Origin of the sequence: Rhizobium pisi, assembly GCF_003938655.1 — a bacterium.
Classification (GTDB): domain Bacteria; phylum Pseudomonadota; class Alphaproteobacteria; order Rhizobiales; family Rhizobiaceae; genus Rhizobium; species Rhizobium pisi.
On sequence record NZ_RJJT01000010.1, the window covers coordinates 1 to 57,133 of the forward strand.

Consider the following 57,133-nt stretch of genomic DNA (forward strand, 5'->3'; position numbering starts at 1 on the left):
GCGGCCTATGCGATGCTCGCCTGCGCCCGGATCGGCGCGGTGCATTCGGTCGTCTTCGGTGGCTTCTCGCCCGAGGCGCTGGCCGGGCGCATCGTCGACTGCGAATCCACCTTCGTCATCACCTGCGACGAAGGCGTGCGCGGCGGCAGGCCCGTGCCACTGAAGGACAATACCGATACTGCAATTCATATTGCGGCACGCCAGCATGTGATCGTGGACAAGGTGCTGGTCGTGCGCCGCACCGGCGGCAAGACCGGCTGGGCGCCCGGCCGCGATCTCTGGCATCATCAGGAGGTCGCCAGCGTGAAGGCGGAATGCCCGCCGGTGAAGATGAAGGCGGAAGATCCGCTCTTCATTCTCTATACATCAGGCTCGACCGGCAAGCCGAAGGGCGTGCTGCACACGACGGGCGGTTACCTCGTCTACGCCTCGATGACGCATGAATATGTCTTCGACTACCATCATGGCGACGTCTACTGGTGCACGGCCGATGTCGGCTGGGTCACCGGCCACTCCTATATCGTCTATGGGCCGCTTGCGAATTGCGCAACGACGCTGATGTTCGAGGGCGTGCCGAATTTCCCGGATCAGGGCCGGTTCTGGGAAGTCATCGACAAGCACAATGTCAACATCTTCTATACGGCGCCGACGGCGATCCGCTCGCTGATGGGCGCCGGCGACGAATTCGTCACGCGTTCTTCGCGCTCCTCGCTGCGCCTGCTCGGCACGGTCGGAGAGCCGATCAATCCCGAGGCCTGGGAGTGGTATTACAATGTCGTCGGCGACAAACGCTGCCCCGTCATCGATACCTGGTGGCAGACGGAAACCGGCGGTCACATGATCACGCCGCTGCCAGGTGCCACCGATCTGAAACCCGGTTCGGCGACGACGCCGTTCTTCGGCGTCAAGCCGCAACTGGTCGACAATGAGGGCAAGGTGCTGGAAGGCCCAGCCGACGGCAATCTCTGCATCACCGACAGCTGGCCGGGGCAGATGCGTACGGTCTACGGCGATCACGAGCGCTTCATCCAGACCTATTTCTCCACCTATAAGGGGAAATATTTCACCGGCGACGGCTGCCGGCGCGATGCGGACGGCTATTACTGGATCACGGGCCGCGTCGACGACGTGCTCAATGTCTCGGGCCACCGGCTCGGCACGGCGGAAGTGGAATCCGCCCTCGTTTCGCACAACCTTGTTTCGGAAGCAGCCGTCGTCGGCTACCCCCATCCGATCAAGGGCCAGGGCATCTATTGCTATGTGACGCTGATGGCCGGTCATGACGGGTCGGACGCGCTTCGCCAGGACCTCGTGAAACATGTCCGGGCCGAAATCGGCCCGATCGCCGCGCCCGACAAGATCCAGTTCGCGCCCGGCCTGCCGAAGACCCGCTCCGGCAAGATCATGCGCCGCATCCTGCGCAAGATCGCCGAGGACGATTTCGGCGCGCTTGGCGATACGTCGACGCTTGCCGATCCGGCCGTGGTGGACGATCTGATCGCCAACCGGCAGAACAAGGCGACCGCCTGATTAATCGAGCCGCTCCTTTCCAGGGGCGGCTCATTTCTCTCCCGCGCATCGGATGGGGACGCTTGCGTCCGCCGTCATTGTCAATATTGACTTAGAAATCGATCGCCCGGCCATTGATTTCGTAATCGCCGAAGCGTGCGGGCTCGGCTCCGCCGCGGCCGCCGATCTCCGCTGGCAATTCCAATGGCTTCTGGTTCTTTCGCCGTTCTTCGGCTTCGGCAAGGGCGCGTTTGGCAGCCGGGGACAGCATCTTGCGCGGCGGCTCCGATCCCTCGGTTGCCGGGATTTCGCTATTGTCGTTGTCGGCTTCCTGCATTGGTTTCTCCTGCCGGAAAACATTGAAAATGGCCGGTGAATAACCAAATCATAGTGCGCCGGCGCCGTGATTGAAAGCTGCGCCGCCGAAATCGGAGATGGAGATCCGCAATGAACCTCGTTCGCACTGCCATGTTGCTTGCCTTCATGACGGCGCTTTTCATGTTTGTCGGCTTCCTGATCGGCGGCCGGGCCGGCATGATGATTGCATTCCTCATTGCCGCCGGCATGAATTTCTTCTCCTACTGGAACTCCGATCGCATGGTGCTTTCGGCCTATCGCGCCCAGGAGGTCGATGAGCGCAACGCGCCGGAATTCTTCCGCATCGTGCGCGATCTCGCCCGCAATGCCGGCCTGCCGATGCCGAAGGTCTATCTCTACGACAGCCCGCAGCCGAATGCCTTCGCCACCGGCCGCAACCCAGAAAACGCCGCCGTCGCTGCTTCGACAGGCCTGCTCAGGGCATTATCTCCCGAGGAAGTCGCCGGCGTGATGGCGCATGAGCTTGCCCACATCCAGAACCGCGACACGCTGACCATGACGATCACGGCAACGCTTGCCGGCGCCATCTCGATGCTCGGTAACTTCGCCTTCTTCTTCGGCGGCAACCGCGAGAACAACAACAATCCGCTCGGCTTCGTCGGCGTCCTCGTGGCGATGATCGTGGCACCGCTCGCCGCCATGCTGGTGCAGATGGCGATCAGCCGCACGCGCGAATATTCGGCCGACCGCCGCGGCGCCGAGATCTGCGGCAATCCGCTCTGGCTCGCTTCGGCGCTCGGCAAGATCGCCCGTGGCGCTGCCCATGTGCCGAACGAGGATGCAGAGCGCAATCCGGCGACGGCGCATATGTTCATCATCAATCCGCTTTCCGGCGAGCGCATGGACAATCTGTTTTCTACCCATCCGAACACGGAAAACCGCATCGCCGCGCTGCAGGAGATGGCGCAGGGTGGCATGAATGTCTCGACGGGACCGGTCCGTGCTGCTAATCCCTCGCGCAAATCGCGCTCTGTTCCGAATACGGGTCGCGGTGGTTCGCAACCGCCAAAAGGTCCGTGGTCTTGAATTCAGACGGCACGAAAAAGCCATTCCGCAAGCAGAAAACTCCCGCTCCCCGATCGGCGCCTGATAAGCCCGGCCTGCAGGCGCGGTCCGCGGCGGCGAAAATCCTCGCTGCCGTCGTCGACCGCAAGCTGCCGCTCGACGGCGCTCTCGATCATGAACACGGCAATCCGGCCTACAAAGCGCTCGGCGAAGGCGATCGGGCGCTTGTGCGCGCCATCCTGAACACGACGCTGCGCCATCTGCCGCGCATCGATGCGGCAATCGCCTCGCTGCTCGATTCCCCGCTGCCGGAGGGCGCGCGGGCGCTGCACCATGTTCTCGCGATCGGTGCCGCGCAGATCCTATATCTCGACGTGCCCGATCATTCGGCTGTCGATCTTGCTGTCGAGCAGGCCAATCTGGATCCGCGCAATCGCCGTTTTGCCAAGCTGGTCAATGCCATCCTCCGCCGTCTCGGCCGCGAGAAGGATAAGGTGCTGGAAGAGATCGGCCAGGTTGCGCCGATGCCGGCCTGGTTCATCGCAAGGCTGGAAAAGGCCTATGGACGGGAGACGGCGCTGGCGATTTCGGAATCGCAGCTCGAACCGGCCGCGATCGATCTGACCGTCAAGTCCGACCCCGAAGGCTGGGCGAAACGACTGAATGGCGTAACCCTGCCCACGGGCGGCGTGCGGCTCGCCGCCTTCGACGGCGGCATTCCCTCACTCGAAGGCTTCGACGCGGGGGCGTGGTGGGTGCAGGACGCTGCGGCCAGCATTCCGGCAAAGCTTTTCGGCGATCTCTCCGGCAAACGTGCCGCCGATCTCTGCGCCGCGCCCGGCGGCAAGACGGCGCAGCTGATCCTTGCCGGCGCCGCGGTGACCGCGCTTGACCAATCGGAAAGCCGGCTAAGGCGGTTGCGGTCGAATCTCGACCGGCTTGGCCTCGAGGCGGAGACGATCGCGGCGGACCTGACGAAATTCGAGCCGGCGGAGCGCTTCGATGCGATCCTGCTCGATGCCCCCTGCTCTTCCACCGGCACCACACGACGCCATCCGGACGTGCTTTGGACCAAAGGACCCGAGGATATCGCCAGACTGGCGGCGCTGCAGGAACGGTTGCTGCGTCATGCGCTGACATTGCTGAAGCCGGGCGGCACGCTGGTTTTCTCCAATTGTTCGCTCGATCCCGCCGAAGGCGAAGAGGTCGTCGCCCGTGTTCTCTCCGATACGCATGGGGTCGAGCGCCTTCCGATCGCTGCAGGAGATTGGCCAGGCCTTGAAGCGGCGATCACGCCGCTTGGCGAATTCCGCACGCTTCCGACCATGCTGAAGATGCACAACGGCATCGCCTCCGGTCTCGATGGCTTTTATGCAGCGGTGCTGCGGCGGACAGTTTAACGGCAGGTCAGAGCGCGTCGCGGCGAACCTGCACCAGCAGGTCGCTTCCAATTCTCATGTCGGTAAGCGGCCTCTCAAAATCCCTGCAGAATTTGGGATGACACAGTTTAATTTGCGTATATTCGAACGTTGTCACGAATTAATTCATTGTGGGCGATGAAATCGGCCGCTTTTCACCTATTCTTAACCACGAGGGTCAATAGACAATAGAATATGCAGTCCGGTCGGCGTTTTGCGAGCATGTATGTTCGGGAGGCTTGGCGGCGCGCCTTGCGCCGCGTCGCGTTGCTGCGCCTGAAGCTCTTCCGTCATTCGACCAAGGCACCGGAGCGCCTGATTGTCGCGCCGACCGATCTTCGCAGCATCGATCCGCATGTGGCAGACGAGATCCTCAACGGACGTTTTCTGTTGGCCGGGCGGATGCTCGAAACCAACGGGAAATCGCCTTTCACCTTCACCCTGCCCTCTCGCCCGTTCGCGACCCGCCTTCATAGTTTCGGCTGGTTGCGGCACATGCGGGCGAACAAGACGGAGCGCAGCTCGGCCGCCGCCCGGGCGATCGTCGACAGCTGGCTTTCCATCCACGCCGGCCGCATGGAGGGGATTGCCTGGGAAATCGATGTGACGGCCCAGCGCGTCATCGCCTGGCTGTCGCATTCGCCTGTCGTGCTGCAGAACGCCGATCGCGGATTTTATCGCCGCTTCATGAAATCGCTGGCGTTCCAAGTCCGGTTCCTGCATCGCATGGCGCCGTTCACCCTCGGCGGCCTGGAACTGTTTCGGCTGCGCATCGCGCTTGCCATGGCTTCCGTTGCCATGCCGACCCGCGCATCCACGCTCAAACGGGCGGCCCAAGCGCTTGACCGCGAATTCGATAGCCAGATTCTCCCGGACGGCGGGCATATCTCGCGCAATCCGCGCGTCGGCCTGGAATTGCTGCTCGATCTGCTGCCGCTGAGGCAGACCTATGTCAATCTCGGCCATGACCTGCCGCAGAAGCTGATCTCCGGCATCGATCGCATGTATCCGGCGTTACGGTTCTTTCGCCACCAGGACGGGGATCTGGCGCTCTTCAACGGGGCGACTTCCACGCTCGCAAACGAGCTGATGTCCGTGCTGCGATATGACGAGACCGCCGGCCAGCCGTTCAAGGCTCTGCCGCAATCGCGCTATCAGCGGCTTGCCGGGGGAAAGACGGTGATCATTGCCGATACCGGAACGCCGCCTTCAGGAGGCGCGCGGCGCACCGCCCATGCCGGCAGCCTCTCCTTCGAGATGTCGTCCGGCCGCCATCGCTTCATCGTCAATTCGGGCTCGCCGAAGTTTGCCGGGTATCGTTATGTCCAGATGGCGCGCACCACGGCGGCGCATTCGACCGTCATTCTCAACGACACCTCATCCAGCCGTTTTTCGCCCTCGCCCTTCCTCGGTCACGCGGTCACCGAGCCGGTCAAGACCGTCACCGTCGAACGCGCCGAAACCGAGGACGGACGTGACGGCATCAAGCTCAGCCATGACGGATATCTCAGGGTGTTCGGGGTGCTGCACGAACGTGAGCTGACTCTCAATGCCGCAGGCTCGATCGTAACGGGCCGTGATCGGCTCGTCGTCCGGGAAGGATATGAAAGTGACGAGCCCCTGAAGGCTGTCGCCCGTTTTCATATCCATCCCTCGATCGCCCTGCATCAGAGTGACGGGGAATCGGTGATGCTGACGGCGCCGGACGGTGAAAGCTGGTTGTTTTCCGCGCCCGGCAATGAAGTGCTGATTACCGAGGACATCTTCTTTGCCGACAGCTCCGGCATTTGCGGTTCGGACCAGATCGAGATCGACTTCGATCTCGCGGAGAAGACGGAAATCCGTTGGTTCCTGTCCCGCAGGGGCTAGATACGGATGATTTTAGGTCGGCCGGCCACAATCTGAATCCACATTTTAAATCAATGAAATGGAGTATAATGACGCCCGAAAGCCACGCACGGTTTTCGGCATCGTCCCTTCACACCTGTTTGCGCGGCGGCAAAGCTGTGCTAACGCGGCGCCAGCATGCGGACGTCCTTTTGCGGATGTCTCCCGAAGCCCGAACGGAGAAGGTTTCATGGCCGTCATTTCCAAGAAGATCCCCGCCCCCGACAAGGTCGAAATCAAGACCGCGCTCCTCTCCGTCTTCGACAAGACCGGAATTGTCGAGCTCGCCCGCACATTGTCCGCAAGAGGCGTGCGGCTGCTGTCGACCGGCGGCACCTACAAGGCGATCGCGGCTGCCGGCCTTGCCGTCACCGATGTCTCTGAGATCACCGGCTTTCCCGAAATCATGGACGGGCGCGTCAAGACGCTGCATCCGACCGTGCATGGCGGTCTTCTGGCGATTCGCGACGATGGCGAGCATCAGGAGGCGATGAAGAAGCATGGCATCGAGGCGATCGACCTCGCCGTCATCAACCTTTATCCTTTCGAAGAAGTGCGCGCGGCCGGCGGCGATTATCCGACGACCGTCGAGAATATCGACATCGGCGGCCCGGCAATGATCCGCGCGTCGGCCAAGAATCATGCCTATGTGACGATCCTGACTGATCCGGCTGACTATGCCGAGTTCCTGGAGCAGCTTTCTGCGGATGCCGGCAAGACCGTCTATACCTTCCGCCAGCGTATGGCCGCCAAGGCCTATGCCCGCACCGCTGCCTATGACGCTGTGATTTCCAACTGGTTTGCCGAGGCGCTGTCGATCGACACGCCGCGCCATCGCGTCATCGGCGGCGTGCTGAAGGAAGAGATGCGCTACGGTGAAAACCCGCACCAGAAGGCGGCCTTCTACCTGACCGGCGAGAAGCGGCCGGGCGTTTCGACGGCCGCCCTTCTCCAGGGCAAGCAGCTCTCCTACAACAATATCAACGATACCGACGCTGCTTATGAGCTCGTCGCCGAGTTCCTGCCGGAGAAGGCTCCGGCCTGCGCCATCATCAAGCATGCCAACCCCTGCGGTGTCGCTACCGGATCGAGCCTGGTCGAAGCCTATCGGCGGGCCCTCGCCTGCGATTCCGTTTCGGCCTTCGGCGGCATCATCGCGCTGAACCGGACGCTCGATGCCGAAACGGCCGAGGAGATCGTCAAGCTCTTCACCGAGGTGATCATCGCACCTGATGTGACCGAGGAGGCAAAGGCAATCGTCGCCCGCAAGCCGAACCTGCGGCTGCTGTCTGCCGGCGGCCTGCCGGATCCGCGCATCGCAGGTTTGACAGCCAAGACCGTTTCCGGCGGCCTGCTTGTGCAGAGCCGTGACAACGGCATGGTCGAGGATCTGGAGCTCAAGGTCGTCACCAAGCGCCCGCCGACGGCGCAGGAGCTTGATGACATGAAGTTTGCCTTCAAGGTCGGTAAGCATGTGAAATCGAATGCCGTGGTCTATGCCAAGGACGGCCAGACCGCCGGCATCGGCGCCGGTCAGATGAGCCGGGTCGATTCCGCCCGCATCGCGGCTCTGAAGGCTGAAGAGGCCGCCAAGGCGCTCGGCCTTATGGTCCCAATGACGCGTGGTTCGGCGGTTGCCTCCGAAGCCTTTCTGCCTTTTGCCGACGGTCTTCTGTCGATGATTGCAGCAGGAGCCACGGCGGTCATCCAGCCGGGCGGCTCGATGCGCGACCAGGAGGTCATCGATGCCGCCAACGAACATGGCGTGGCGATGGTCTTCACCGGCATGCGCCATTTCCGGCACTGATCGGGCGCAGGCCACCCGCGTTATCCGGCCCGGGCAGGGCTTATCCCTATGCCCGATCGGCCGGATAGGGCGTGCGGATGAGGAGCACCAGTCCGCCGGCGAGGAAGAGGATCAGCGTTGACATTCCGAGCCGCGACGATCCGCTCATATAGGTCACCAGCGAGAAGAGCAGCGTTGCCATGAAACTCGTGGCACGCCCTGAAAGCGCGTAGATGCCGAAGTAGCGGCCGGCCTCCTCCAGGCTGACGCTGCGGGCGAGATAGGAGCGCGACGAGGCCTGCACCGGCCCGAAGGCGAGCCCGATCAGCAGGCCGTAGAGAATATAGGCCTTTTCCGCCGCGGTGCCGAACAGACCGCCGGAATCCGCCGTCGGCAACGGCATCAGCCCGAAAAGGGTATAGCCCGGTCCTGTCGAAATGATGCCGACGGTGGCGAGAAGCAGCATGGTCAGGCTGATGACGACTGTCGCCTTCGAGCCGATGCCCTTGTCGATCCGGCCGGCGACCAGGCAGCCGAGGATCGCGACGACGTTCAGGATGATGCCGTAGATACCGATCTCGATTGTCGCCCAGCCGAACATGCCGGCGGCAAAAACGCCGCCGAGGATCAGCAGGCCGTTGACCCCGTCCTGGTAGATCATGCGGGCGATGAGGAATTTCAGGATGCCGCGGCGCTCTTTGAGTTCATCGAGCGTGTTTCTGAGTTCCCGCAAGCCGGAGCGGACGGCAGTGCGGAAGGGAAGACCTCTGCCGACATCCGGGGTGAAGAGGAACATCGGCAGGATGAAGATCAGGTACCAGACGGCCGAGATTGGCCCGGTGATGCGCGCATCCTCACCGGTCTTAGGATCGAGGCCGAAAAGCGGGTCGAGGCCCAGGATGGTCTTCCCGCTCTCGGGGCTTGCCGCCAAGAGCGTGACGACTGATATGAGTACGATCATACCGCCGAGATAGCCGAGCCCCCAGGCTGTGTTGGAGAGCTTGCCGATCTCATCCCTGGGGACGAGGCGTGGCATCATCGAATCGTTGAAGACGATCGAAAACTCCGCCGAGATCGAGGCGAGGATCATGAAGATCACGGGATAGAGGACCGGCGAGCCGGGGGCTGCGAACCATAGGCAGAAAAGGCTCGCGATCTTGATGACGGCGAAGAAGCCGATCCAGGGCTTGCGGGAGCCGGACTGGTCGGCGATCGAGCCGAGAACGGGCGAAAGCACGGCGATGATCACAGAGGAGATCGTCGCCATGTTGCTCCACGTCGTCTGGGCGGAAACCGGGTCAGCGGTCAGGCGCGCGACGAAGTAAGGTCCGAAGATGAAGGTAGTGACCACGGTGAAAAAAGGCTGGGCCGCCCAGTCGAAGAACATCCACCCCCAGATGCCCTTCTCCGTGGCCTTTGGCGGCTGTGTTCCTGTCCAGTCAATGCGATTCAACATCCGCTCCTTTTTCGCGGACTGTCTCACCTCACCCGGTCGCGCGCAAGATCGGTCAGGATGCCTGCGGCAACGGTAATGCGCGCAAGATTGGGATCGCCGCCGTCGCTGAGGCTCGAAAGCTCCTCGAGGATGCGGTTGATGCGGATGCGATCCTGCGCATGCCAGGCCTGGACGGGAAGCTTTTCCTTGCCATGGTCGGACAGGGCCGAGATGACGATATCGCGTCTGGCGCTGGCGATCTGGTCGATGCTGCGGGCAAGCGCCAAGTTCTCGTAATGGTCGGAGGTGAGGATCCGTCCGCCTGCCGCGAGCAGTCTGCCGATGCGGAAGGTCTGCGACACCGCGAAATAGTTTTCGGCGGCGCGCACCAGCGGCTCGCCGGTGCGCTCGGCGATCTGCATGATCTCCGGCACCAGCGCGAAGCTCGCCAGGCTGGCGATCTCGGCAGCGAGTTTTTCGGGCACGCCCGCCTGGGTGTATTCCGCCTGGCGGACAGCGGCATCGGCCGCCGCCTGCTCGGCAAAGGCAGGCTTCAGCTTCTTCAAAGCTGCCTGCAGCCGGCTAATCACCTCAGCCATATCAGCCTTGGTCATGCCGGTCTTCAGCAGCAGGCGCGTCAGCACGATAAAGCTGTGGCTGATCTCCTCATAGATGCGGTTCTGCATCTCGCCGGAAACCTTGCCGTCGAGGGCGTCCGTTTCGGCCCAGAGCCGGGTCAGGTCGAAACCGTCGCGGGCGACGATCGCTGCGCGCACGACTTCCGGTGCCGAAGCCGCCGTTGCGTCCATCATGGCGACGGTGAAGCTCGGTCCGCCGCGATTGATCGCCTCGTTGGCGAGAACGGTCGCGACGATTTCGCGCTTCAGGCGGTGGCCGGCGATATCGCCGGCGTTCGACTTCTGCATCTTCACGGGGAAATAATTCGAAAGCGTCGTGGTGAAATAGGGATCGTCAGGCAGATCGCTTGCGGCCAGCGCATCGAAAAGCACGATCTTGGCATAGGACACCAGCACGCCGATTTCCGGCCGCGTCAGCGGCTTGCCAGCGGCATAGCGCTCGGCAAGCGTCGCGTCGTCCGGCAGCGTTTCGACCTTGCGGTTCAGCTGTTTGGCGCCTTCGAGAACGGTCATGAAGCGCGCAAGTTCCAGGCCGTTTGCCGTGCCCTTGCGCGCCGTCAGCGAGATTGCCAGCGACTGCAGGTAGTTGTTGCGCAGCACGAGGACCGCCACTTCGTCGGTCATCGACGAAAGAAGCTGGTCGCGTTTTGCGCGCGTCAGCCGCCCGTCATGCATGGCGGCCGCCAGCGCGATCTTGATGTTGACCTCGACGTCCGAGGTATTGACTCCGGCCGAGTTGTCGATGGCGTCGGAGTTGCAGCGCCCGCCGTTGAGGCCATAGGCGATGCGGCCCTTCTGGGTGACGCCGAGGTTTGCACCCTCGCCGATCACCTTGGCGCGGACCTCAGTCGCGGTAATGCGGATCGGGTCGTTGGCGCGGTCGCCGACTTCGGCGTCGGTTTCGGAGGGAGCCTTCACATAGGTGCCGATGCCGCCGAACCAGAGAAGATCGACCGGGCTCTTCAGGATCGCCGTTATGATCTCGAAGGGCGTGGCGACTGATTTTTCGAGGCCGATCGCGGCAACCGCTTCCGGCGTCAGCGTCACTGATTTCGCCGCGCGGGAAATGATCATCGCGCCTTTCGAAAGCACGTTCTTGTCGAAGTCCTGCCAGCTCGAGCGCGGCAGGTTAAAGAGGCGCTGCCGCTCGGCAAGCGTCTTTTCCATGTCCGGATCGGGATCGATGATGATGTCGCGGTGATCGAAGGCGGCAATGAGGCGGATCTTGGGAGAGAGCAGCATGCCGTTGCCGAAGACGTCGCCCGACATGTCGCCGACGCCGGCGACGGTGAAGGGTGTCGTCTGGATGTCGATGTCCATTTCGCGGAAATGGCGTTTCACCGTTTCCCAGGCGCCGCGGGCGGTGATGCCCATCTTCTTGTGGTCGTAACCGGCCGAGCCGCCGGAGGCGAAGGCGTCGTCCAGCCAGAAGCCGGCCTCTTGCGCCAGGGCGTTGGCGGTGTCTGAGAAGGTTGCCGTGCCCTTGTCGGCGGCGACGACGAAATAGGGGTCGTCGCCGTCAAGCCTCACCGTATCCTTAGGCGGCACGATATCGGCGCCGGATATGTTGTCGGTAATCGAAAGCAGGGTGCGGATATAGGTCTTGTAAGCCTCGCGGCCGGCATTGAAGATCTCGTCACGGCTGCCGCCGACAGGAAGCTTCTTCGGGTAGAAGCCGCCCTTGGCGCCGACCGGCACGATAACGGCATTCTTCACCTGCTGGGCTTTGACGAGGCCGAGCACCTCCGTGCGATAATCCTCGGCACGATCAGACCAGCGCAGACCGCCGCGCGCCACCTTGCCGAAGCGCAGGTGCACGCCTTCGACTTCGACGCCGTAGACGAACATCTCGCGGAAGGGTTTCGGCTCCGGCAGCCCGTCGACCAGGTTCGGATCGAGCTTGAAGGCAAGCATCGGCTTCGGCGAACCGTCGGCGTTCTTCTGGAAATAATTGGTGCGCAGCGTCGCATCAACGACATTGACGTAGCGGCGCAGGATACGGTCGTCGTCGAGGCTCGGCACGTCGGCGAGCGCAGCTTCGATCGTCTGGTGTAGCTCGGCAAGCTTCTTCAAGCGGACCTTTTCCGAAAGCCTGGTGTCGAGCGTGTCATGGAAGAGACGGAATATGGCGGCGGCGATTGCAGGATATTTGTCGAGCGTCGTTGCGATATAATCCTGCGAATAGGCAATGCCGGCCTGCCGGAGATAACGCGCATAGGCGCGCAGCACGTTGGCCTCGCGTGCCGAAAGCCCGGCCGACAGGATCAGCCGGTTGAAGCTGTCATTGTCGATCGTACCGGCGAAGGCGGCGACAAAAGCTTCCTCGAGCGCGGCGCCGTAATGCTGCAGATCGATTTCGCCGCCGTTGCGGGCCTCGAGTTCCATATCGTGCAGTACGACGAATTTGGTTTCTCCGCCGGCGGCCGGCACTCCGATGTCGAAGGTGCGTTCGCTGACGACGTTGAAACCGAGGTTTTCCAGAAGCGGCACGCGGCGCGACAGCGCCAGCTGGCCGCCGGCGTGGAAGATCTTCAGCGACAGGGTTCGGCCCTGCTCTTCCTCGCGATGATAGAACTGGATGCGAAGCGGCTCGCCGGCCGCGCAAGCGCCGATATCGGCGAGGTCGGCCACGGTCTCTTCCGGCGTGAAGGAATCCTGAAAGGCTTGATCGACCGATAGTTTCGGCGCCTTGGGTCCGGCCAGCGCCTCGAAACGATCGTCCCAACGTGCGGTGATTTCCCGGATCGTCTGCTCCAGCTTCGCCTGCGGAATGCGCGGCGTCTTGCCGCCGGAGCGGCCGATGATGAAATGCACGCGCGCCACGCCGCCTTCCGGGAAAGCCGGGTAATAGGCGGAGACACGGCCGTCATAGACGGTCTTCAGATAGGTGCCGATCCGCTCGCGCACGATCGAGTCATACTCCTCGCGCGGCACGTAGACGATCACCGAGACAAAGCGGTCGAAATGGTCGATGCGCGGCAGGGCGCGCACGCGTGGCCGGTCGGCCAGATCGTTGATCTGTTCGGCAAAGCTCGCAAGCAAGGTCGTGTCGATCTGAAAGAGATCGTCGCGCGGATAGGATTCCAGCGTGTTGTCGAGCATGCGACCGGAATGGCTCATCGGGTCGAAGCCGAAATGCTCCTTCACCTTCTCGATCTTGGAACGCAGCAGCGGGATCTCGGAGGCGAGCGACGTATAGGCCGTCGAGGTGAAAAGACCGACGATACGCAGCTCGCCGGTGACGTTGCCGTCGGCATCGAAGCGCTTGACGCCGACATAATCCATATAGGCGCGGCGATGGACGATCGATTTCACGTTCGCCTTGGTGACGATGAGGAAGTCCGGGCCGTCGAGGAAGGCGAGAATCTCGGGCGTCGTCGTCACGGCGTCCTTGCCGGTGCGCAGCACGAGGACGTCGGGGTTGGAGAGGATACCGAGGCCAGCGCCCTTGTCACGCTCGACCTTGGCGTCGGCGCCCTTGCCGGAATAGACATATTCGCGCATGCCGAGGAAGGTGAAATTCTCATCGCGCAGCCAGCTCAGGAAGGCGATCGCCTCGGCGTGTTCGGCCTTCCTGCGGCCGGCGCCATTGGCCGCAAGCTCGGCGATCACGCCATCGAGTTTGGCAAGCATCGGCTTCCAGTCGGAGACCGACAGGCGGACCTGTTCGAGCACGGTCTGTACGCGTTTGATGAGATCGGCGGCCTGGCTGGAATTGAGCGGCGCGATATGAAGCTGGATATGGCTGACGCGCGCGGCCGGATCGCTCGGATGATCGGCGGAATAAAGCGCGGGTGCCTTGCTCTTTTCGATTACCAGGATGGGATGCACGGCCATGAACAGGTCGCGGTAGGTGCTCGTCACCTCACCCATGACCGATTCATAGAGGAAAGGCATGTTTCTGTCGGTGACCGAAAGCACCGAGACGGCGGTGCCGTCAGGCGTGACATCGGCAATGGTGTCGATGCTGACCCGCGGCGCCTTGCCGTTCCAGGCGGCGAGTTCCTTGGCCGAATGCACGGCGGTGAGCGCCAGCATCTCAGGCGTATAGAGTTCGAGATCGTCATTGCTGGCCCGGCCGAAGAGAATTTCCGGATCGAGATAGGCCTCGCTTGTCGCCTTGGCGATCTTGCGCGCACTTTCGATCTGCTTCTCCCGTTTCGGATTGTTTCTGGCAGCCATGAATCGCCTCCCGCGATGATCTGATTTTCTGCAAGCTAGCAGAAGATTCCTCGAAAAAATCTCTAAAATAGAGGCCTGTAGGATCGTTTTGATGCTTTTTGACGTCGAAAATGGGAAATTTTTGGAGATTTTTCCGTTTTCATGGCCAAAACGAATGGGAAAGCCTCTCTTCGGGCATTTCGTTTCGCCACACATTTCCATGCTCACGTGAAGAATGGTTGACAGCGTGGCGTCAAAAAGATCATCAAACGCCATCATCATTCGGACCTTGATATCATGTCGGAAAATGCAGCGGGCACAGTCCTCGTCATCTCAAGCCATGTGGTGCGCGGCTCGGTTGGAAACCGGGCAGCCGTCTTTGCGCTGGAGACGCTCGGTCATCCGGTCTGGGCGCTCCCGACCGTCGTGCTGCCCTGGCATCCCGGCCATGGTCGCTCGACGCGGCTGACCTTTGCGGAATCCGATTTCGACGCGGCGATCGACGATCTGATCCGCGCGCCGTGGATCGGCGAAGTCAAGGCGGTGCTTTCAGGCTATTTCGGCAATGCCGCCCAGGCGCGCTCCGTCGCCCGGCTGATCGGTGCGCTCAGACAAGACAATCCCGAACTGCTTTATGTCTGCGATCCGGTCATGGGCGATCTCGGCGGCCTCTACGTGCCGGAAGCGACCGCTGAGGCCATTCGCGACCATCTCATCCCGCTCGCCTCGCTCGCGACGCCGAACCGCTACGAACTTGCCTGGCTTTCGGGTGCGGCGCTCCAAGACAACAGCGCGATCATGGAGGCGGCGCTGGCGCTCGGGCCATCGCGCATGCTCGTTACCTCGGCCGTGCCGATGATGGCGGGTGGTACCGGCAATCTCTATCTCTCCGGCCGTCACGCGCTTCTCGCCGAGCACCGCGTCGTCGAAAACCCGCCGAACGGTCTCGGCGACCTGCTTGCCGCCGTCTTCCTGTCGCGCCTGCTCTCCGGTCTCGAGGACGAAAAGGCGCTGCAGCTTGCCACCGCCAGCGTCTTCGAGGTGCTTGCGCGCGCCGTCAAACGCGGCAGCAATGAGTTGATGCTGGCAAGCGACGCTTCCAGTCTCTCGACGCCAATGGCCATGGTGCAGATGCGCCGGCTTGTGCACCCGGCGCAGCGACGGAAAAAATGACGCATTTGCCGATGCAGGCATTTTGCAGTGCAACAGTTGATCTTGTCGTTCGTGCGCGCTAATCCAGAAGCATGCAGCGTTTTCCAACACCTCTTCTGGACGGCTATCGCAACTTTATGCACGGGCGTTATGCCGACGCCCGCGACAGGTATCGGCAACTTGCCGAAAACGGTCAGAGTCCCCACACGCTGGTTATTGCCTGTTCGGATTCGCGTGCGGCGCCGGAGCTGATCTTCGATGCCGGCCCGGGCGAGCTCTTCGTCATCCGCAACGTCGCCAACATGGTGCCGCCTTACGAGCCGGACGGTCATTTCCATTCGACGTCGGCCGCGCTCGAATTTGCGGTACAGGCGCTGAAGGTCTCCGATATCGTCGTGATGGGTCATGGCCGCTGCGGCGGCATTCGCGCAGCGCTCGATCCGAATGCCGAGCCGCTGTCGCCCGGCGATTTCATCGGCCGCTGGATGTCGCTGGTTAAGCCCGCCGCCGAGCAGATCCAGAGCAACGACGTGATGACGGCCGCCGAGCGGCAGACAGCGCTGGAGCGTGTCTCCATCCGCAATTCGATCAACAATCTCAGGACCTTCCCTGACATCAAGGCGCTCGAAGAAGCAGGAAAAATGCATCTTCACGGCGCCTGGTTCGACATCTCGACCGGTGAACTCTGGGTCATGGATGCCGAGACGCGCGACTTCATTCGTCCCGAAATCTAGGGACGCGTCGCTTTATCACTTTTTTAAGAATTGTTGCTAAGCTCGCCGTCAATTGGTTGCGCACGACCGACGTTTTTGCTCACCGTGGCGATTGGCGATGAAGTTCGAAACCATCAAAAGGGTCATCCTGGCGGCTATCATGCTGCCCTTCGTCTTCATGATCATTGAAGGCATCGTCGTCATACGATCCTCGGTCAAGCAATACAGGGATCTCGAGAAGGACCGGCAGTTTGCCGATGTGCTCGCCCGTGGCGGATCCATCGCCGCCACCGAGATCCTGAGCGAAATCGGCGCCACCCGCCGCTACCTCGCCCATCCCAGCGACCGGACCGCCATCGACATGCAGAGAAGCCGGATGAAGCTCGACGACGAGCGCCGGGCTTTCTATGCCAGCTTACCCTCGCGCGATACGCTCGACGCGGGGCTGGCCGACGAACTATCGACTCTCAGCCTTGCCTACAGCCGCATCGTCGCCGCACGCAGCGCCGTCGACCAGGGCCGCTATGCCCACAGCGATCCCGGTTCGATCTACTGGTTTGCGGCTCTCAAGCAACTGGCTATCGTCGATGCGCTTTCACCTTTGATCAGCGATCCGGTGCTGCTGGACAAATCCAACCAGCTGATGGGCATCCTGCTGACCTATTACGGCGAAAGGCTGATCACCATCGTCGGTACCCGTTACCTCGACCAGGGCCTTTCCGCCAGGTTTCCGGTGGAGCTGTTCGTGCAGGGTAAGGTCATGATCGGCGAGGGCATGGAGCATATGGTTTTCCATTCCTCCGCGCCGACTGCGCGTGACATCGTCGCCTATCTCGCTCACGCAAGCCAGGTGAAGGCGAATGCGATCACCGATTCCATCCTTGCCGGATCGCGGCCGACAAACGCCGTGCGCGACATCTGGGCCGCCGCGCAGAACGAAAGGATGGCCTTCCTGCAGCAGAAGATCGTCGAGGCGGCGAGAGACATCCACGAGACCGGCGAAAGCCTGTCGACACGCTCGCATATTCACCTGACGCTGATTCTTTCGCTGTGCGCCGGTCTGCTCATTCTCGCCACCTTGGTGACGGTGCTGGCAGCAAGGGGCCTGCGCCTGATCGACCGGCTGACGCGGGATCGCGAGATGCTGGTGGGCGAGTTGCGCAATGCCGCCCAAACCGACCTTCTGACCGGCCTTTACAACAGGCGCGGCTTTGAGGTCGCCGCATCGGCACTTCTCACGCAGGCCGAGCACGGGTCGCGCTGGATCTCCGTCGTGCTTTTCGACCTCGATCATTTCAAGAAGATCAACGATATCAACGGCCATGATGCCGGCGATGCCGTGCTGCGGCATGTCGCAAGCGTCGCGCGTGAGAATTTCCGGTCCTTCGATCTGCTGGTGCGCCATGGCGGCGAGGAGTTCCTGGCGCTTCTGCCGGATTCGACGCCTGACGACGCCGCTACCGTTGCAGAATGCGTGCGGCTGGCGATCGAGGCGGCGGAAATCCCTTTACCGGGCGGCGATCTTATCAAGGTCACGGCGAGCTTCGGATGCGCCGGCCGGGCAAACGAAGCCTTCAACCGCAACTTCGAGGATCTGGTCAAGCGCGCCGACCTGGCGCTTTATGCCGCCAAGGCCTCCGGCCGCAATTGCGTCGTCTCGGGACCGACCGTGCCCGTGATGACGCAGGAGGATCGACGCAAGACGGCATCCGGCGGCGGTTTCGATTCCCGCATATGAAAAACGCCGCATATTGCAGCGGCGTTTCCGGGTATTCCTATCGATGAAGGCCTATCTGCCGTCGATCTGCTGGCCGATATAGGCAATCGCCTGCTGGTAGACGCTTGCAGCGTTCCAGCCCTGAATAGCAACGAAATTCCGCTCTCCCGGCTGATAGCCGGCGCCGGCGCGCCAGCCATGGCCCTTGAGGAAATTCGCGGTCGAGGCGAGCGCATCGGCGCGGGAACCGACCATATCAACGCGGCCGTCGCCATCGCCATCGGCGCCGAAGCGCACGACATTGCGCGGGAGAAACTGCGTCTGGCCGATTTCGCCATGGGCAGCACCCCTAGCCTGCGGGCTCAGATAACCCTCGGAGACGAGCTGGAGCGCGGCGTAGAGCTGGTCAGTGAAATAATCCGAACGGCGGCAATCATAGGCAAGGGTCGAAACAGCCGACATCGTATGCTGGTTGCCCATATAGCTGCCGAAACCGGTTTCCATGCCCCAGATCGCGATCAGCGGGCCGGCCGGAACGCCGAAACGGCGCTCGATCGAGGCGAAGAGCGCCTGGTTGGCGGCTTTCATCGAGCGGCCGCGGGAAATGACGGCGGCACCGCCGCGCTTCTGCATGAACGCATCGAAGGACAGCTTGAAGCTTTTCTGGCCGCGGTCGGCGGCGATCGTCGGCTTGTTGTAGCTGACATTGGCGAAGGCGCGGCTCAAGACCGATTGGCTGACGCCATTGGCCGCTGCAGTCTGCTTGAAATCGGCAACCCAGGCGTCGAAGCCGGCGCTGGTATTGCCGCATTGCGCGCCTTGCGCGAACGCCGGTACCGCATGGAGGACGCCCATCGCCGCGGCGGCCGCCAGAAACAACTTTGTCATGCGCATCGAGAAACCCCGCTTCCGATCTGCTAAAGCGCGTCGCCTCGAATGGGATTGTACGACGCGCCTCAAGTCTTCGTTTCATACATGCCGTCCCCCGTGAACGGGTTAGGGGGCATGCATTGCTTGATGCCGGGCAAGAATGCCAGCCGAAGGGGATTTTGTCACGATCACCTTCAGCAGATGCTTATAGACGGATGCATCCTCAACTCGGCAAAAAGCCCTGCCATCATCAGCAGGGCTTTAGCATGTTATGGTTTACAAATGGTATCAAGCCGCCTGCTTGCGCGGCTTGACGAGGCCGCGATTGACAAGCAGCTCGGCAATCTGAATGGCGTTCAGTGCCGCGCCCTTGCGCAGGTTGTCGGAGACCACCCACATGTTGAGGCCGTTTTCGACCGTCGCATCCTCACGGATGCGCGAAATGTAGGTTGCGTCCTCGCCGGCGGATTCATACGGCGTGATGTAGCCACCGTTCTCGCGCTTGTCGATGACGAGGCAGCCGGGCGCATCGCGCAGGATGTCGCGGGCCTGATCGGCGGTGATCTCGTTTTCGAACTCGATGTTAACCGATTCCGAATGACCGATGAAGACGGGCACGCGCACGGCCGTGCAGGTCACCTTGATCTTCGGGTCGAGCATCTTCTTCGTCTCGGCCAGCACCTTCCACTCTTCCTTGGTGTAGCCGTCCTCCATGAAAGAATCGATGTGGGGGATGACGTTGAAGGCGATACGCTTGGTGAACTTCTTGTTCTCGATCGGATCGGCAACGAAGACGGCGCGCGTCTGGTTAAAGAGCTCATCCATGCCGTCCTTGCCGGCGCCGGAGACCGACTGGTAGGTCGATACGACGACGCGCTTGATCTTGGCGAAGTCGTGCAGCGGCTTCAGCGCCACCACCAGCTGGGCGGTCGAGCAATTCGGGTTAGCGATGATGTTGCGCTTGGTGAACTGCGTGATGGCGTCGGGGTTCACTTCCGGCACGATCAGCGGCACGTCGGCGTCGTAGCGCCAGGCCGAGGAATTGTCGATGACGACGCAGCCCTGCTGGCCGATCTTCGGCGAGAACTTCTTGGAAACCTCGCCGCCGGCCGACATCAGGCAGATATCAGTGTCGGAGAAATCGTAATTCTCCAGATTGGAGACCTTCAGCGTCCGGTCGCCATAGGAAACCTCGGTTCCCTGCGAACGCGCGGAGGCAAGCGCCACGACCTCATCGGCGGGGAAGCCTCGTTCGGAGAGGATGTTGAGCATCTCCCGGCCGACATTTCCGGTGGCTCCCGCAACTGCTACTTTGAAACCCATTTCTCAAGCTCTCTTTCTCTTCTCTCCTCTTGTCCGGTGAGGGGAAAGGCGCGACGGATCGCGTCTTCCTGTCCCCAGCCGAGCCGGGGAGAGAGCGGCAGGCCAGAGACGTCAGACGGTTTTCGTCGTCGTTTTGGCCTTGGTTTTGGAAGAAACCGGAACGGCAATATCCACCCCGGCAACCCGTGCCCGGTCATTGCATTCGGCAATGGCGTGTTCGTCGCGAACCATGGAGATTCCTTTTCCGCTGTTGCTCTAAGAAGGTTTTCCACAGGAGTCAAGGTTTTTGCGCACCTCGCCTCAGGCCCGCACGGGCGGCCGCGACCCTGCGACCTTTTGTCATGCCGTTGTCATCCCCGGCAGGTATCCCGGCCCGGTTGACAATTGTCTGCAACGAAAACGGGGGTTTTCCATGCGTACGCTTCTCGCCGCCTTTGCGGCCACCACCATCCTCGCGGGCGCCGCCCAGGCGACGACGGTCTATCCGCTTGATCGCGCGACGATTCTCGTCGGTTCGCCGTTCGATTTCAAAGTCGAGCTCAACAAGCAGGTCAAGCCTGAGGACGTGAAGATCACGGTCAACGACCAGGACTACAAGACCGTTCTCGGGGGCGAGGCGCAGTTCGTCGAGCTGGAAAAGGGCAAGGAAGACAAGGCTCTCGGTTCCGCTCTCCTGCTGCGCGGCCTGAAGATTTCTGCGCCCGGCGCCTATAAGGTCGAGGTCGCAGCCGGCGACGAAACGAAGTCCGTCACCTGGAACGTTTACGAAACCGCCGCCCAGCCGAAGGCCAAGAACATCATTTTCCTGCTCGGCGACGGGCTTTCCGTTGCACATCGCACCGCCGCCCGCATCATGTCCAAGGGCATGACCGAGGGCAAGGCGAACGGCCGCCTGAACATGGACGATCTCGACCGCATGGCCTTCATCGGCACGTCGTCGACGAACGCGGTTTCCACGGACTCGGCCAACACCATGTCGGCTTACATGACGGGTCACAAGACCGCCGTCAACGCGCTCGGCGTCTATGCTGACCGCACGCCGGCCTCGCTTGACGACCCGCGTGTCGAAACCTTCGCGGAAGCCCTTCGCCGCACAACCAAGAAGTCGATCGGCATCGTCGCGACGGCTGAAGTCGAGGACGCCACGCCGGCTGCGGTTGTTTCCCATACCCGCAACCGCAGCGACAAGGCCGAGGTCGTCGGCATGCTGCTCGACGTCAAGCCGGAAGTTCTCCTCGGCGGCGGCTCCGCCTATTTCCTCGGCAAGGAAGTCGCCGGCTCCAAGCGCAAGGACAATCAGGATTACATCAAGCTGTTCCAGGAAGCCGGCTACAAGCTTGCGACCGACAAGAACGAGCTTGCAGCCAATGCATCGGCTGACGGCAATCTCCTCGGTCTCTTCCACACCGGCAACATGGACGTCACCCTCGATCGCGAGTTCCTGAAGAAGGGCACCGTCGACAAGTTCCCGAACCAGCCGGGCCTCGTCGAGATGACCAAGGTTGCGCTCGACCGTCTCTCCAAGAATCCCGACGGTTTCTTCCTGATGGTCGAAGGTTCCTCGATCGACAAAATGTCCCATCCGCTCGATTGGGATCGCGCCGTCTTCGAAACCATCGAATTCGACCAGGCGATCGGCGTGGCCCGCGAATTCCAGAAGGCCCATCCCGATACGCTGATCGTCGTCACCGGCGACCACACGCACGGCGTATCGATCATCGGCACCGTCGATGACGAAAAGCCCGGCACGGAGATGCGCGAAAAGGTCGGGACCTACGCCGAAGCAGGCTTCCCGAACTACAAGGATGAAAACGGCGACGGTTATCCCGACAAGGTCGACGTCAGTCGCCGCTTGTTCCTGAGCGCCAACAACGGCCCTGACCACTACGAGACCTTCCGTCCGAAGCTCGACGGTCCTTTCGTTCCGGCTGTCCAGAACGAAAAGAAGGAATATGTCGCCAACGAGCAGTACAAGGATGTTCCCGGCGCGGTCCTGGTTCAGGGCAATCTTCCGAAGACCAGTGAAAGTGGCGTCCATGCGGTCGACGACGTCGTCCTGCAGTCGGCTGGCCCGGGTTCGGAAGAATTCCATGGCTACATGGAACAGAGCGACGTTTATCGCGTGCTCGCCGATACCTTTGCCCTCGGCTCCAAGCAGACGAACTGATCCTAAGTTGATTTGACGAGGCTGCTTGCCGGCCTTGTCTCTTTCATCATGGTCCCGGCCGCTGTGCGGCCGGGCTTCGGTTTTGGAGGTCGCCATGGAAAAATTCTCTTCGCTGCTTCTCGGCCGCCGCCGGCTGATCGGCGCTGCCATTGCGCTTCCCTTTACCGTTTCTGCTGTTCGCGCCACCGATCCCTCACTCACCTTCAACGAGCTCTACGGCAAGTTCGGCGTGCTCGGCCTCGAATTCTCCGACAAGGTGAAGGCGCTCGCCGGCCAGGAAATCAGCATGAAGGGCTTCATGGCGCCGCCGCTGAAGGCCGAGGCGCAGTTCTTCGTGCTCACCGAAGTGCCGATGTCGCTCTGCCCCTTCTGCTCCTCGGATGCCGACTGGCCGGATAATATCGTCGTCGTCTATCTCTTGGAAAAGCAGACCTTCGTGCAGCCGCGCCAGACGATCGAAGTGCACGGCACGCTGGAATACGGTTCCTGGACGGATCCGGAAACCGGCTTCGTCAGCCTGCTGCGCATCCGCCAGGCCGAATATTCGGCCGCCTGAACAGATATGCTCGCTCTCGATATCGAAAATCTTGATGTCACCTTCCCGGGTCTCTCCTCACCGGCGCTGGCGATCGGCCGCCTGTCGATCGATGCCGGCAGCAGGGTCGCCATCACCGGCGCGTCCGGCTCCGGCAAGAGCACCTTCGTCAATATCGTCACCGGGCTGGAACGGACGCGGCAGGGCCGCATCCGCTGGAACGGCGAAGACATCGCAGGTTTTTCCGAGAGCCGGCGCGACCGGTTCCGCGCCGCCAATATCGGCCTTGTTATGCAGGAGTTCCATCTCTTCCCCGGTCTGTCGGCGTTGGAAAACGTACTTCTGCCCGCGCGCCTCGCGGGTGCTGCCACGGCAGATATCATCGAGCGGGCGCATGCGCTTTTGAGCACGGTCGGCCTTTCCCGTTCCGGCCAGAAGATCGAAACCATGTCGCGCGGCGAGATGCAGCGTGTGGCGATCGCCCGCGCGCTGCTGCGTAAGCCCGGCGTCATCATCGCCGACGAGCCGACCGCCAGCCTCGATGCCGAAAGCGGTGAGGCTGTCGGCGATCTCATCCTCGACCTCGCCATTGCCGAAGGCAGCACGCTGATCGTCGTTTCGCACGATCAGCGCCTCGCCAGCCGCCTCGACCGACGCATTACCTTTGGCGCCGGCCGGATCAAAGAGGATTCCGCCACCACGGCGGGGGAGGCTGCATGATCCGCTTTATCTTCGCCGATCTCCGCCGTCTCTGGGCGGGGTCCTTGGTCGTCGTGCTGCTGGTGGCTCTGGCGAGCGCGCTCGGCGTTGCCGTCGTTCTGCAGGAACGAGCGCTTCGCCTCGGCAGCGCGCGGGCCGCCGACAAGTTCGATCTCGTCATCGGCGCCGGCGGCAGCGAGACGCAACTTGTGCTGTCCTCCGTCTTCCTGCAGCCCTCGCCCCTGCCGCTGATGCCGGGCGAGGTTCTGGCCAGGCTTACTGGGGATCCTCGCGTCAACTGGGCCGCCCCAATCGGTTTCGGCGATTCCTTCTCCGGCTATCCGATCGTCGGCACAACGGCGACGCTGGCGGATAAGCTGTCTGGCGGCTTTGTCGAGGGCAAGGTTTTCGCGCGCGAGGGAGAGGCGGTGATCGGTTCTGCCGTCAAGCTTTCGCTCGGCGGCGAGATCAAGCCGATGCACGGTTCGGCGGAAGAAGGGGGCGAAACCCACACCGAACTCGTCTATCATGTCGCTGGCCGCCTGCGGCCGACCGGCACCGCCTGGGATCGGGCCATTCTCGTTCCGATTCAGGCTGTCTGGCATATTCACGGCCTGGGGACTGAAGGCGCCGAGGCCGTCGGGCACGATCACGAACAGGCCGGCGCCGAACACGATGCGCATGAACATCACGGCGAAATCGACCCGGATGCCGCGCTCGACGAGACCTGGAGCGCGGATGCTCCCGGCCTTCCCGCCATCCTCGTCAAGCCGAAGACAATCGCCGACGCCTACAAGCTGCGGCAGGACTATCGCAGCGGCGATACCGTCGCTGTCTTTCCCGGCGAAGTGCTGACCAATCTCTACGCCACGCTCGGCGACGCCAAGCAGATCCTCGTCGCGGTCGCTTCCGGCGCGCAGGCTCTCGTCGCAGCCTCGCTGGTGCTGGTCACAGTCATCCATATCGGCCAGCGCCGCCGCCAGATCGGCGCGCTGAGGGCCTTCGGCGCCCCACGCGGCGCGATCTTCGGCATCGTCTGGCTGGAATTCTTCACGCTGGTGTCAATTGGAATCGGGCTCGGATTCGCGCTTGGGTTTGCCGCGGCCCTAATCTTGTCAGGCATGTTCTCGCAAACGAGCGGTATCGCCATGCCGGTGGCCTTTGCCCGCGAAGATGCCGGTCTTGCCGGCGTGCTGCTTGCCTTTGCCGCGATTCTCGCCGCCTTGCCGGCGGTGCTCGCCTATCGGCAATCGCCGGCGCAGGCGCTGAGGGCGTAGCAGACCCGCCGTTGCAAACCGGCAAAGCCGCTTTCGGCGGCGGAGAGCGCGACGTGGCGAAAGCGGGCCGTTCTTATACTAAAGTCATAATCCCAAAGCATCTCTCTTTGCGGCCTGTCTTTTCTGGCACACTCTCGTCAGGCGTGTTGCGGCCAGGGATATGCTTTGAGGAGAGCAGGTCGCGCGCGTTGCTCATCGCTCTGTGGAGGACAGACAATGGCAAATGTCGCAAGCATCGACGGCGCGAAGGCCGGTCCGATGACCGGCGAGGAGAAGAAGGTCATCTTCGCATCTTCGCTCGGCACCGTTTTCGAATGGTACGATTTCTATCTTTACGGTTCGCTCGCCACCTATATCGGCGCGACCTACTTCACCCAATATCCCGAGGCAACGCGCAACATCTTCACGTTGCTCGCCTTTGCCGCCGGCTTCCTGGTGCGCCCCTTCGGCGCGCTGGTGTTCGGCCGTCTCGGCGATCTCGTCGGCCGTAAATACACCTTCCTGGTGACGATCCTGATCATGGGCATGTCGACCTTCCTCGTCGGCATCCTGCCGGGCGCGGCTACCATCGGCATCGCAGCTCCGATCATCCTAATCGGTCTTCGCCTGCTCCAGGGCTTGGCGCTCGGCGGTGAATATGGCGGTGCGGCGACCTATGTCGCGGAACATGCGCCGAACGGGCGCCGCGGTTACTTCACCTCATGGATTCAGACGACGGCGACGCTCGGCCTGTTCCTGTCGCTGATCGTCATCGTCCTGGTTCAATATCTGATGGGTCAGGTTCAATTCGCCGCCTGGGGCTGGCGTATCCCGTTCCTGGTCTCGGTCGTCCTGCTCGGCATCTCAGTCTGGATCCGCCTGAAGATGAACGAATCGCCGGCGTTCCAGCGCATGAAGGCAGAGGGCAAGGGCTCCAAGGCGCCGCTGACCGAAGCCTTCGGCCAGTGGAAGAACGCCAAGATCGCGCTCATCGCGCTTCTCGGCGCCACCATGGGCCAGGCGGTCGTCTGGTACGGCGGCCAGTTCTATGCGCTGTTCTTCCTGCAGAACGTGCTGAAGGTGGATCTGCAGTCGGCCAACATCATGGTCGCCATCGCGCTGTTCCTGGCAACGCCGTTCTTCGTCATCTTCGGCGGCCTCTCCGACAAGATCGGTCGCAAGCCGATCATCATGGCGGGCCTTCTCATCGCGGCGGTAACCTATAATCCGCTGTTCAAGGCGATGACCTGGACGGCGAACCCGGCGCTTGCCGAAGCACAGGCAACGATCCGCGCAACGGTCACAGCCGATCCCGCGGACTGCAGGTTCCAGTTCAACCCGACAGGCACGGTGAAGTTCACCAGTTCCTGCGACGTGGCGACGGCGTTCCTGACGAAGAACTCGGTGCCTTATGACGTCGTGCCCGGTCCCGCCGGACAGCCGGCAACGGTCAAGGTCGGCAACGAGACGATCACGAGCTTCGACGCCATCGCTGCCGGCGACAAGGCGAAGGGCATGACCGCCGCCTTCGAAAAGGGCGTCAACATCGCGCTTCACGATGCCGGCTACCCGCTGAAGCGTGGCGCCGTCAAGGTGGCAGACGCCAAGCTCGATGCCTTCATCGCCGCCAACCCGGAACTGGCGCTCAATGCCGATGCCGTGCGCGCCGGCGAGAAGGAAACGGTGCCGGCTGCCAAGCTGGTCGAAACCAAGCTGCTGACGGCGGATGAGGCCAATGGCGTCACCGACATGGCGGTCTACAACATCGCCAATGGCGGCAGCTTCGCCATGGCCGCCGATCCCGCCCGCGTCAACTGGATCGGCACGATCGCGGTCCTGTTCGTCCTCGTCATCTACGTGACGATGGTCTATGGCCCGATCGCCGCACTTCTGGTGGAGCTCTTCCCGACCCGCATCCGCTATACCGGCATGTCGCTGCCCTATCATATCGGCAACGGCTGGTTCGGCGGCCTGCTGCCGGCGACGGCCTTCGCGATGAGCGCTGCTGCGGGCGATATCTACTATGGTCTCTGGTATCCGATCGTCTTTGCGTCGATCACGCTGGTGATCGGCCTGATCTTCCTGCCGGAAACGAAGAACAGAGATATCCACGCAATGGATTGATCTGCGTTCAAGCTTGACGAAAACGGCCCGGCGCTTACAAAGCGCCGGGCTTTTTCATGTCCGGGAACAGTTGCTTCGAGATCGGCCAGCCATCCGGCGCCAGTTTGAAGAGCAGGCCGCAGCGGGCAAAGACGATCGCCGTCAGCAGCGAGAACCAGGCGCCCAAGGCAAGGCCGGCCATGACGTCGCTCGGATAATGGGCGCCGACCATGACGCGGGTCATGGCGAGCCAGATGGCGCAGATGATGAAGGCAACGCGGTAGCGCGGAAACAGAAGAGCAAAGGCAGCGAAGAAAGCGCCGACCGTGGTGGAATGGCCGGACGGGAAGCTTTCAAAAGCGGCATGGCCTGAAAAAGGCGTGAAGGAAAAGATGCCGTAGTCATGGAAATGCTCGGGGCGCGCCCTGCCGATCGCCCGCTTCAACAGATTGGCGAGAAGGCCTGACAAGACGATGGTGGTGAAGAGATAGGCGCCGATCCAGCTGACATAAAGCGCCTGCGCCCTGGAGCGGGCCGTCTTCAAGAGCTTGTAGCCCGCCCTGCCCTGAAAGAAGAGCAGGATGCTGGTGTAGATCAGCCAGGCGGAATCGCCGAAACCGGTCAACATCTCGCCGAGGTGCTTCACGGGTGCGGGAGCTTCGCTGGCGCCGACCGGCGCATCGAAGAGCATCATGGAAAGGATCACGGCATTGAGCGTGATGAAGAGACAGGCCTGCCAGCGCAAAGGCGGCATGCCGACGCCGCTCCGGCGCCAGCGCCTGTCCAGGGAAGCCCAAAATGCCCGCATTGCATTATCCGTTCGAATTTGCCCTGGAGCGCCGCGCGTCCGACAGAACACGTCAAGGGCGCTCTCTCACCTGGATTGCGCGCTCGTTGAAATCCGGCGCAAAAATACACGAGATTGTGGCCGAGAATAGTCCGTTTCGGATAATTCGGCCAAGCATGATGCGGGGTCTTTGCTCCCGATGAAGAAGCCCCTCGCATGCGCGATGCGAAGGGCTGAATGTTGTTTCACGTGAAATATATCAGGCCGAAAGCGCCTTGAACTCGGCGAGGATCGCATCGCCCATCTCGACGGTGCCGACCTGCCTGCAGCCATCGGCCATGATATCGCCGGTGCGGATGCCCTTGTCGAGCACGTTGGCGATTGCCTTTTCCAGGTCGTCGGCTTCCTTCACCAGATTGAAGGAGTAGCGCAGGCACATGGCGAAGGAGGCGATCATGGCGATCGGATTGGCGACACCCTTGCCGGCAATGTCGGGCGCCGAGCCGTGCACCGGCTCGTAGAGCGCCTTGCGCTTGCCGGTCTTGCCATCAGGCGCACCGAGCGAGGCCGAGGGCAGCATGCCGAGCGAACCGGTCAGCATGGCGGCGACGTCGGAGAGCATGTCGCCGAAGAGATTGTCGGTGACGATGACGTCGAACTGCTTGGGCTGGCGCACCAGCTGCATGCCGCCGGCATCGGCGAGCATATGTTCGAGCTGGACATCGGAATATTTCGCCTTGTGCGTCTCGGTCACTACCTGGTTCCAAAGCACGCCCGACTTCATGACGTTGCGCTTTTCCATGGAGCAGACGCGGTTCTGCCGCGTGCGGGCCATTTCGAAGGCGACGCCGGCGATGCGCTCGATCTCGTAGGTATCGTAGACCTGCGTGTCGATGCCGCGCTTCTGGCCGTTGCCGAGGTCGATAATCTCCTTCGGCTCGCCAAAATAGACGCCGCCCGTCAGTTCGCGGATGATCAGGATATCAAGGCCTTCGACCAGTTCCGGCTTCAGCGAGGAGGCCGAGGCAAGGGCCGGGTAGCAGATCGCCGGGCGGAGGTTCGCGAAGAGCTGCAGATCCTTGCGCAGGCGCAGCAGGCCGGCTTCCGGACGCACTTCGTAGGGTACGCTATCCCATTTCGGGCCGCCGACGGCGCCGAAGAGAACGGCATCGGCGGCGAGCGCCTTCTGCATGTCGCCTTCGGAGATCGCCGCGCCGTGGGCATCGTAAGCGCTGCCGCCGACAAGGCCTTCGTCGGTGACGAAACCGGCGTTCATCGCCTCGTTCATATAGGCGATGATCTTGCGGACCTCGCCCATGGCCTCGGGACCGATGCCGTCACCCGGCAGCAGGAAAAGATTGCGCGCTGTCATGAAACCCTCCTGGAAAAACAAGTTGCGGCTTCTTAGACCCCGGAAATGGGCATTTCAAGCGAGAGAAGGGGTGAATCGGTACGCTTCGCTCCAGCGCATCGACCCGAAAAGCAGAATCGATTTTTGGATCGATGCGGGAATGGAAAGTGTTAGAGCGTCCGTTGCGCGTCTGTAAGACGCGGCGCTCCCGGTCGCGATGATTGCTCTGGCGCCTGCAAACGGGTTAGAACCACCTTCTCATCTTTACTTTCCGGATTTTCATCATGGCTTTGGCACCTCTCCATCTCGACACGCCTTTGGTTCGCACGGGATCCGGCTATAGCGCGAGCGGCAAGCCACTCTGGCTGAAGCTCGATGCGCTGCAGCCTTCCGGCAGCTTCAAGCTGCGTGGCGTCGGCCGGCTTTGCCAACATGAGGTGGAAAATGGGGCGCGGGAGATCTACTGCGCGTCCGGCGGCAATGCCGGCATTGCCGCGGCTTATGCCGGCCGGGCGCTCGGTGTTCCGGTCACAATCGTCGTGCCGGAGACGACAGCAGCCGATGTCCGGCAGACGATTGCTGCAACGGGCGCCACCGTCCTGGTCCACGGATCGGTTTTTGATGAAGCCAATGCCCATGCGGTGGAGCTCGCAGAGAGCCGCAAGGCGACCTATGTGCATCCCTTCGACCATCCGCTTCTATGGGATGGCCATGCGACGCTGATCGACGAGGTGGTGGCGAAGGGTGCAAAATTCGATTGCGTCATTACCAGCGTTGGCGGCGGCGGACTGCTGGCCGGCATCGTTGAGGGACTGAAGCGAAACGGACTTTCCGACGTGCCCGTCATTGCCGTCGAAACCGAAGGGACGGCCTCGCTGCATGCCAGCCTCAAGGCGAATGAGCGAATTACCCTTCCCATGATTACCTCGATTGCCAATTCGCTCGGCGCGCGGCAGGTGGCGCAGCATGTCTTCGAGCTGCCGAAACAGCATCCGATCGAAAGCATCGTCGTCAGCGATGCCGACGCCGTCGCCGCCTGTCTGAAATTTGCCGATGCGCAGCGCATTCTGGTCGAGCCGGCCTGCGGGGCTGCCCTTGCCGTTGCCGACGTGCATGCCGGGCTGCTTCAGCGCTTCGATCATCCGCTCATCGAAGTCTGCGGCGGCATCGGCGTCTCGCTCGAAAAGCTGAAGCTCTGGAAAGAGAAGTTTCTCTGATTTGCGGTAATTCAAGATGTTGCAGCGTCCTTTGCGCGTCTGAATGACGCGCGGCGCTGTAAAGAAAAAGCCAGGTGAAGCCCGGCTTGATCAATAGGCAAATCGTCAGCGATCAGGCTGCCCAGGGATGGGAAGCGGCGTTCTTCTTTTCGAATGCGTCGATCGCCTTGCCCTTTTCCATGGTCAGGCCGATATCGTCGAGGCCGTTCAGCAGGCAGTGGCGCTTGAACTCGTCGAGGTCGAACTTGATCGAGCCGCCATCGGGGCCGGTGATCTCGAGGTTCTCAAGATCCACGGTCAGGATGGCATTGGAGCCGCGCGAGGCGTCGTCCATCAGCTTGTCGAGATTTTCCTGGCTGACCTTGATCGGCAAGATGCCGTTCTTGAAGCAGTTGTTGTAGAAAATGTCGGCGAAGCTGGTGGAGATCACGCAGCGGATGCCGAAATCGAGCAGCGCCCACGGCGCGTGTTCACGCGAGGAACCGCAGCCGAAATTGTCGCCGGCGACCAGGATTTTCGCATCGCGGTAGGCCGGTTTGTTCAGCACGAAATCGGGGTTTTCGGAGCCGTCTTCATTGTAGCGGGCTTCGGCGAAAAGGCCCTTGCCAAGGCCGGTGCGCTTGATGGTCTTCAGATAGTCCTTCGGAATGATCATGTCGGTGTCGACGTTGACGACCGGCAGGGGCGCTGCAACGCCCGTGAGCTTCACGAATTTATCCATGACCCATGCTCCATTTCAGCAAAACATACTTTCTGAATTTGCATCTAGTCCAGTTTTTCGCCGAAATGAAGGAGAATCTTTCGAAAATGCGGCCACGCGACGTTTCGCGCGGCCGGCCCGTTGCGCATACCCCGTTACTTGCTCGGTGCGTTGAGGCCCCAGAGGACACCGAAGGGATCGCGGAGCTGGCCGTAGCGGTCGCCCCAGAACATCAGTTCGACCGGCATGACGACTTCGGCGCCGGCAGCCACAGCCCGGTCCCACCAGAAATCGATATCGTCGATAACAAGCTGGATGGCGAAGCCTTTATGGCCTTTGAAGGGATGGCCATATTCGGGATAGGCATCCGACAGCATGAGGGAGCTGCCGTTGATATAGAGATGCACATGCATCGTCCGGCCACTCTCGTCGACTGGCACCTTGTAAGCTTCTTCGGCGCCGAAGGCCTTCTTGTAGAATTCCGCGGCCTTTACCGCGCCGCCGACCGTCAGATAGGGCAGCAGGCCATTCTTGACCGGCGGCATTTTGACCGGATTGTTTTCGGTCGTCGTATCCATGCTCATCCTCCATCGTTTTGAGCGCCGGCTGAATGCCTGGCTGCTGCAAGGACGTATCATGGAAGCATGATCCGACAGTGTCGGTCCGTTTTTTTGAGCGTAGGCTGCTCAGAGATCGATGATCGTGCCGCGACCGTCGTTCCAGATACGCATCTCGCGCTGGCCGTTGTTGGCCTTGGCGCGGACCGGAGCGGGCTTCATCTTCAGCGAAAGCGCGCGGCCGACCATGAGTACGGTCAGAATGCCGCCGACGGCGAGCGTCACCGAGAAGGTGAGAAGCAGCATGGCCACCAAAACGGTGGCACCGGCAAGCATGATGAAGATGGAGCGAATGTTCTGCATTGGTTTTAGACCTTTCTTCGGAAAGGAATGTGGTCCTTCTTTTTTCTCTCTGCAAGGCAAGCATGGCTTTTTGTTGTCTTGCCGGGCTTTGCGAAGCTTGGCACTAATAGTCCATGAGCCGAACCGTTCCTCTCCGTTCCCAGCGCCTGCGCCGCTCGGTGCTGAGCGTACCCGCCATCAATGCGCGGGCGCTCGAAAAGAGCCATTCCCTTGATTGCGATGCCGTTATTTTCGATCTGGAGGATTCGGTGGCGCCTGAGAAGAAGGCGCAGGCGCGGGAAAATCTGAGAAGCTTTTTCGCCGGGCCGGCGCTTGAGGGCAAGGAAAGGATCATCCGCATCAATTCTTTGTCATCCGAATTCGGGCCGGCGGATCTTGATCTGGTCAGGGCGCTTCTGCCCGATGCCGTTCTGTTGCCGAAGGTGGACGAGCCTCAGGATGTCACTGATATCGGCGATCTGCTTGCCGATGCGGATGCGCCGGAGGAATTGCGGATCTGGGCGATGATCGAGACGCCGCGCGGCGTGCTGAATGTCGGGGCGATCGCCGAATCCAGCCGCACGCCGGGATCGCGGCTTGATTGCCTCGTTGTCGGCCTCAACGACCTGCGCAAGGAAACGGGTGTTCTGCCGCAACCGGGGCGGACCTATCTCGTGCCGTGGCTGATGCAGGTCATTCTGGCGGTCAAGGCCTATGGGCTCGATGCGCTCGACAGCGTCTTTAATGATTTCCGCGATGGCGAAGGCTTCGATGCCGAATGCGGGCAGGGCCGCGCCATGAGTTTTGCGGGCAAGATGCTGATCCACCCCTTGCAGATCGAAGCCGCCAACCGGTATTTCGGGCCGAGCGCGGAGGAGATAGCGGAAGCCGAAGCGATCATATCGGCCTTCGCCGATCCGGCTGCCAAGGGCCGCAACGTCATCAATGCGAACGGGCGGATGATCGAGCGGCTGCATCTTGTCCAGGCCGAAGCTCTGGTTCATAAAGCTCGCCTGATTTCTGCAAGAAAGCCCGCCTGATGAAACTCTACCGCTTCCTGACCGGTCCCGACGATGCTTCCTTCTGCCACAAGGTCACCGCTGCCCTTAACAAGGGCTGGTCGCTGGAAGGCTCGCCGACCTATGCCTTCAATGCCGCAACCGGCGCGATGCAATGCGGCCAGGCCGTCATCAAGCATGTCGAGGGCAAGGATTACGATCCTGAGATGAAGCTCTCCGAGCAGTAGGGCGCGTTGCGCTTCTAGCGCTCGGCAGCTTCCTCCGCGCTGGCCTCGATCCGCTCCATGTCATCGTCGCTCAGCCCGAAATGGTGGCCGATCTCGTGGATCAGGACATGGGTGATGATATCACCGAGCGTCTCGTCGTTTTCGGCCCAGTAATCGAGAATGGGACGCCGGTAGAGGCGGATGCGGTTCGGCATCTCGCCGGTTTCCACCGTGAAGCGTTCGGAGATGCCCCTGCCCTCGAAAAGGCCGAGCAGGTCGAAAGGGGTTTCCAGCGCCATGTCCTCGAAAACGTCGTCGTCGGGGAAATCTTCGATCTCGATCGTCAGGTTGGTCGTCAGCTGGCGGAATTCATCCGGCAGATGGCTGTATGCCTCCATGGCCAGCGACTCGAAAGTGCTGATCGTTGGCGCATGGCGGTCCCGCCAATCGTCGCTCTGGTCTATGCGGGCCATGAATATTCCTTCCTTTGCGGGCCCATATAGAACCTTTATCGCCGATTTTCGAGTGCGGAATCAGGGGCAGGAATAAATTCATAGAAAATGGCCGTTGACTCTTCATTAGCTCTCTGGAATCTATAAGAACATAACAGGAACAAGACGGATCGGAGAACGCCATGGCGCAGCACGCCCTGGCGCGCGAGCGGCTTTTTGCGCTCCGCGAAACCATCGCCAGACTGGAAGGAAAGCCGGCGCCGGCGCTTGCGGCAGCGGAGCGGGAAGCCCTGGCATCGGGGAAGGCTACGCGGCAGGCCACGGCGCAGAATGACCGTGGGCTTCGCCTGCCGTTCGGCGTGGGTCCGCTCGACGAGGCGATGGAAGGCGGCCTGCCGCTCGATGCGATCATCGAATTCCGCTCGGCTTTGTCTCGCGATGCAGGCGCGGCAAGCGGGCTGGCAATGGCTGTTGCCGCGCGGCTGCAGAAACAAGAAGCGGATGCCGGCAGGCTTCTGCCGCTCCTCTGGATCGGCGATGCAGTTGGCGCGCTGGAGGCCGGCCGTCCCTATGCCCCCGGGCTTCGGGATTTTGGGCTGAGCCCGGAGCTGTTTCTTCATGCGGCGCCGCGCAAGCTGGATGAAGCGCTCTGGCTGGCGGAGGCGGCGGTGGAAAGCGCTGCCTTCTCAGCCGTTATCTTCGAAGTGCGGGGCAACCCTGCGCATTTCGGCCTGACCGAAAGCCGCAGGCTCAGTCTCAGGGCACATGCTTCCCGTCGTCCGCTCTTTCTTGTCCGTCAGGCCGGAGAGGAGGAGGCAAGCAGTGCGGCCTTCCGCCTGCATGTCGAACCGGCACCATCCGGTCTGCGGCCATTGCCGGATAGATCGAAGCTTTCCGGCAGTATCGGCAATCCGATTTTCCGTCTCACGCTGGAGAAGAGCCGCAATCCGGCCCCGCTCTCCTTTCTCCTGGAGTGGAATCCCCATGAACGCGAATTTCTCCCCGTCACCGAACCAAACCTCGTTCGCCCTCCAGGCGAACAGTCAGCGCATTCTCGCGCTCAGCTTCCCGCATCTGCAAACGGATCGCATCGCTCGCAGGCGATGGGGGCTCTCCTGGCGTTCGAAAGGGCGTCCTGAGGCGCCGCCCATCGTCTGTTCCGGCAAGCTCAACAATGCCATGCGACTGACGGCACTGGACGAGTTGGCCGAGAGGCTGGGGTTGAAGAAGGAGCAGGGCGTTGCCGAAGCGCGCGCCATGTACCCGACGCTTGAGATCGTGGAAGAGGACCCGGCGGCCGACCGTCGGCTGCTGGAGGCAATTGCCGACTGGTGCGACCGTTATACGCCGCTCGTGGCGTTCGACGGCAAGGACGGCCTGTTTCTCGACATTACTGGCTGCGCTCATCTCTTCGGCGGTGAAAAGGCGCTTCTTAAGGATGTCCTGTCGCGGCTCTTTCACATGGGGATCGATGCGCGGGGCGCGGTCTCATCGTCACCAGGTCATTCCTGGGCCGTATCCCGCTTCGGGCAAAGCGGCGTGATCGAGGATGAGGCGGCGGAACATGTGCTGGTGTCCCTGCCGGTCGCAGCCTTGCGGCTGGAAGGTCAAACCGTCGATGCCCTGAAGAAACTCGGTCTCAAATATGTCGGCGACGTCATTGATGCGCCGCGCGCGCCGCTGACCCGCCGGTTCGGTCCGGAACTACTTCTGCGCCTCGACCAGGCGCTGGGACGTGAAGAGGAGCCGGTCTCACCCCGGCGTCCCGTCGCCAGCCTCTCGGCCGAAAACCGCCTGATCGAGCCCATCGGCACGGAAGAGCAGATCCTTGCCCTGACCAGGCAGGTGGCCATGTCGCTGCAGCCGTCGCTGGAGGCGCGGGGAGCCGGCGGACGGGTGTTTGAACTGGTCCTGTTTCGCGTCGACGGTAGGGTCTTCCGTATTTCCGTCGGCGCTTCTCAGCCGCTTCGCGAACCGAAGCTTATCGCCGGGCTTTTTTCTGAGCGATTGCAAGCGGTCTATGACGATCTCGATGCCGGCTATGGTTTCGAGATCCTGCGGCTGAATGTGTTGCGGCATGATCCCTTCAACGAGGCACAGGGTGATTTCGAGGGCGGCCGTCAGGGAGAGATATCGCTTTCTGTCTTCGTCGACCGGGTCTCGGCCCGGCTGGGTGCGGATTGCCTGCAAAGTTTCCAGCTCCGCGAGAGCCATGTCCCCGAACGCGCCGTCATCACGGTTCCCGTCATGGAGAACCTTCCCAGGCGGAAGGCGGAGCAGGACATCGACCTTCCTTTCCGCGAAGAGCGTCCGCTGCGGCTTTTTGCAACGCCGGAGCCGGTGGAAATCATGTTGGCCGAAGTGCCCGATGGTCCGCCGCAGATCTTCCGCTGGCGGCGCCTGCAGCATCAGGTGGCCAGAAGTGAAGGGCCGGAACGGATTGCCATGGAGTGGTGGATCGATGGGGACGACGCCGAGGCGCGTGACTATTTCCGCATCGAGGACGAGATCGGGCATCGCTTCTGGATTTATCGCCGCGGTTTCTATGGTCAGGAATTCTATCCTCGCTGGTTCATGCATGGTGTGTTTGCATGAGAAGGGAGCCCGCATTTTGCGAGATCGGCGTGAGGACGAATTTCTCGTTTCTCGAAGGCGCCTCCGGCCCGGAAGAGATGGTCGTGCAGGCCGCCCGTCTCAGGCTCGGTGGTCTCGGGATTGCGGACCGGAATTCGGTTGCCGGCGTGGTCAGGGCGCATGCGCAGGCGCTGCAGCTTGAGGAGAGATACAAGAACCGGGATGAGATTATGGCCCAGGCGAAGAAGGAAGGAAAAAAGGAGGAGATCCTCGATCCTATCCGGGTTCAGCCGGGCGCCCGTCTCGTCTTTTCCGATGGAACACCTGATATCCTCGCCTATCCCCGCAATCGACGAGGCTGGGCGAACCTTTGCCGTCTTCTCAGCGCCGGCAATCTGAAGGAGGAAGCGGTCAAGGGAAGCTGCATGCTGACGGAAGCGGAACTGATGGAATGGGGGGACGAGATGATGCTTGCCCTCGTTCCCGACCGCACCGTTGTCGATCAGCAGACCGCTCAGTCGGTGCTGGAAGATTATCTGGAGCGCTTTCGCAGGCGATTCCGCAAGGCATTTTTTATGGCGCTGGCGCCAGCCTATGACGGCCGGGACAGGCAGGTCTTTGCGGTGCTTGCCATGCTTGCTGCCCGAAATCGCGTGCCACTGATTGTGACCAACCAGCCGCTTTACCATCATCCTGAGCGCCGGCCGCTTTCGGATATCGTGATCGCGATCCGGGAGCATGTGCAGATACCGCAAGCCGGATTCCTTCTGGCGCCGAATGCCGAACGCTACCTCAAGGATTCACGTGAAATGGCCCGGATCTTCCGGGATTATCCCGATGCGTTCGAGAATACGCAGGCCTTCTTCAACAGGCTGACTTTTTCGCTGAAGGAACTGGAGCACAATTATCCGCCGGAAAACGATCCCGGCGAAACACCGCAGGAGACCCTCGAAAGATTGACGAGAGCGGGAGCAGCAAAACGCTATCCCGAGGGTATCCCGGACAAGGTTGCGCCGCAGATCGAGTATGAACTCGATCTGATTGGAAAGAAGAAATACGCCTCTTATTTCCTGACTGTTTACAGGATCATTCAGCACGCCCGTAACGAGAAGATCCTATGTCAGGGGCGGGGGTCGGCGGCAAATTCGGTCATCTGCTATTGCCTCGAGATAACGGAAGTCGATCCTCAAAAGAGTACGCTCTTGTTCGACCGCTTCATTTCGATGGATCGCGACGAGCCGCCTGACATTGACGTCGATTTCGAGCACGACCGGCGCGAAGAGGTCATTCAGTTCATCTATAGAAATTACAAGAGAGAACATGCAGGGTTGACGGCGGGTGTGACCACCTACCGTACCCGCTCGGCGGGCCGCGAGGTCGCCAAGGCCTTCGGGCTGTCGGAGGATGTCCAGTCGGCGATCAGCAGCCTTGTCTGGGGCTGGTCGGAGGATAATCTTTCGGAGCGGGATGCAAAAGCGGCCGGTCTCGACATCAAGGATCCGGTGACGCAGAACGTGCTGAAATATGCGTCCGAACTTCTCGGTTTCCCCCGTCACCTCACTCAGCATGTCGGCGGCTTCGTCATCACGCGCGACAGGCTCGACGAGGTGGTGCCGATCATGAAGACGGCAATGCCGGATCGATACATGATCGAGTGGGACAAGGACGACCTCGACAACGTCAAGATCCTCAAGGTGGATGTGCTGGCGCTCGGCATGCTGACCTGCCTGCGGAAGGCCTTTTCGCTGCTTGAACTGCATTACGATGTGAAGAAGACGCTCGCAGACCTCGGCAACAAGGAGCATGGGGAAGAAGGCAAGCCGGTTTACGAAATGATGGGCCGGGCCGATACGCTCGGCGTCTTCCAGATCGAAAGCCGGGCGCAGATGAGCATGCTGCCGCGTCTTCGGCCAAAAATATTCTACGACCTCGTCATCGAAGTGGCGATCGTCCGGCCAGGGCCGATCCAGGGCAACATGGTGCATCCCTACCTGAAGCGCCGGGATCAGAAGGCCAAGGACATCCCGATCGAATATCCGAGCGAGGAGCTGAAAACGGTCCTCGAAAGAACCCTCGGCGTGCCGCTGTTCCAGGAGCAGGCGATGCAGATCGCGATCACCGCCGCCGGTTTCGAGCCGGCGGAGGCCGACAAGCTTCGCAGAGCGATGGCGACATTCAAGAGAACCGGCACGATCGGCAATTTCGAGAAGCGGTTCATCGAGGGAATGGTCGCAAAGAGCTACGATCTTGAGTTCGCGAAACAATGCTTCAACCAGATCAAGGGCTTCGGCGAATATGGCTTCCCCGAAAGTCATGCCGCGTCCTTCGCGCTGCTCGTCTATGCCTCTTCATGGCTCAAGGCCTATTATCCCGATGTCTTCTGCGCGGCGATGCTGAACTCACAGCCGATGGGGTTTTATGCACCGGCGCAGCTGGTGCGGGATGCGCGTGAGCACGGGATAAAGATCCTGCCGGTCGATATCAATGAATCGGACTGGGATTGCGCCCTGGAAGAGGCTGCCTTCGATCGGAAGGCCGTCGATTTCCGGCATGAGAAGATGCGCGAAATCATCAGGAGCCGACATGCCGTGCGGCTGGGTTTTCGGCAGATTAAGGGCCTGTCGGTAGACGATATGAAACGGCTCGTCGAGAATCGAGGCGAAGGCTACAGTTCGGTGCGCGATCTCTGGCTGCGGTCCGGCTTGCAGAAATCCGTCATCGAGCGACTGGCGGATGCGGATGCGTTCCGATCCATTAATCTATCGCGACGCGAGGCGCTCTGGGCGGTGCGGGCGCTTGACGTGAAGAGCGCGACCGAGGAGTTGCCGCTTTTCGAGCAGGTCCGTCATGTCGACCTCCAGGCTGAGCCTGCGACTAAACTGCCGGACATGCAGCCGGGCGAGCAGGTGATCGAGGATTATCGTTATCTCTCCCTGTCGCTGAAAGCGCATCCTGTCTCTTTCCTGCGGGAGGATCTTCAGAAGATGGGCATCACGCGCAATGTCGATCTCCTGACGGTGCCGAACGGAAAGAGGGTGACGATCGCCGGCCTGGTGCTGGTGCGCCAGCGGCCCGGTTCGGCCAACGGAGTGATCTTCATGACGCTGGAGGACGAGACCGGGGTCGCCAATGCCATCGTCTGGAACAAGGTATTCGACAAATACCGGGCAGTCGTCATGGGCGCCCGGCTGGTGAAAATCCGCGGCAGGCTGCAAAGCCAGAGCGGGGTGATCCATACGGTCGTCGAGCATATCGAGGACATGACGCCGGCGCTCGGTATCCTGCAACGCGAGGCCCGGCGTTTCGGTGTCTGCGAGCGGGCAGACGAGGTGCTGAGGCCGGGTGTCGATCAGCGGCAGAAAAAGAGCGCTCATGCGCAGGAAAAAGCGGAGCTGGAAAAACGCGTAGCCGCGGCAGGCGGCCGCGTGGCCGTGGCAGAAACCGCCGAGGTCATGCCTCGGGGGCGGAATTTCCATTAGAGAGTGATGCTAAAAAAGCGTCACGCGTCTTTCGGACGACGCCATACTCTACTCCTTTGATTTAGATAGGGATTCAGATTTGAGGCCGATTCGCTAGAAATGATCCGCCTCCGGAGTGCCATTCGGCGGCTGCGACTCGATGACATGGCCTCGAATTTTTTCTTGACAGCCACCATCTTCTTTAGCAGAAAACAAGATAGTCAGTGTCATGTTTGGAATGAAGACGTGCTCGTCTGCAGCTGCAATTATATAACCGACCAGGAAATCCGGCAGGTCATTACCGACCTTCTCGATCAAGACTGTTGGCAGCTTATCGTGCCTGCGAAGGTCTATCACGCCATGGAAAAGCGCGGTCGCTGCTGCGGCTGCTTCCCCAATGTGGTCGACATCATTATCCAGACGACCGAGGAATATCACGCCCGTCGCCACTCGACGGAAGACGAGATATTTGATTTCATGTCCCGCTTGAAACAATTCCACGAGGAAAACAGGAGAGCGGACATTGAAAGGCGACAAAAAAGTCATCGAGCGGCTTAACGAGGCTCTGTTCCTCGAGCTCGGGGCGGTCAATCAATATTGGGTTCACTATCGCCTTCTTGAAGACTGGGGCTACACCAAGCTCGCCAAGAAGGAGCGCGCCGAATCCATCGAAGAGATGCATCATGCCGACCGGCTCGTTGCACGCATCATCTTCCTTGAAGGCCATCCCAATCTGCAGACCCTCGCCCCCTTGCGCATCGGCCAGAACGTCAAGGAAGTTCTGGAGGCCGATCTTGCCGGCGAGTATGACGCCCGCACGGCCTACAAGAAGTCGCGTGATATCTGTCACGAAGCCGGCGATTACGTTTCGATGAAACTCTTCGAAGAGCTGCTTGCGGATGAGGAGGGTCATATCGACTTCCTCGAAACACAGCTCGATCTGCTCGAGAAAATCGGCGAAAGCAAATACGGCCAGCTCAACGCCGATTCCGCAGACGAAGCCGAATAAGCTCTCACAAGATGCCGGCTGCCTCTTGGGCGGCCGGTATTCCCTCCTCAGACACCACCCGGGAAACCAGTGCGGCCAGCATTTGCCGGATGCATCGACGCCGCGACCTTTCCGCCTGCCAGGCAATAACGGAAGCGTCCCTCCTGCCTGCGATCAGTCTTCCGATCGAAGTGCCGCCAGATGCTGGAATTCGGCGACCACCTGGTCGTAGACGGCGCGCTTGAAGGGGACGATCAGCCTCGGCAGCTCCTGCATCGGCTTCCATTCCCAGGCATCGAATTCCGGCTCATGGCCGCCGGGAGGCGGGTTGATGGCGATTTCGCCTTCGTCACCCTCAAAGCGGAAGGCGAACCAGCGTTGCGTCTGGCCGCGGAATTTTCCCTTCAACCCGATGCCGATCAGCTGCGGCGGCAGATCGTAATTGATCCAGTCCCTCGCCTCGGCAAGCAGCGTCACCGTCCTGATACCGGTCTCCTCGTAAAGCTCGCGATAGGCGGCATCCAGTGGATCCTCACCCTTGTCGATGCCGCCCTGGGGCATCTGCCAGAGCTGCGGCGAGCCGTCATATTCAGAATTGCCGTCGGGGATACGCCGCCCGGCCCAGACCAGGCCGTTACTGTTCAAGATCATCACGCCGACACAAGGGCGGTAAGGCAGATCCTCTGCTTTCACTGTCGCCTGGCTCATTTTCTTCTCCGTTCTCGGATTTGTGGTTCAAGGCTTCAGGGGGTCGCTGGTCAGGGTGGCGACGCCGACGATCTCGATGCCGCGCATCGCCGCCTCCTGGCTCCATTTGGCGATGGCGTCGACGCTTTCGTCAAAGGCCGAGGCGACGCCGATCGCCTGGCCGTTCTTGCGGGCGATACGTTCGAGTTCGTCGAGCTTCTGCAGGATGGCGTTGATATCGAGCTGGCCGTCGAGCTGCAGGTCGGCAAAGGCGTAGGGCAGCGCGGTTCCCTTGGCGACTGCCGCCGTCTTCGACTGCGCCGAGGTGCCGTCGTCGAGGAAGAGCAGACCGCGTTTGCCGATATCGCGCATGACGGGTTCCATGGCGGCGGGATCGGACAGGAATCGGCCGCCGAGATAGTTCGTGACGCCGGTATAGTTGGTGATCTCGCCCATCGCCTTGTGCAGGTTCTCGATATTGCGGGCGACCGGCTTGGATGTCAGCAGGGTTTCCGGGCCTGGATCATTGGTCGGGTAATCAAAGGGTTCGAGCGGCACTTGCAGAAGAATCTCATGACCGCCGCGACGGGCCTCCAGCATCCAGCGCTGCAGGCTGTTGCCGCTTGCGGCAAATGCGAGGGTGATTTCCTCCGGCAATTCGGCGATGGCGCGCTGCGTTCCCGTCTGGCTCAGTCCAAGGCCGCTGACGACGATGGCAATGCGGATGCCGCGCGCGCCGGACGAGGGGCGGGCATATTGATCCATCGGGCGTCGGCCGTCAGGGCCGACGATCGGAAGCCTGCCATAGGGCGTTTCTTCCAGTAGTGTTTCGTTGGGTGTTGCCGCCATGCGCGGATCCTGGCCGATCTGCATGGCGTCGACCAGGACAGGCCCGCTGCCGTCGCGCGGACGGGGGCTGTATTTGGTGACGACAGTGCCATCGCCGGTGACCATCTGCTCGACATTGGCGCCCGATTGGGGTTCGGCGCGGGGCATGCCGTTGGCGGCCTGACCGGCCGGGGTCTGCGGCGGCGGTTGAGGTGTGCTGGACGGCGGCGTCGCCGCTTGTTCGGCTGCGGGTGGCCGGTTGCGTTCCAGCCCCTCGCCACGAAACGCCGTATAGAGGGAAAAACCGCCTATCGCGAAAAGGCAAAGGCTAGCGGCGATGCGGCCCAAGCGCAGGACGCCCGGGCGCCGATTGCCGGTTTTTCGGTTGCGGCCCAGAGGCGCATGCAGGTCCGTTCCCAATTTCTTGCCCGCTCCAAAACCGGGAAACAGCAAAAGGATCAAGGCCGGGCGATGTGCCCGGCCTTGGCATGATGATTACTTGGCGACGACGGCCTTATCAGGATTCGGCGGGAAGGCCGGATCAGTTTTCTTGCCGCGCAGGAGATCGAGCGCATAGTTCAGCTGAACGTCGTCCTTCGGATCCGGCGGGACATAGGCGACGGAGCCGGAACCTTCGTCGGTCTCGCTCTGGCCCTTGATGTGGCCGCGCAGGCTGGATTCGCCTTCGGTCACCATCTTGCCCTGCAGTTCCTGCGGCAGCGGTTCGTCGACCTTGATATCGGGCGTGATGCCCGTGCCCTGGATCGAGCGGCCCGACGGCGTGTAGTAGAGCGCCGTGGTCAGGCGCAGCGCGCCGTTTTCGCCGAGCGGGATGATCGTCTGGACCGAGCCCTTGCCGAAAGAGCGCGTGCCGAGAATGGTGGCGCGGCGCAGGTCCTGAAGGGCGCCGGCAACGATTTCCGATGCGGAAGCCGAACCGCCGTTGATCAGCACGATAACCGGCTTGCCATCCGTCAGGTCGCCCGGGCCGGCATTGAAGCGGCGGGTTTCGTCAGGATTGCGGCCACGGGTCGAAACTACTTCGCCGCGCTCCAGCAGGGCGTCGGAAACGTTGATCGCCTGATCAAGCAGGCCGCCCGGATTGAGGCGCAGGTCGAGGACATAACCCTTCAGCTTATCGGCCGGAACGGTGTCCTTGATCTTCTTGATCGCCTTTTCCATGTCGGGATAGGTCTTTTCGGTGAAGGAGATGATGCGGAGATAACCGACATCGTCCTCGACACGCGATTTGACGGCCTGGACAGCGACGACGTCGCGGACGATCGTCAGCTCGATCGGCTTGTCGGCGCCCTTGCGGATCAGCGTCAATTTGATCGGCGTGTTGACGGCGCCGCGCATTTTCTCGACAGCGTCTTCGAGCTTCAGCCCGCGCACGGACTGGCCGTCGATCTCGGAAATGTAGTCGCCGGCGAGAACGCCTGCCTTGGCGGCGGGCGTATCGTCGATCGGAGTGATGACCTTGACGAGGTCGTCTTCCATCGTGACTTCGATGCCGAGGCCGCCGAACTCACCCTTGGTCTGGGTGCGCATATCCTCGGCGTCCTTCGCATTCATATAGCTCGAATGCGGGTCGAGCGAGGAGAGCATGCCGTTGATGGCATTCTCGATCAGCTTGTCTTCGGCCGGCGGCGTCACGTATTGCGCGCGCACTCGCTCGAAGACATCGCCGAAAATCGAGAGTTCCTTGTATGTGGAGGATCCGGCCGCTTCCGCCGGCACACCCGCCGAGTAGATGACGCTCATGGCGGTCGCACCCATCAATGCGCCGACCAGAACAAGAGAAGCCCTACGAATCATTGCGTGCCTTTCCAGTGTCTTTGGCGGTCCACCACGGTCGGGAATCGACCGGTTTACCGTCCTTTCGAAATTCAATGTAAAGCGTTGGCCGGTCTGTTTCCAGCGCCAATGCAGTTGCGCTTGCCACTCTTTTCGCTCCCATCACGGCGAGCGGCTCGCCGGAGAAAACGAATTTTCCCTGACGGGTATTGATTGTATCCATTCCCGAGAGGACCAGGTGGTATCCGTCGCCTGCGTCGAGGATGATCATCTGGCCGTAACTGCGGAAAGCGCCGGCGAAAACCACCAGACCATCTGCGGGCGCCGTCACCACCGTCTCCGCATTGGTGGCAACGGTCATTCCCATAGCCTCGTGCCCGGTGCCGTCGGCATCGCCGAACTGGCGCAGGATATCGCCTGCCACGGGCAGCTCCAATTTCGCCTTCAATTCTCCGAAGGGATATGCGGGCGCAATGCGGTTTTTATCGGGCACACCGCTGTCGGCAAGCGCCTTGGCCTGGGCGCGCTGCTCGTCCGTCAGGAGCCTGCGGTTTTCCTCCGCCTGGCGGGCGGCAGCGGCCGCTTCGCGCACCGAGGCGATCTCGGATTCCATCGATGCGACAAGACCTTCGAGGCTGGTCGCCTTGCCTGCCAGCTCCTCCGAGCGCTTCCTTTCGGCCCCGAGTTCGGCGGCGCTGCTGCGGCTGAGCTTGTCGTTTTCGGCAAGCAGCAGGTCCATGCGCCGCTCCTCCTCGATACCGTCCGTCATCGTTGACGTCAGGCCGGCTTTTTCGGCAGCGCTTGCGCTCTGCAGTGCGGCAAGGCTTGCGAGGTCTGCGGCAAGCTTGTCGGTCTCCTTGCGGATGCCGGGAACAACGGCGCCGAGCAGGATGGCGCTGCGCACGGAAGCGAGCGCGTCGTCAGGGGTGACGAGCAAAGCGGGCGGCGGGTTGCGGCCCATACGCTGCAGTGCCGCCAGCACCTCGGCCAGAAGGCCGCGGCGCTCGTGCAGGGAACGGCGGATGCCATCCTCCTTGACGCCGAGATCGGCAAGCTTCTTCTCGCTTTCGAGGATCTGCTTTTCGAGCCCCTTGCGGCGGGCGGCGGAATCGATCAGCGCCTGGCGGACGCTTTGTGTGCTCTTTTCCAGATTGGCGATACTCTGCTTAAGCTCGCTCACCTTGTCCGAGGAAAGGCTGATGGTCTTCGACAGGGTTTCGAGCTCGGCGCGGGTCTGGTCGCGTTTGGCGGCGAGTTCGGCCGCCGGATCGGGCGGCGGCGCTTCGGCCGCCGGCGGGCTCGATGCCGGCTCGGCTGCGGGTTGCGCCGCTTCGGGTGCGGTATCCTGTGCCCTGACGGAGAAAGGGTTTGCCGAGACGACGATAGCCGCCGCGCCAAGACCTGCCATAATAGCCGGCAGGATCATGCGGCGTCGCCTGGTTGCTATTCTCGTCATTGTATATCTGGGCACTCTCTCAAATCGCGCGGAGACTAAGCTGATTTGATGCGCTTTGCCAGAAAGTTTGAGGAAGAACCGCCTGCCAGGCAAAACACGGCTGCGTGACAATCCGACGCATGCGGCCGACGCACAGGGCCGACGCGATATCAGACGCGGTGATAGGGATGGCCAGAAAGGATGGTGACGGCGCGATAGAGCTGCTCGGCGATCAGCGTGCGGACGAGCTGGTGCGGCCAGGTCATCTTGCCCAGGCAGAGCGTGGCGTCGGCACGGTCGTAGAGTGAAGGGTCGAGGCCATCGGCGCCGCCGATCGCGATCGTCAGCTCGCGTTTGCCCTGGTCGCGATAATTGCCCAGCAGGTTTGCGAAGGCTTCGCTGTCGAGCGCCTTGCCGCGTTCGTCGAGAAGAATGAGGATGCTGCCTTCGGCAAGCGATTTCAAAAGCATCGCCGCCTCTTCGCGCTTGCGGGTTTCCGCGTTGGAGGCGCGGCTTTCGGCCACTTCGACAACACGGGTAAATTCGAGGCCGACGGCAGGGCCGGCCTTGGCGAAACGGTCGAGATAACGGGCCACGAGATCCTTTTCGGGGCCGGACTTCAGCCGTCCCACAGCAAAAAGACCAATTCGCATTCACCCGCTCCCGCTCATGCCGGCATTGTGAGGCGCACATCGCACCCCAGGCCGGTCTGCGATATTTCCCGGCCGGTCAATGCCACGTCTCAGGCGCAAGCCGGGCAGAATGCCGGCTCGCCCGTCAGTGCCGTGTTTCTTCATCCATATCCGGAGCCGCCCACATCTTTTCGATGTTGTAGAACTCGCGGGTTTCGGGACGGAACACATGCACGATAATGTCACCGGTGTCGATCAGGATCCAATCGCCGGCTTCCTGACCTTCGACGCGGGCCGTACCGAAACCGTCGTCCTTAAGGTCGGTGAGCAGGTGATCCGAGATCGCCATGACGTGCCTGCTCGAGCGGCCGGAGACGACGATCATGTAGTCTCCCAGCGCCGATTTTCCGGCAATGTCGATGGTAACGATATCTTCAGCTTTGGAGTCCTCGAGGCTGGCGAGGACGGCTTCTAAGGCGCGGGCAGCGGCATCGGCGCCACGTTCCGCACTCTTCGGGACAACGGCGAGCGTTTTTCCCTTGGCGTGTACTGTTGTCAGTGCTTTCCCTTTCCTGGAATGACAAACCATGCACAACACGAGATCCGATCGAGACCGGATCATGGTTAAGATAGGCATCAAACCATTAATGTTTCAAGACATGCTAAGGTACGGATCGGCTGAAAATCCGTTCTTGCGTCCGAATTGAAGAATATTGCCACGCCAGCCGCTTCTCGCGGGCGGTGTACAGTTTCCACACCGGAGCGTAAAGTGCCGCAAATTCCACAATCCTAGAATTCGATGACCGATCCAGCCGCAAAAACACTCGTTCCCGTCCTGCGAATCAGTTTCCCGGACGAGGATCGTCTCGGGCACGGAAAGATGGAGCTTCTGGAGCACATCCGCTCGACCGGTTCGATCTCGGCGGCGGGGCGGGCAATGGACATGTCCTATCGGCGGGCATGGCTGCTCGTCAGCGAGATGAACCGGATGTTTTGCGAACTGGTGGTGGAATCGCAGCGCGGCGGGCAAAAGGGCGGCGGCGCGGCGCTGACGCCGTTTGGCGAAGAGTTGCTCCAGCGCTTCCGGCGGATGGAAAGGACGGTTCGGGAAAGCCTTGCCGAGGATCTCGCCTGGCTTGAAGGCAAGCGCAATCCGAGCCACGGCGGCGGCTGATCAGGCCTCAAGGGCAACCGTCTTGATGACGGCGAAGATGGCTTTGCCGGGGTGAAGATCGAGGCGCTCGCAGGAGAGCGCGGTGATGCGCGAAAGAATGACATCGCCGCCGCAGTCGAGCCGGATTTCGACCGTTCCGTCCTCGTCCGGCGACATCTGTTCGATCCTGCCTTCGAGAATGTTCAATGCACTGAGGCCCTCCGGTCTTGCGGTCGCCAGCATGACATCGCGGGACGGGATGCGGATGCGGACCGGCCTCCCGGACGCAAGGGCGGCACTCGGAATATGCAGCCGGCGGGATTTCAGGGCAACGATCGACAGGTGGTGACGTGCGTCGAAGCTCTCGACGGTGCCTTCGAGCAGCGCGCCTGCTTCCCGCCGGTCGGAAGCCGCAGACGGGCGGCTCAATATGTCGACGGCCGGACCGGTTGCCTCCACCTTGCCGTCGCTCATCACGACCACCTTATTTGCCAGCCGCGCCACCTCGGCGATCGCATGACTGACATAGACGATCGGAATGTCGGTCTGATCGCGCAATCGCTCCAGATAGGGGAGGATCTCGGCCTTGCGCGCCTCATCGAGGGCGGCGAGCGGCTCGTCCATCAGTAGCAGGCGGGGCGAGGAGAGAAGGGCGCGACCAATTGCGACGCGCTGCTTTTCGCCGCCGGAAAGCGTGGAGGGGCTGCGCGCGAGCAGCGTCTCGATGCCGAGCAGATCGACGACGTGATCGAAGTTCTCGCTGCCTGCCGCTCCCGGCGCGAACCAGCGGCCGTAGGAAAGATTGGCGCGGACGCTCAGATGCGGGAACAGCCGCGCTTCCTGGAAGACATAGCCGAAACGACGCCGGTGTTTGGGGACGAAGATGCCCTTGGCGGTCTCGGTCAGGGCTTCGCCGTCAAGCAGGACGCGGCCTTGGTCGGGCCGGGCAAGGCCGGCGATGATGCGGATCATCGACGTCTTGCCGGAGCCGGAGCGGCCGAAAAGCGCGGTGACGCCGCGCTCGGAGGTGAAGGCGGCGTCGAGTGAAAAGCCGCCGAGCTTCTGTTTTGCCTCGACGATCAGCGTCATTCCGGATCGATCCTCCGACCGGCGAGGCGGGCAAGGAATTCGGAGGCGAGCAGCGCGGCCATCGAAATGACGACGGCGACGAGTGTCAGCCGCAGCGCACCGGCATCGCCGCCCGGCACCTGGGTGAAGGTGTAGATCGCCGCCGACAGCGTCTGGGTTTCGCCGGGAATATTGGAGACGAAGGTGATCGTCGCGCCGAATTCGCCCATGGCCTTGGCGAAGGAAAGGATCATTCCGGCGATGATTCCGGGCAGCGTCAGCGGCAGGGTGATCGTCAGGAAGACCCAGGCCGGACCGGCCCCAAGCGTTCCGGCCGCCTCTTCCAGCTTGCGGTCGACCGCTTCGATCGACAGGCGGATGCTGCGCACCATCAGCGGAAAGGCCATGACGGCGCAAGCCAGCACCGCACCTGTCCAGCGGAAGGAGAAGACGATGCCGAAATACTGGTCGAGCAGGCTGCCAATCGGACCGCGGCGACCGAAGAGGATGAGAAGAAGAAAACCAGTAACAACAGGGGGCAGGATCAGTGGCAGGTGAACGATGCCGTTCAACACCGACTTGCCCCAGAAGCGGCCGCGAGCAAGCAGCAGGGCGACGAGAATGCCGAGGGGGAGGCTCGCTAGCATGGCGACGATCGAGACGCGCAGGCTGAGCAAGATCGCCGTCCATTCCTCATTGCTCAAGCCCAACATGTCCAAACGCGACCGTCTCCCTGATAAATCGAAGGCTCGCCGAGGCGAGCCTTCACGCTAAGCTGCGGGAGCCGATTCCGCAATCATTTCGGGCCCCGACTATTTCAAGCCCGACTATTTCAGAATCGTGAAACCCTGCGCCGTGAAGAAGGCGGCTGCCTTCTCGGATTTGAGGAAGTCGAGATAGGCTGCTGCATCCGGGTTCTTGCTCTCCGAAAGGATTGCAATCGGATAGATGATCGGCGGATGGGAATCGGCGGGGAAAGTGCCGACCACGGCGACGCCCTTATCGGCTGCCGCATCCGTCTGGTAGACGATGCCATAGGGCGCCTCGCCGCGGGAGACCAGGGCAAGAGCGGCGCGCACGCTTTCAGCGCCGGCGACCTTGCTTTCCACGGACTTCCAGACGCCGAGCTTTTCCAGCGCGGCCATGCCGTATTTGCCTGCCGGAACCGATTTCGGCTCACCCATGGCGAGCTTGCCGTCACCGAGCAAAGCCGCAAGATCGAAGCCCTGCTTGATCTCGACCGGCTTTGCCTTGTCCTTTTCGGCAACGAGCACGATCCGGTTTCCAAGCAGGTTCGAACGGGTATCGGCCTTGATCAGGTTTTTCTTGGCGACGTAATCCATCCAGTCGAGGTCGGCCGAGATGAAGATGTCGGCGGGAGCCGCGTTTTCGATCTGCTTGGCAAGCGCACCGCTTGCCGCATAGGAGGCGACAGCTTCCTTGCCGCTTTCCTTGGCCCAAGCGGCATTGGCCGCGTCGAGCGCATCCTTGAGGCTCGCTGCCGCAAAGACGGTCAGTTTTTCGGCGGCTGCGGCCGGCGTCGGAAGCGCTGCCGCGCCGAGCCAAAGAGCCGCGATCGCGGCGGTTGCCAGTTTCATCCATTGGCGGCGGTTCTGCATGGTTCTAATCCCCAGATTCGAAATATTTCGACGAATATAACGACGCTCGCATCTTGGCTAGGGATATATCCGTGAAAACATAACCGGATCGGTGGGCCGCATCAGTATTTCCATATTCCCAAGCGCATGGCTCCCCGAAAAAACCGGCTCGAAGGGCAGCAACATTCGAAAGTTCATCCGCCAGCCGAAGAGGTCCGTCGTGATGGACGGGGATTATATTCGGTTTTGCCGATAAAAGCGGCAGCATCCGAAGGTTCGGCATGTCGGCATTGCGCTGGCTGCATTGCTGCAATGCACAAATTGATATTCACCTTCTTGCGGAATATGGTAAAACATAATCATCGAAACGGCTTCTCCTCCTCCCATAGCCGTTCGGTAGGATCGACAACACTCCTCCTCCCAGTTGTCGATCCAGTTCATAAGCCCGACGGATCCTCCCCCGTCGGGCTTTCTCGTTTCCAGCACTTTCTTGAAAATCAGGCTATTCGGTCGCGCCCGGACGCGAACCGTTGCGGATTGCCGTCGAGCTGAGGCCGGAGCGCGGCCCGTGGATGAAGGTCCAGGCCGGCGCCGGCTTCTTCCAGAGGACGCGCGCGTCATCCTCATCGACTCGGGCAAAATCGAAGGTTCTCGTCATCTTTGAGGAGAGGTAGGAGAGTGTCGCGCCTGGCCTGTCGATCACGGCGATCGGGAAGGTGCGGGCGATCTCCTGCCATTTCTGCCATTTGTCGAAGGTCTGCAGGCTGTCGGCGCCCATGATCCAGATGAAATGGACATGCGGATTGCGGGCCTTGACGCGGGCAAGCGTATTGGCCGTGTAGCTGACGCCGAGCGCCTGCTCGAAAGCGGTGACCTTGATGCGCGGATCGGCGGCGATGCGTTCGCTCTCAGCGACGCGTTCGGCAAGCGGGGCGAGAAGATTGCGGCTTTTCAGCGGGTTGCCTGGTGTCACCATCCACCAGAGCTGGTCGAGGCCGAGCCGCTTGATGGCGATCTCGGCGACAAGTGCATGGCCCTCATGCGGTGGGTTGAAGGAGCCGCCGAACAGACCGACGATCATGCCGCGCTCGCTGTGCGGCATGCGGAGATATCGTCGGTCCACAGTCTCCGTCGTCACGTCAAGGTCGTGTCTGTCCCGCACCGCGCACCCGGTATTTGAAGGAGGTGAGCTGCTCGACGCCGACGGGGCCGCGAGCATGCATCTTGCCGGTGGCGATACCGATTTCCGCGCCCATGCCGAACTCGCCGCCATCGGCAAACTGCGTCGAGGCATTGTGCAGCAGGATCGCCGAATCGACCTCGGTGAAGAAACGCTCGACGACGCCGGGGTCTTCGGCGATGACGGCCTCGGTGTGGTTCGAGGAATATGTCTGGATATGGGCGATCGCGCCGGATATGCCGTCGACGACGGCGACCGAGATGATCGCATCGAGAAATTCGGTCGACCAATCTTCCTCGGTCGCGGGCTTCATGCCGGGTGCGACTTTCAGCACCGTTGCCGAAGCGCGGATCTCGCAGCCCGCCTCCGTGAGAACCTCAAGCAGAGGCGTCAGATGCGTGCCGATCGCCGCACCGTCGACGAGCAGCGTTTCGGCAGCACCGCAGATACCCGTGCGCCGCATCTTGGCGTTGACGACGATCTTCTTCGCCATTTCGATATCGGCGGACGCATCGACATAGATATGACAAAGGCCTTCGAGATGGGCAAAGACCGGCACGCGGGCCTCGCTCTGCACCCGGGCGACCAGGCTCTTGCCGCCGCGCGGCACGATGACGTCGATTGCCCCGTCGAGGCCGCGCAGCATGGCGCCAACGGCGGCGCGATCGGCGACTGGAACGAGCTGGATAGCATACTCTGGAAGCCCGGCCGCCTTCAGGCCCTCGACCATGCAGGCATGGATAGCCTGCGATGAACGGCGCGAATCCGAACCGCAGCGCAGGATGACCGCATTGCCTGCCTTGAGGCAGAGCGCGCCGGCATCGGCCGTGACGTTCGGCCGGCTTTCAAAGATCACGCCGATGACGCCGAGCGGCGTGCGGACGCGCTCGATCTTCAGGCCGTTCGGCCGGTCCCAGGCGGCGATCACTTCGCCCACCGGATCGGCCAGAGCCGCGATGGCACGGATTCCCTCAGCCATTTCGGTAATGCGCTTGTCGTTCAGCGTCAGCCGATCGACGAAGGAAGCAAGCGTTTCGGTGCCTTCGATATCCTTCAGGTCCTTGGCATTCTCGGCAAGAATATGCGCCCTGTTCGCCAGGATCGCATCGGACATGGCATTCAAAGCCTTGTTCTTCGCTTCGGTGGACGCAAAGCCCAGCGGTCGCGCGGCAGCCTTTGCCTTGCGGCCGATGTCGTTCATCAGCGCGTCAATGTCAGGGCTTGGCGCAACGGCATCAAGCATAGCTCGCGTCCTTCTTCTGCCTTTCCGATTTGATCTGCGCGGTCATCACCATGTCGTCGCGATGGACCATGGCGGCGCGCCCGGCATAACCGAGGATCGCCTCGATTTCCGCCGATTTGCGGCCGGCAATCCGGCGTGCGTCCTCGGCATCGTAGCTTGCCAGGCCGCGGGCGATCTCGCGGCCGGCCGGGCCGATGATCGCCACCGTATCGCCGCGGCTGAAGAGGCCGGAAACGCTGCGTACGCCCGCCGGAAGCAGGCTCTTGCCGGCCCCGAGTGCCGTGACGGCGCCGTCATCGACATGCAGTTCGCCTGCCGGCTGCAACTGCCCGGCAATCCAGGTCTTGCGGGCGGTGACGGGTGTGCCGGAGGGCGCAAACCACGAGGAACGCGCGCCGTTTTCGATCGCCGAGAGCGGGCTCTCGGTCTTGCCCGAAGCGATGATCATGGCGCAGCCTGATGTGGTCGCGATCTTGCCGGCATCGATCTTGGTGCGCATGCCGCCGCGCGAAAGCTCGGAGGCGGCGCCGCCGGCCATCGCCTCGATCTCGGGGGTGATTTCGGCAATCGTCTCCAGGAAGGTGGCATTGGGATCGAGATGCGGCGGCGCGGTGTAGAGACCGTCGATATCGGAGAGAAGGATGAGCAGGTCGGCGCCGGTCATCGTGGCGACGCGGGCGGCGAGGCGGTCGTTGTCGCCGTAGCGGATTTCGCTGGTCGCGACCGTGTCGTTCTCGTTGATGATAGGCACGGCGCCGATTTTCAGCAGTTGGTTGATGGTGGCGCGCGCATTGAGATAGCGGCGGCGCTCTTCCGTATCGCCGAGCGTCAGCAGGATCTGGCCGGCAACGATCTCGTCGCGCGACAGGCTTTCCGACCAGGCGCGCGCCAGGGCGATCTGGCCGACGGCGGCTGCGGCCTGGCTTTCCTCCAGTTTCAGCGCGCCCGAGGGCAGGTCGAGCACCGAGCGGCCGAGCGCGATCGCGCCCGAGGAGACGACGAGCACGTCGATGCCCTTGGCCTTCAGGCCTGCAATATCGGCGCACATGGCGTCGAGCCAGGCCTTCTTCAGCCCGGCCTTGCGATCGACCAGAAGGGCGGAACCGATCTTGATGACGACGCGGCGGTAACGGCCAAGTGGCTTACGGCTGGTCATCGGCCTCATCCTCGCCGTTGTCCTCATCGGTGACGACCATGTCGCGATGGCGCAGCTTCGGCACCTTTGCCGGCTTTTCCTCGCTATTCTCCTCGACGATGACGTCGCGCAACGCGCGCAGGACCTCGGTCATGCCCCTGCCTGTCACAGCCGAGATCTGGAACGGCGTCTTGCCGCAGGCCTTGGCCAATTCCTTCGTCTTCTTCTTCAGTTCGGCCTCGTCGAGCACGTCGATCTGCGACAGCGCCACGATCTCAGGCTTGTCCGTCAGCTCGTTGCCATAGGCTTCGAGCTCGTGCTTGACCGTCTTATAGGCCTTGCCGACCTTCTCCTCCTGGGCGGAGACGAGGTGGAGCAGCACGCGGGTGCGCTCGACGTGGCCGAGGAAACGGTCACCGATACCGACGCCCTCATGGGCGCCTTCGATCAGGCCAGGAATATCGGCCAGGATGAACTCCCGCTCATCGACCGTGGCAACGCCGAGATTGGGATGCAGCGTGGTGAAGGGATAGTTGGCGATCTTTGGCCGCGCGCGGGTGACCGATGCAAGGAAGGTCGACTTTCCGGCATTGGGGAGGCCGACCAGGCCGGCATCGGCAATCAGCTTAAGGCGCAGCCAGAGGGTCTTTTCCTCGCCGGGCAGGCCGGGATTGGCCCAATCCGGTGCCTGATTGGTCGAGGTCTTGAAATGAGCGTTGCCGAAGCCGCCATTGCCGCCATGCGCCAGGCAGTAACGCTGACCTTCCTCGGTCAAATCGCAGATCAGGGTCTCCCGATCCTCCTCGAAGATCTGGGTGCCCACGGGAACCTTCAGCGTCACGCCGCTGCCGTTGGCGCCGGTGCGATTCCGGCCCATGCCATGGGTGCCGATCGTCGCCTTGAAATGCTGCTGATAGCGGAAATCAATCAGCGTATTGAGGCCGTTGACGGCCTCGACCCAGACGTCGCCGCCGCGTCCGCCGTCGCCGCCGTCGGGCCCACCGAACTCGATGAATTTCTCCCGCCGGAAGGAAACGCTGCCGCCGCCGCCGTCTCCGGACTTAATATAGACCTTTGCTTCGTCGAGAAATTTCATTTTACTTCCAGTATCCGGTGGCAGTTGGACGGCCCGTCTCGGCCCATTCGATATAGGCGGTTCCGACGGAGGTCAAAGATTATCGTGATTTTTGCGAGCTATAACATACAGTATGGCTTCGGTCTCGACGGCAGATACGATCTGGCGCGGATTGCCCGGAGCCTCGAGGGGGCGGATGTCATCGCCCTGCAGGAGGTAACCCGCGGCTTCTCCCGTAACGGTTTTGCCGACATGCCGACCAATGTTGCGTCCTTCTTTCCCGACTATTTCTGGGTGTATGGGCCGGCCTGCGACATGCATGTCGAGGCTGATGAAGGCGGGGTTCAGCCGGTACGCGGCACGCGATTCCAGTTCGGCAACATGGTGTTGTCTCGCTGGCCGATCCTTTCGACCCGGACGCTGCTTCTGCCGCGCAGCCGCACGATCGGCAAGATCAACCTGCAGCGCGGCGCGACCGAGGCGGTGATCGCTATTCCCCACGGCGCGATCCGCCTCTATTCGGTCCATCTCGACCATGTCTCGCCCGAAGAGCGAATCCGTCAGCTGCAATTTCTGAACGCGCATATCAATGCCTTCGCCCAGGAGGGCGGGTCGCTGACGGGGGCGGCCGAATTCGAGCAGCCCGAGCCGCCGCTGCCGGAGGATTACGTCATCATGGGCGATTTCAACATGGAGCCGGAATCGCCGGAATATTGCGCGCTTGCCGGTGCTGCCGGTGGATATTACGGCCGGGTGGCCAGGGTTGGCACGCCGGTCGACGCCTTTGCGGCGCTCAAGGCCCACCGTCCGGAGAGCTACAGCTGGATGGATCCCGAGGATCACGGCAAACGCATGCATCTCGATTATTGCTTCGTCAGTTGCGGCCTGGAGGGCCGGTTGAAATCTGCCCGGATCGATACGCAATCCGACGGCTCCGATCACTTTCCGCTATGGGTCGTGATCGGCGATTGACGAAGACGCCGCCCGACGGGCGGCGTCTCCTTTTCGATTAGGCGACCTTGCGCGGCTGCAGCGCGCCTGGCTGCAGTACCGTTTCGATGTGCGACACCATGGTGTTGCGGGCGAAACAATAGATTTCGCCGCAACCCGTCATGCGGAAACCGAGCTTCTCCTGCAATCGCAGCGAAGCCGGGTTGTCGGCGAAGACACCGGAATAAACAGGTGTCTCCGGCATGCGACGCGAGAAGCGCTCGATGATCGCAGCCACCGCCTCACTCATATAGCCGCGCCGCCAGTAGTAGCGGTTCAGCCAGTAGCCGAGGTGCCAGCGACCATGACGCAGCTCGATTGATACGTTGCCGATATGGACGTCGTCCGCACCGGTGATTGCGAGCGGCCAGTCCGGCAGAGTGCCTGATGTGACCGGGATCAGCCAGTCCAGCGCATCCTGCCGATCATAGGGGGCAGGTACACGGGACAGCATGCGCGTGACCGCGAAATCGGACAACGATTCCGCGATCGCAGGCGCATCGCTCAACCTGTGGGGGCGGAGCGTCAGCCGGGTGGTCGAAATGACCGGCGCGGGGCCGGGCATCATCGGCTTGGTCTCCGGCCTTTGCAGTGCCGTCGTGCTCATGCGATGTTCCCCCAGCTTCTGAGGGACATCCAGGTCTTGCGATCAAGCCTGTACCACTCGACCGGCACGTTGCTGCCCAGCGCCAGCGAGGCGGCGAGCCCCGATCCCTGGAACTGGAAGCCGCACTTCTGGATGACGCGCCGCGAGGCGACGTTCATGACCCGGCAACGAGCGTCGATCTGATCGACGTCCTGGCGGGTTCTGAACACCATATCGACCAGGGCATGGCAGGCCTCGGTCATGTAACCCTGGTTCCAATAGGGTTCGCCTAGCCAGTAACCGATCTCGACGGTCTTGCCGTCGTCGTGCGGTTCCACGCCGCAGCAACCGATGAAGGCGCCGTTTTCGGCTTTGGTGATGGCATAGACGCACTTACCGATCTCGCCATTTCGCGTACGCCAAACGAAGTCGGCGGCATCATCGGCGGTATAGGGGTGCGGCATACGCGATACCATGGTGGCGACTTTGGCGTTGTTGGCGAGATGGGCAAGGGCGTCGATGTCTTCTTCGTGGGGCGCGCGCATGACGAGCCTTTCCGATAATAAGACAGGGCAATCGGTCCTTAACCGCTCCGGCCTCAGCCGTTCCTTGGGAGACCGCTGGTCTTCCCTGGGCGACCGTGATTGGTCTGCCCTTATCAATTCGCCTTGCATGTTCAGTCCTCCTGTTTGGACAAAGAAAAAGGGGAGGTGGCGCCCCATCTCCCCTGTTTTCTAGACTGAACCTGGTACGGCCAGCCGGGTCGATGAGACGCCGGCTGTTTTTGAGCGCTACCGGCTTATTCCGCTGCTTCGGCTTTCGGCATGACAGACACGTAGACGCGACCGTTGGCCTTCGTTCGGTAGTTCACATTGCCGGCGGTAAGTGCAAAAATCGTGTGATCCTTGCCGAGGCCGACGTTGGAACCCGGATGCCACTGCGTCCCGCGCTGACGCACGAGAATGTTGCCTGCGATGACGGCTTCGCCGCCGAACTTCTTCACGCCAAGGCGCTTGGATTCGGAATCGCGACCGTTGCGCGAGGAACCGCCAGCTTTTTTGTGTGCCATTGGAGTTCTCCTTTAAACCTTGTCCCGTTGATCTTACTTGGCAGCCACGATGTCCGTGATACGGACGACCGTGTGATGCTGACGATGGCCGCGCGAACGCTTCGAATTCTGACGGCGGCGCTTCTTGAAGGCGATGACCTTCTTGCCGCGGTTCTGTTCGACGACTTCTGCCTTGACAGAGGCGCCGGTAACGAAGGGCGCACCGATCGCAGCGTCGGCGCCTTCGCCGATCACGAGCACTTCGGTGAATTCAA

General features: G+C 61.7%; 51 protein-coding genes and 1 pseudogene (1 of these 52 cut by a window edge). 23 read left to right on the plus strand and 29 right to left on the minus strand.

The window, feature by feature from the left end:
* On the plus strand, positions 1–1,530 hold a 1,530-nt coding region (gene acs / locus EFD55_RS15185), incomplete at its 5' end, for an acetate--CoA ligase (protein WP_125845879.1).
* A 91-nt stretch (positions 1,531–1,621) separates the two neighbouring features.
* On the opposite strand, the gene EFD55_RS15190 is transcribed toward acs, so the two are convergent.
* Positions 1,622–1,846, minus strand: a complete 225-nt coding sequence (locus EFD55_RS15190; RefSeq protein WP_125845880.1) for a DUF1674 domain-containing protein — start codon at positions 1,844–1,846, stop codon at positions 1,622–1,624.
* A 110-nt stretch (positions 1,847–1,956) separates the two neighbouring features.
* Here EFD55_RS15190 and htpX point away from each other — a divergent pair, with 110 nt between their 5' ends.
* The 4 genes from htpX to purH all read left to right on the plus strand — a co-directional run bounded on the left by htpX (position 1,957) and on the right by purH (position 8,004).
* A complete protein-coding gene (gene htpX / locus EFD55_RS15195) occupies positions 1,957–2,913 on the plus strand; it encodes a zinc metalloprotease HtpX (protein ID WP_125845881.1) in 957 nt (318 codons plus the stop codon).
* The gene (locus EFD55_RS15200) at positions 2,904–4,292 is read left to right on the plus strand and encodes an RsmB/NOP family class I SAM-dependent RNA methyltransferase (RefSeq protein WP_125845882.1); all 1,389 of its coding nucleotides are present in this window, start codon (positions 2,904–2,906) and stop codon (positions 4,290–4,292) included. Before htpX ends, EFD55_RS15200 begins: the two co-directional genes overlap by 10 nt.
* A 213-nt stretch (positions 4,293–4,505) precedes the next feature.
* Entirely contained in the window at positions 4,506–6,179 is a 1,674-nt protein-coding gene (locus tag EFD55_RS15205; protein ID WP_125845883.1) for a heparinase II/III family protein, read from the plus strand.
* 208 nt (positions 6,180–6,387) lie between these two features.
* Entirely contained in the window at positions 6,388–8,004 is a 1,617-nt protein-coding gene (gene purH / locus EFD55_RS15210; protein ID WP_125845884.1) for a bifunctional phosphoribosylaminoimidazolecarboxamide formyltransferase/IMP cyclohydrolase, read from the plus strand.
* Between the two features lie 46 nt (positions 8,005–8,050).
* Here purH and EFD55_RS15215 read toward each other — a convergent pair whose 3' ends face one another.
* Positions 8,051–9,439, minus strand: coding sequence for an MFS transporter (locus EFD55_RS15215; protein WP_125845885.1), 1,389 nt, complete (start codon positions 9,437–9,439; stop codon positions 8,051–8,053).
* 23 nt (positions 9,440–9,462) lie between these two features.
* On the minus strand, positions 9,463–14,238 hold the full coding sequence (locus tag EFD55_RS15220) for an NAD-glutamate dehydrogenase (protein WP_125845886.1): 4,776 nt from the start codon (positions 14,236–14,238) through the stop codon (positions 9,463–9,465).
* Between the two features lie 276 nt (positions 14,239–14,514).
* On the opposite strand from EFD55_RS15220, the gene pdxY reads away from it, so the two are divergent.
* The 3 genes from pdxY to EFD55_RS15240 all read left to right on the plus strand — a co-directional run bounded on the left by pdxY (position 14,515) and on the right by EFD55_RS15240 (position 17,820).
* Positions 14,515–15,390, plus strand: coding sequence for a pyridoxal kinase PdxY (pdxY, locus tag EFD55_RS15230; protein ID WP_125845887.1), 876 nt, complete (start codon positions 14,515–14,517; stop codon positions 15,388–15,390).
* Between the two features lie 71 nt (positions 15,391–15,461).
* Complete coding sequence (locus tag EFD55_RS15235; protein ID WP_125845888.1) at positions 15,462–16,103, plus strand: carbonic anhydrase; 642 nt, start codon at positions 15,462–15,464, stop codon at positions 16,101–16,103.
* Positions 16,104–16,200: 97 nt separating this feature from the next.
* Complete coding sequence (locus tag EFD55_RS15240; RefSeq protein WP_125845889.1) at positions 16,201–17,820, plus strand: GGDEF domain-containing protein; 1,620 nt, start codon at positions 16,201–16,203, stop codon at positions 17,818–17,820.
* Between the two features lie 51 nt (positions 17,821–17,871).
* On the opposite strand, the gene EFD55_RS15245 is transcribed toward EFD55_RS15240, so the two are convergent.
* From EFD55_RS15245 to EFD55_RS33465, 3 genes and pseudogenes are all read right to left on the minus strand, one after another.
* Entirely contained in the window at positions 17,872–18,693 is an 822-nt protein-coding gene (locus EFD55_RS15245) for a lytic murein transglycosylase (RefSeq protein WP_125845890.1), read from the minus strand.
* Between the two features lie 264 nt (positions 18,694–18,957).
* Positions 18,958–19,992, minus strand: a complete 1,035-nt coding sequence (locus EFD55_RS15250) for an aspartate-semialdehyde dehydrogenase (RefSeq protein WP_008528643.1) — start codon at positions 19,990–19,992, stop codon at positions 18,958–18,960.
* 111 nt (positions 19,993–20,103) lie between these two features.
* Positions 20,104–20,335 (minus strand): annotated as a pseudogene (locus EFD55_RS33465) (hypothetical protein).
* A gap of 69 nt (positions 20,336–20,404) precedes the next feature.
* Between EFD55_RS33465 and EFD55_RS15255 the strand changes: the two are divergent.
* The 5 genes from EFD55_RS15255 to EFD55_RS15275 all read left to right on the plus strand — a co-directional run bounded on the left by EFD55_RS15255 (position 20,405) and on the right by EFD55_RS15275 (position 26,773).
* Positions 20,405–22,159: an alkaline phosphatase gene (locus tag EFD55_RS15255; protein ID WP_125845891.1), complete on the plus strand. Its 1,755-nt coding sequence runs from the start codon at positions 20,405–20,407 to the stop codon at positions 22,157–22,159.
* Positions 22,160–22,253: 94 nt separating this feature from the next.
* The gene (locus tag EFD55_RS15260) at positions 22,254–22,715 is read left to right on the plus strand and encodes a hypothetical protein (protein WP_125845892.1); all 462 of its coding nucleotides are present in this window, start codon (positions 22,254–22,256) and stop codon (positions 22,713–22,715) included.
* A 6-nt stretch (positions 22,716–22,721) separates the two neighbouring features.
* Positions 22,722–23,414 carry an ABC transporter ATP-binding protein gene (locus tag EFD55_RS15265; RefSeq protein WP_125845893.1) on the plus strand — a complete coding sequence of 231 codons (693 nt, stop codon included), beginning with the start codon at positions 22,722–22,724 and terminating at the stop codon, positions 23,412–23,414.
* Positions 23,411–24,670 (plus strand): ABC transporter permease, encoded by a 1,260-nt coding sequence (locus EFD55_RS15270; RefSeq protein ID WP_125845894.1) that lies wholly within the window; start codon positions 23,411–23,413, stop codon positions 24,668–24,670. Before EFD55_RS15265 ends, EFD55_RS15270 begins: the two co-directional genes overlap by 4 nt.
* A 216-nt stretch (positions 24,671–24,886) precedes the next feature.
* Positions 24,887–26,773: an MFS transporter gene (locus tag EFD55_RS15275; protein WP_125845895.1), complete on the plus strand. Its 1,887-nt coding sequence runs from the start codon at positions 24,887–24,889 to the stop codon at positions 26,771–26,773.
* Between the two features lie 34 nt (positions 26,774–26,807).
* Here the strand turns inward: EFD55_RS15275 and lpxE are convergent, their stop codons facing one another.
* Positions 26,808–27,560 (minus strand): lipid A 1-phosphatase LpxE, encoded by a 753-nt coding sequence (gene lpxE / locus EFD55_RS15280; RefSeq protein WP_183736729.1) that lies wholly within the window; start codon positions 27,558–27,560, stop codon positions 26,808–26,810.
* A gap of 238 nt (positions 27,561–27,798) precedes the next feature.
* A complete protein-coding gene (gene leuB / locus EFD55_RS15285; protein ID WP_125845896.1) occupies positions 27,799–28,911 on the minus strand; it encodes a 3-isopropylmalate dehydrogenase in 1,113 nt (370 codons plus the stop codon).
* 263 nt (positions 28,912–29,174) lie between these two features.
* On the opposite strand from leuB, the gene EFD55_RS15290 reads away from it, so the two are divergent.
* A complete protein-coding gene (locus EFD55_RS15290; RefSeq protein WP_125845897.1) occupies positions 29,175–30,107 on the plus strand; it encodes a pyridoxal-phosphate dependent enzyme in 933 nt (310 codons plus the stop codon).
* Positions 30,108–30,219: 112 nt separating this feature from the next.
* Here EFD55_RS15290 and leuD read toward each other — a convergent pair whose 3' ends face one another.
* The 3 genes from leuD to EFD55_RS15305 form a co-directional block, all read right to left on the minus strand.
* Complete coding sequence (gene leuD / locus EFD55_RS15295; protein WP_125845898.1) at positions 30,220–30,828, minus strand: 3-isopropylmalate dehydratase small subunit; 609 nt, start codon at positions 30,826–30,828, stop codon at positions 30,220–30,222.
* A gap of 134 nt (positions 30,829–30,962) precedes the next feature.
* Positions 30,963–31,385, minus strand: a complete 423-nt coding sequence (locus tag EFD55_RS15300; protein WP_125845899.1) for a VOC family protein — start codon at positions 31,383–31,385, stop codon at positions 30,963–30,965.
* Between the two features lie 108 nt (positions 31,386–31,493).
* Positions 31,494–31,727, minus strand: a complete 234-nt coding sequence (locus EFD55_RS15305; RefSeq protein WP_125845900.1) for a hypothetical protein — start codon at positions 31,725–31,727, stop codon at positions 31,494–31,496.
* Positions 31,728–31,840: 113 nt separating this feature from the next.
* Here EFD55_RS15305 and EFD55_RS15310 point away from each other — a divergent pair, with 113 nt between their 5' ends.
* Both EFD55_RS15310 and EFD55_RS15315 read left to right on the plus strand, forming a co-directional pair.
* Complete coding sequence (locus tag EFD55_RS15310) at positions 31,841–32,746, plus strand: HpcH/HpaI aldolase/citrate lyase family protein (RefSeq protein ID WP_125845901.1); 906 nt, start codon at positions 31,841–31,843, stop codon at positions 32,744–32,746.
* The gene (locus EFD55_RS15315; RefSeq protein WP_125845902.1) at positions 32,746–32,952 is read left to right on the plus strand and encodes a DUF1737 domain-containing protein; all 207 of its coding nucleotides are present in this window, start codon (positions 32,746–32,748) and stop codon (positions 32,950–32,952) included. Before EFD55_RS15310 ends, EFD55_RS15315 begins: the two co-directional genes overlap by 1 nt.
* A 14-nt stretch (positions 32,953–32,966) precedes the next feature.
* Here EFD55_RS15315 and EFD55_RS15320 read toward each other — a convergent pair whose 3' ends face one another.
* The gene (locus tag EFD55_RS15320) at positions 32,967–33,404 is read right to left on the minus strand and encodes a metallopeptidase family protein (RefSeq protein ID WP_008528622.1); all 438 of its coding nucleotides are present in this window, start codon (positions 33,402–33,404) and stop codon (positions 32,967–32,969) included.
* Between the two features lie 161 nt (positions 33,405–33,565).
* Between EFD55_RS15320 and EFD55_RS33765 the strand changes: the two genes are divergently transcribed.
* The 5 genes from EFD55_RS33765 to bfr all read left to right on the plus strand — a co-directional run bounded on the left by EFD55_RS33765 (position 33,566) and on the right by bfr (position 40,424).
* Positions 33,566–34,522, plus strand: a complete 957-nt coding sequence (locus tag EFD55_RS33765; RefSeq protein WP_245438476.1) for an ImuA family protein — start codon at positions 33,566–33,568, stop codon at positions 34,520–34,522.
* Positions 34,523–34,532: 10 nt separating this feature from the next.
* Positions 34,533–35,978, plus strand: a complete 1,446-nt coding sequence (locus EFD55_RS15325) for a Y-family DNA polymerase (RefSeq protein ID WP_281039986.1) — start codon at positions 34,533–34,535, stop codon at positions 35,976–35,978.
* Positions 35,975–39,436 carry an error-prone DNA polymerase gene (locus tag EFD55_RS15330; RefSeq protein ID WP_125845904.1) on the plus strand — a complete coding sequence of 1,154 codons (3,462 nt, stop codon included), beginning with the start codon at positions 35,975–35,977 and terminating at the stop codon, positions 39,434–39,436. Before EFD55_RS15325 ends, EFD55_RS15330 begins: the two co-directional genes overlap by 4 nt.
* A 144-nt stretch (positions 39,437–39,580) precedes the next feature.
* A complete protein-coding gene (locus EFD55_RS33770; RefSeq protein ID WP_125845905.1) occupies positions 39,581–39,973 on the plus strand; it encodes a (2Fe-2S)-binding protein in 393 nt (130 codons plus the stop codon).
* Positions 39,939–40,424: a bacterioferritin gene (bfr, locus tag EFD55_RS15340; RefSeq protein WP_125845906.1), complete on the plus strand. Its 486-nt coding sequence runs from the start codon at positions 39,939–39,941 to the stop codon at positions 40,422–40,424. Before EFD55_RS33770 ends, bfr begins: the two co-directional genes overlap by 35 nt.
* A 153-nt stretch (positions 40,425–40,577) precedes the next feature.
* Here the strand turns inward: bfr and EFD55_RS15345 are convergent, their stop codons facing one another.
* From EFD55_RS15345 to rsfS, 6 genes are all read right to left on the minus strand, one after another.
* Positions 40,578–41,111, minus strand: a complete 534-nt coding sequence (locus tag EFD55_RS15345) for an RNA pyrophosphohydrolase (protein WP_125845907.1) — start codon at positions 41,109–41,111, stop codon at positions 40,578–40,580.
* Between the two features lie 27 nt (positions 41,112–41,138).
* On the minus strand, positions 41,139–42,338 hold the full coding sequence (locus tag EFD55_RS15350; RefSeq protein ID WP_125845908.1) for a divergent polysaccharide deacetylase family protein: 1,200 nt from the start codon (positions 42,336–42,338) through the stop codon (positions 41,139–41,141).
* Between the two features lie 75 nt (positions 42,339–42,413).
* Positions 42,414–43,736 carry a S41 family peptidase gene (locus EFD55_RS15355; protein WP_125845909.1) on the minus strand — a complete coding sequence of 441 codons (1,323 nt, stop codon included), beginning with the start codon at positions 43,734–43,736 and terminating at the stop codon, positions 42,414–42,416.
* On the minus strand, positions 43,726–45,141 hold the full coding sequence (locus EFD55_RS15360; RefSeq protein ID WP_125846132.1) for a murein hydrolase activator EnvC family protein: 1,416 nt from the start codon (positions 45,139–45,141) through the stop codon (positions 43,726–43,728). The genes EFD55_RS15355 and EFD55_RS15360 overlap by 11 nt, the downstream gene beginning before the upstream one ends.
* Positions 45,142–45,320: 179 nt before the next feature.
* The gene (gene rlmH, locus EFD55_RS15365) at positions 45,321–45,803 is read right to left on the minus strand and encodes a 23S rRNA (pseudouridine(1915)-N(3))-methyltransferase RlmH (RefSeq protein WP_125845910.1); all 483 of its coding nucleotides are present in this window, start codon (positions 45,801–45,803) and stop codon (positions 45,321–45,323) included.
* A gap of 124 nt (positions 45,804–45,927) precedes the next feature.
* The gene (rsfS, locus tag EFD55_RS15370; protein WP_125845911.1) at positions 45,928–46,371 is read right to left on the minus strand and encodes a ribosome silencing factor; all 444 of its coding nucleotides are present in this window, start codon (positions 46,369–46,371) and stop codon (positions 45,928–45,930) included.
* A gap of 210 nt (positions 46,372–46,581) precedes the next feature.
* On the opposite strand from rsfS, the gene EFD55_RS15375 reads away from it, so the two are divergent.
* A complete protein-coding gene (locus EFD55_RS15375) occupies positions 46,582–46,956 on the plus strand; it encodes a winged helix-turn-helix domain-containing protein (protein ID WP_125845912.1) in 375 nt (124 codons plus the stop codon).
* Here the strand turns inward: EFD55_RS15375 and modC are convergent, their stop codons facing one another.
* The 7 genes from modC to obgE form a co-directional block, all read right to left on the minus strand.
* Positions 46,957–48,024, minus strand: a complete 1,068-nt coding sequence (modC, locus tag EFD55_RS15380; protein ID WP_125845913.1) for a molybdenum ABC transporter ATP-binding protein — start codon at positions 48,022–48,024, stop codon at positions 46,957–46,959.
* Positions 48,021–48,722 (minus strand): molybdate ABC transporter permease subunit, encoded by a 702-nt coding sequence (gene modB, locus EFD55_RS15385; protein WP_125845914.1) that lies wholly within the window; start codon positions 48,720–48,722, stop codon positions 48,021–48,023. Before modB ends, modC begins: the two co-directional genes overlap by 4 nt.
* A gap of 108 nt (positions 48,723–48,830) precedes the next feature.
* A complete protein-coding gene (gene modA, locus EFD55_RS15390; protein ID WP_125845915.1) occupies positions 48,831–49,622 on the minus strand; it encodes a molybdate ABC transporter substrate-binding protein in 792 nt (263 codons plus the stop codon).
* Between the two features lie 481 nt (positions 49,623–50,103).
* Complete coding sequence (locus EFD55_RS15395) at positions 50,104–50,703, minus strand: nicotinate-nucleotide adenylyltransferase (RefSeq protein WP_210276204.1); 600 nt, start codon at positions 50,701–50,703, stop codon at positions 50,104–50,106.
* Between the two features lie 37 nt (positions 50,704–50,740).
* Entirely contained in the window at positions 50,741–52,024 is a 1,284-nt protein-coding gene (locus EFD55_RS15400) for a glutamate-5-semialdehyde dehydrogenase (RefSeq protein WP_125845917.1), read from the minus strand.
* A complete protein-coding gene (gene proB, locus EFD55_RS15405; RefSeq protein ID WP_125845918.1) occupies positions 52,017–53,180 on the minus strand; it encodes a glutamate 5-kinase in 1,164 nt (387 codons plus the stop codon). Before proB ends, EFD55_RS15400 begins: the two co-directional genes overlap by 8 nt.
* Entirely contained in the window at positions 53,167–54,255 is a 1,089-nt protein-coding gene (gene obgE / locus EFD55_RS15410; protein WP_125845919.1) for a GTPase ObgE, read from the minus strand. The genes proB and obgE overlap by 14 nt, the downstream gene beginning before the upstream one ends.
* Positions 54,256–54,339: 84 nt before the next feature.
* On the opposite strand from obgE, the gene EFD55_RS15415 reads away from it, so the two are divergent.
* Positions 54,340–55,206, plus strand: coding sequence for an endonuclease/exonuclease/phosphatase family protein (locus EFD55_RS15415; protein WP_125845920.1), 867 nt, complete (start codon positions 54,340–54,342; stop codon positions 55,204–55,206).
* A 37-nt stretch (positions 55,207–55,243) separates the two neighbouring features.
* On the opposite strand, the gene EFD55_RS15420 is transcribed toward EFD55_RS15415, so the two are convergent.
* The 4 genes from EFD55_RS15420 to rplU all read right to left on the minus strand — a co-directional run.
* The gene (locus EFD55_RS15420; RefSeq protein ID WP_125845921.1) at positions 55,244–55,831 is read right to left on the minus strand and encodes a GNAT family N-acetyltransferase; all 588 of its coding nucleotides are present in this window, start codon (positions 55,829–55,831) and stop codon (positions 55,244–55,246) included.
* The gene (locus tag EFD55_RS15425; RefSeq protein ID WP_125845922.1) at positions 55,828–56,484 is read right to left on the minus strand and encodes a GNAT family N-acetyltransferase; all 657 of its coding nucleotides are present in this window, start codon (positions 56,482–56,484) and stop codon (positions 55,828–55,830) included. The genes EFD55_RS15420 and EFD55_RS15425 overlap by 4 nt, the downstream gene beginning before the upstream one ends.
* Before the next feature lie 125 nt (positions 56,485–56,609).
* A complete protein-coding gene (rpmA, locus tag EFD55_RS15430; RefSeq protein ID WP_003567620.1) occupies positions 56,610–56,879 on the minus strand; it encodes a 50S ribosomal protein L27 in 270 nt (89 codons plus the stop codon).
* A 33-nt stretch (positions 56,880–56,912) separates the two neighbouring features.
* Positions 56,913–57,133, minus strand: the 3' portion of a protein-coding gene (gene rplU / locus EFD55_RS15435; RefSeq protein ID WP_004676173.1) for a 50S ribosomal protein L21. It continues 97 nt past the right edge of the window; 221 of the gene's 318 nt are visible here — the last part of the coding sequence; the start codon falls outside the window, past its right edge; it ends in the stop codon at positions 56,913–56,915.

Excerpts from the sequence above, each read along its gene's own strand:
- EFD55_RS15400 (WP_125845917.1), bottom strand. The coding sequence starts at position 52,024 with ATGCTTGATGCCGTTGCGCCAAGCCCTGACATTGACGCGCTGATGAAC.
- EFD55_RS15360 (WP_125846132.1), bottom strand. The coding sequence starts at position 45,141 with ATGATCCTGCCGGCTATTATGGCAGGTCTTGGCGCGGCGGCTATCGTC.
- purH (WP_125845884.1), top strand. The coding sequence starts at position 6,388 with ATGGCCGTCATTTCCAAGAAGATCCCCGCCCCCGACAAGGTCGAAATC.
- EFD55_RS15355 (WP_125845909.1), bottom strand. The coding sequence starts at position 43,736 with ATGATTCGTAGGGCTTCTCTTGTTCTGGTCGGCGCATTGATGGGTGCG.
- EFD55_RS15290 (WP_125845897.1), top strand. The coding sequence starts at position 29,175 with ATGGCTTTGGCACCTCTCCATCTCGACACGCCTTTGGTTCGCACGGGA.
- leuB (WP_125845896.1), bottom strand. The coding sequence starts at position 28,911 with ATGACAGCGCGCAATCTTTTCCTGCTGCCGGGTGACGGCATCGGTCCC.
- EFD55_RS15250 (WP_008528643.1), bottom strand. The coding sequence starts at position 19,992 with ATGGGTTTCAAAGTAGCAGTTGCGGGAGCCACCGGAAATGTCGGCCGG.
- EFD55_RS15375 (WP_125845912.1), top strand. The coding sequence starts at position 46,582 with ATGACCGATCCAGCCGCAAAAACACTCGTTCCCGTCCTGCGAATCAGT.
- EFD55_RS15330 (WP_125845904.1), top strand. The coding sequence starts at position 35,975 with ATGAGAAGGGAGCCCGCATTTTGCGAGATCGGCGTGAGGACGAATTTC.
- EFD55_RS15420 (WP_125845921.1), bottom strand. The coding sequence starts at position 55,831 with ATGAGCACGACGGCACTGCAAAGGCCGGAGACCAAGCCGATGATGCCC.
- EFD55_RS15275 (WP_125845895.1), top strand. The coding sequence starts at position 24,887 with ATGGCAAATGTCGCAAGCATCGACGGCGCGAAGGCCGGTCCGATGACC.
- lpxE (WP_183736729.1), bottom strand. The coding sequence starts at position 27,560 with ATGCGGGCATTTTGGGCTTCCCTGGACAGGCGCTGGCGCCGGAGCGGC.
- EFD55_RS15265 (WP_125845893.1), top strand. The coding sequence starts at position 22,722 with ATGCTCGCTCTCGATATCGAAAATCTTGATGTCACCTTCCCGGGTCTC.
- EFD55_RS33765 (WP_245438476.1), top strand. The coding sequence starts at position 33,566 with ATGGCGCAGCACGCCCTGGCGCGCGAGCGGCTTTTTGCGCTCCGCGAA.
- EFD55_RS15305 (WP_125845900.1), bottom strand. The coding sequence starts at position 31,727 with ATGCAGAACATTCGCTCCATCTTCATCATGCTTGCCGGTGCCACCGTT.
- modC (WP_125845913.1), bottom strand. The coding sequence starts at position 48,024 with ATGACGCTGATCGTCGAGGCAAAACAGAAGCTCGGCGGCTTTTCACTC.
- rlmH (WP_125845910.1), bottom strand. The coding sequence starts at position 45,803 with ATGCGAATTGGTCTTTTTGCTGTGGGACGGCTGAAGTCCGGCCCCGAA.
- EFD55_RS15425 (WP_125845922.1), bottom strand. The coding sequence starts at position 56,484 with ATGCAAGGCGAATTGATAAGGGCAGACCAATCACGGTCGCCCAGGGAA.
- EFD55_RS15395 (WP_210276204.1), bottom strand. The coding sequence starts at position 50,703 with ATGCCGCACAGCGAGCGCGGCATGATCGTCGGTCTGTTCGGCGGCTCC.
- EFD55_RS15205 (WP_125845883.1), top strand. The coding sequence starts at position 4,506 with ATGCAGTCCGGTCGGCGTTTTGCGAGCATGTATGTTCGGGAGGCTTGG.
- EFD55_RS15310 (WP_125845901.1), top strand. The coding sequence starts at position 31,841 with ATGAGCCGAACCGTTCCTCTCCGTTCCCAGCGCCTGCGCCGCTCGGTG.
- proB (WP_125845918.1), bottom strand. The coding sequence starts at position 53,180 with ATGACCAGCCGTAAGCCACTTGGCCGTTACCGCCGCGTCGTCATCAAG.
- htpX (WP_125845881.1), top strand. The coding sequence starts at position 1,957 with ATGAACCTCGTTCGCACTGCCATGTTGCTTGCCTTCATGACGGCGCTT.
- rsfS (WP_125845911.1), bottom strand. The coding sequence starts at position 46,371 with ATGGTTTGTCATTCCAGGAAAGGGAAAGCACTGACAACAGTACACGCC.
- EFD55_RS15215 (WP_125845885.1), bottom strand. The coding sequence starts at position 9,439 with ATGTTGAATCGCATTGACTGGACAGGAACACAGCCGCCAAAGGCCACG.
- EFD55_RS15245 (WP_125845890.1), bottom strand. The coding sequence starts at position 18,693 with ATGCGCATGACAAAGTTGTTTCTGGCGGCCGCCGCGGCGATGGGCGTC.
- EFD55_RS33770 (WP_125845905.1), top strand. The coding sequence starts at position 39,581 with ATGGCCTCGAATTTTTTCTTGACAGCCACCATCTTCTTTAGCAGAAAA.
- EFD55_RS15255 (WP_125845891.1), top strand. The coding sequence starts at position 20,405 with ATGCGTACGCTTCTCGCCGCCTTTGCGGCCACCACCATCCTCGCGGGC.
- pdxY (WP_125845887.1), top strand. The coding sequence starts at position 14,515 with ATGTCGGAAAATGCAGCGGGCACAGTCCTCGTCATCTCAAGCCATGTG.
- EFD55_RS15320 (WP_008528622.1), bottom strand. The coding sequence starts at position 33,404 with ATGGCCCGCATAGACCAGAGCGACGATTGGCGGGACCGCCATGCGCCA.
- modA (WP_125845915.1), bottom strand. The coding sequence starts at position 49,622 with ATGCAGAACCGCCGCCAATGGATGAAACTGGCAACCGCCGCGATCGCG.
- EFD55_RS15300 (WP_125845899.1), bottom strand. The coding sequence starts at position 31,385 with ATGGATACGACGACCGAAAACAATCCGGTCAAAATGCCGCCGGTCAAG.
- EFD55_RS15260 (WP_125845892.1), top strand. The coding sequence starts at position 22,254 with ATGGAAAAATTCTCTTCGCTGCTTCTCGGCCGCCGCCGGCTGATCGGC.
- EFD55_RS15220 (WP_125845886.1), bottom strand. The coding sequence starts at position 14,238 with ATGGCTGCCAGAAACAATCCGAAACGGGAGAAGCAGATCGAAAGTGCG.
- EFD55_RS15235 (WP_125845888.1), top strand. The coding sequence starts at position 15,462 with ATGCAGCGTTTTCCAACACCTCTTCTGGACGGCTATCGCAACTTTATG.
- EFD55_RS15190 (WP_125845880.1), bottom strand. The coding sequence starts at position 1,846 with ATGCAGGAAGCCGACAACGACAATAGCGAAATCCCGGCAACCGAGGGA.
- obgE (WP_125845919.1), bottom strand. The coding sequence starts at position 54,255 with ATGAAATTTCTCGACGAAGCAAAGGTCTATATTAAGTCCGGAGACGGC.
- EFD55_RS15240 (WP_125845889.1), top strand. The coding sequence starts at position 16,201 with ATGAAGTTCGAAACCATCAAAAGGGTCATCCTGGCGGCTATCATGCTG.
- EFD55_RS15270 (WP_125845894.1), top strand. The coding sequence starts at position 23,411 with ATGATCCGCTTTATCTTCGCCGATCTCCGCCGTCTCTGGGCGGGGTCC.
- rpmA (WP_003567620.1), bottom strand. The coding sequence starts at position 56,879 with ATGGCACACAAAAAAGCTGGCGGTTCCTCGCGCAACGGTCGCGATTCC.
- EFD55_RS15345 (WP_125845907.1), bottom strand. The coding sequence starts at position 41,111 with ATGAGCCAGGCGACAGTGAAAGCAGAGGATCTGCCTTACCGCCCTTGT.
- leuD (WP_125845898.1), bottom strand. The coding sequence starts at position 30,828 with ATGGATAAATTCGTGAAGCTCACGGGCGTTGCAGCGCCCCTGCCGGTC.
- EFD55_RS15315 (WP_125845902.1), top strand. The coding sequence starts at position 32,746 with ATGAAACTCTACCGCTTCCTGACCGGTCCCGACGATGCTTCCTTCTGC.